This is a genomic window from Acetobacter pomorum, assembly GCF_002738225.1.
In the GTDB taxonomy this organism is placed as follows: domain Bacteria; phylum Pseudomonadota; class Alphaproteobacteria; order Acetobacterales; family Acetobacteraceae; genus Acetobacter; species Acetobacter pomorum.
In genome coordinates, this window is sequence record NZ_PEBQ01000177.1 from 1 (window position 1) to 57,671 (window position 57,671).

The 57,671-nt window shown below is 54.3% G+C and carries 57 protein-coding genes (1 of these 57 running past the window's edge); 14 read left to right on the forward strand and 43 right to left on the reverse strand.

Features of this window, described 5'->3' with window-relative positions:
* The 6 genes from CSR02_RS13710 to CSR02_RS13735 all read right to left on the reverse strand — a co-directional run.
* Positions 1-519: MerR family transcriptional regulator (locus CSR02_RS13710; RefSeq protein WP_143225605.1), on the reverse strand; the 519-nt coding region annotated here is incomplete at its 3' end.
* A complete protein-coding gene (locus tag CSR02_RS13715) occupies positions 512-832 on the reverse strand; it encodes an integration host factor subunit alpha (protein ID WP_003623929.1) in 321 nt (106 codons plus the stop codon). The genes CSR02_RS13715 and CSR02_RS13710, both read right to left, overlap by 8 nt.
* Before the next feature lie 72 nt (positions 833-904).
* Complete coding sequence (locus tag CSR02_RS13720) at positions 905-1,885, reverse strand: beta-ketoacyl-ACP synthase III (RefSeq protein ID WP_099542026.1); 981 nt, start codon at positions 1,883-1,885, stop codon at positions 905-907.
* Positions 1,886-1,949: 64 nt separating this feature from the next.
* On the reverse strand, positions 1,950-3,056 hold the full coding sequence (plsX, locus tag CSR02_RS13725; protein ID WP_042787547.1) for a phosphate acyltransferase PlsX: 1,107 nt from the start codon (positions 3,054-3,056) through the stop codon (positions 1,950-1,952).
* 88 nt (positions 3,057-3,144) lie between these two features.
* Positions 3,145-3,348: a 50S ribosomal protein L32 gene (gene rpmF, locus CSR02_RS13730; RefSeq protein ID WP_006116507.1), complete on the reverse strand. Its 204-nt coding sequence runs from the start codon at positions 3,346-3,348 to the stop codon at positions 3,145-3,147.
* 165 nt (positions 3,349-3,513) lie between these two features.
* A complete protein-coding gene (locus tag CSR02_RS13735; protein WP_042787548.1) occupies positions 3,514-4,068 on the reverse strand; it encodes a DUF177 domain-containing protein in 555 nt (184 codons plus the stop codon).
* A gap of 248 nt (positions 4,069-4,316) precedes the next feature.
* Between CSR02_RS13735 and CSR02_RS13740 the strand changes: the two genes are divergently transcribed.
* A complete protein-coding gene (locus CSR02_RS13740; RefSeq protein ID WP_099542027.1) occupies positions 4,317-4,880 on the forward strand; it encodes an outer membrane protein assembly factor BamE in 564 nt (187 codons plus the stop codon).
* A gap of 13 nt (positions 4,881-4,893) precedes the next feature.
* On the opposite strand, the gene CSR02_RS13745 is transcribed toward CSR02_RS13740, so the two are convergent.
* The 5 genes from CSR02_RS13745 to def are packed head-to-tail and all read right to left on the reverse strand — an operon-like array spanning position 4,894 to position 8,729.
* Positions 4,894-6,276, reverse strand: a complete 1,383-nt coding sequence (locus CSR02_RS13745; RefSeq protein WP_099542028.1) for an ATP-binding protein — start codon at positions 6,274-6,276, stop codon at positions 4,894-4,896.
* A 9-nt stretch (positions 6,277-6,285) separates the two neighbouring features.
* A complete protein-coding gene (locus CSR02_RS13750; RefSeq protein ID WP_052013539.1) occupies positions 6,286-7,008 on the reverse strand; it encodes a response regulator in 723 nt (240 codons plus the stop codon).
* Positions 6,998-7,519 (reverse strand): MarR family winged helix-turn-helix transcriptional regulator, encoded by a 522-nt coding sequence (locus CSR02_RS13755; RefSeq protein WP_099542072.1) that lies wholly within the window; start codon positions 7,517-7,519, stop codon positions 6,998-7,000. The genes CSR02_RS13750 and CSR02_RS13755 overlap by 11 nt, the downstream gene beginning before the upstream one ends.
* A gap of 25 nt (positions 7,520-7,544) precedes the next feature.
* Positions 7,545-8,201, reverse strand: coding sequence for a ubiquinone biosynthesis protein COQ9 (locus CSR02_RS13760; RefSeq protein ID WP_099542029.1), 657 nt, complete (start codon positions 8,199-8,201; stop codon positions 7,545-7,547).
* A 3-nt stretch (positions 8,202-8,204) separates the two neighbouring features.
* A complete protein-coding gene (gene def / locus CSR02_RS13765; protein WP_099542030.1) occupies positions 8,205-8,729 on the reverse strand; it encodes a peptide deformylase in 525 nt (174 codons plus the stop codon).
* 213 nt (positions 8,730-8,942) lie between these two features.
* Here def and rpsU point away from each other — a divergent pair, with 213 nt between their 5' ends.
* Positions 8,943-9,146 carry a 30S ribosomal protein S21 gene (gene rpsU, locus CSR02_RS13770; RefSeq protein WP_019088333.1) on the forward strand — a complete coding sequence of 68 codons (204 nt, stop codon included), beginning with the start codon at positions 8,943-8,945 and terminating at the stop codon, positions 9,144-9,146.
* A gap of 149 nt (positions 9,147-9,295) precedes the next feature.
* On the opposite strand, the gene leuB is transcribed toward rpsU, so the two are convergent.
* From leuB to ubiA, 15 genes are all read right to left on the reverse strand, one after another.
* Entirely contained in the window at positions 9,296-10,420 is a 1,125-nt protein-coding gene (leuB, locus tag CSR02_RS13775; protein WP_099542031.1) for a 3-isopropylmalate dehydrogenase, read from the reverse strand.
* A 15-nt stretch (positions 10,421-10,435) separates the two neighbouring features.
* Complete coding sequence (gene leuD, locus CSR02_RS13780; RefSeq protein ID WP_050820118.1) at positions 10,436-11,059, reverse strand: 3-isopropylmalate dehydratase small subunit; 624 nt, start codon at positions 11,057-11,059, stop codon at positions 10,436-10,438.
* Positions 11,059-12,462, reverse strand: coding sequence for a 3-isopropylmalate dehydratase large subunit (leuC, locus tag CSR02_RS13785; RefSeq protein WP_099542032.1), 1,404 nt, complete (start codon positions 12,460-12,462; stop codon positions 11,059-11,061). The genes leuD and leuC overlap by 1 nt, the downstream gene beginning before the upstream one ends.
* 153 nt (positions 12,463-12,615) lie before the next feature.
* Positions 12,616-12,999: a 50S ribosomal protein L19 gene (gene rplS / locus CSR02_RS13790; RefSeq protein ID WP_003623953.1), complete on the reverse strand. Its 384-nt coding sequence runs from the start codon at positions 12,997-12,999 to the stop codon at positions 12,616-12,618.
* A 14-nt stretch (positions 13,000-13,013) separates the two neighbouring features.
* Positions 13,014-13,766, reverse strand: coding sequence for a tRNA (guanosine(37)-N1)-methyltransferase TrmD (trmD, locus tag CSR02_RS13795; RefSeq protein ID WP_099542033.1), 753 nt, complete (start codon positions 13,764-13,766; stop codon positions 13,014-13,016).
* Positions 13,763-14,305, reverse strand: coding sequence for a ribosome maturation factor RimM (rimM, locus tag CSR02_RS13800; RefSeq protein WP_099542034.1), 543 nt, complete (start codon positions 14,303-14,305; stop codon positions 13,763-13,765). Before rimM ends, trmD begins: the two co-directional genes overlap by 4 nt.
* 14 nt (positions 14,306-14,319) lie before the next feature.
* Positions 14,320-14,673, reverse strand: coding sequence for a 30S ribosomal protein S16 (gene rpsP, locus CSR02_RS13805; RefSeq protein WP_042787560.1), 354 nt, complete (start codon positions 14,671-14,673; stop codon positions 14,320-14,322).
* 62 nt (positions 14,674-14,735) lie between these two features.
* Complete coding sequence (ffh, locus tag CSR02_RS13810; protein WP_099542035.1) at positions 14,736-16,139, reverse strand: signal recognition particle protein; 1,404 nt, start codon at positions 16,137-16,139, stop codon at positions 14,736-14,738.
* 116 nt (positions 16,140-16,255) lie between these two features.
* On the reverse strand, positions 16,256-16,771 hold the full coding sequence (locus tag CSR02_RS13815) for a Spy/CpxP family protein refolding chaperone (protein ID WP_099542036.1): 516 nt from the start codon (positions 16,769-16,771) through the stop codon (positions 16,256-16,258).
* Between the two features lie 103 nt (positions 16,772-16,874).
* A complete protein-coding gene (locus tag CSR02_RS13820; protein WP_099542037.1) occupies positions 16,875-17,642 on the reverse strand; it encodes an ATP12 family chaperone protein in 768 nt (255 codons plus the stop codon).
* Positions 17,639-19,792, reverse strand: a complete 2,154-nt coding sequence (locus tag CSR02_RS13825) for an AsmA family protein (protein WP_099542038.1) — start codon at positions 19,790-19,792, stop codon at positions 17,639-17,641. Before CSR02_RS13825 ends, CSR02_RS13820 begins: the two co-directional genes overlap by 4 nt.
* Positions 19,793-19,830: 38 nt before the next feature.
* A complete protein-coding gene (locus CSR02_RS13830) occupies positions 19,831-20,811 on the reverse strand; it encodes an RluA family pseudouridine synthase (protein ID WP_099542039.1) in 981 nt (326 codons plus the stop codon).
* 16 nt (positions 20,812-20,827) lie between these two features.
* Positions 20,828-22,186: a replication-associated recombination protein A gene (locus CSR02_RS13835; protein WP_099542040.1), complete on the reverse strand. Its 1,359-nt coding sequence runs from the start codon at positions 22,184-22,186 to the stop codon at positions 20,828-20,830.
* Between the two features lie 101 nt (positions 22,187-22,287).
* Positions 22,288-22,983 (reverse strand): LolA family protein, encoded by a 696-nt coding sequence (locus CSR02_RS13840; protein WP_099542041.1) that lies wholly within the window; start codon positions 22,981-22,983, stop codon positions 22,288-22,290.
* Between the two features lie 6 nt (positions 22,984-22,989).
* Positions 22,990-23,907, reverse strand: a complete 918-nt coding sequence (gene ubiA, locus CSR02_RS13845; RefSeq protein ID WP_042787568.1) for a 4-hydroxybenzoate octaprenyltransferase — start codon at positions 23,905-23,907, stop codon at positions 22,990-22,992.
* A gap of 107 nt (positions 23,908-24,014) precedes the next feature.
* On the opposite strand from ubiA, the gene CSR02_RS13850 reads away from it, so the two are divergent.
* Both CSR02_RS13850 and CSR02_RS13855 read left to right on the forward strand, forming a co-directional pair.
* Entirely contained in the window at positions 24,015-24,788 is a 774-nt protein-coding gene (locus CSR02_RS13850) for a 16S rRNA (uracil(1498)-N(3))-methyltransferase (protein WP_099542073.1), read from the forward strand.
* Positions 24,789-24,856: 68 nt separating this feature from the next.
* Complete coding sequence (locus CSR02_RS13855) at positions 24,857-26,266, forward strand: glutamate--cysteine ligase (RefSeq protein ID WP_099542042.1); 1,410 nt, start codon at positions 24,857-24,859, stop codon at positions 26,264-26,266.
* Positions 26,267-26,302: 36 nt separating this feature from the next.
* On the opposite strand, the gene CSR02_RS13860 is transcribed toward CSR02_RS13855, so the two are convergent.
* From CSR02_RS13860 to CSR02_RS13885, 5 genes are all read right to left on the reverse strand, one after another.
* Positions 26,303-27,697, reverse strand: coding sequence for an MFS transporter (locus tag CSR02_RS13860; RefSeq protein WP_099542043.1), 1,395 nt, complete (start codon positions 27,695-27,697; stop codon positions 26,303-26,305).
* Between the two features lie 300 nt (positions 27,698-27,997).
* Positions 27,998-29,416, reverse strand: a complete 1,419-nt coding sequence (der, locus tag CSR02_RS13870) for a ribosome biogenesis GTPase Der (protein WP_183172614.1) — start codon at positions 29,414-29,416, stop codon at positions 27,998-28,000.
* Positions 29,417-29,429: 13 nt separating this feature from the next.
* Positions 29,430-30,827, reverse strand: a complete 1,398-nt coding sequence (locus tag CSR02_RS13875; RefSeq protein ID WP_099542046.1) for a PQQ-binding-like beta-propeller repeat protein — start codon at positions 30,825-30,827, stop codon at positions 29,430-29,432.
* A gap of 4 nt (positions 30,828-30,831) precedes the next feature.
* The gene (locus tag CSR02_RS13880) at positions 30,832-31,527 is read right to left on the reverse strand and encodes a tetratricopeptide repeat protein (RefSeq protein ID WP_099542047.1); all 696 of its coding nucleotides are present in this window, start codon (positions 31,525-31,527) and stop codon (positions 30,832-30,834) included.
* Between the two features lie 160 nt (positions 31,528-31,687).
* Complete coding sequence (locus CSR02_RS13885) at positions 31,688-32,083, reverse strand: hypothetical protein (protein ID WP_042787573.1); 396 nt, start codon at positions 32,081-32,083, stop codon at positions 31,688-31,690.
* 148 nt (positions 32,084-32,231) lie between these two features.
* On the opposite strand from CSR02_RS13885, the gene CSR02_RS13890 reads away from it, so the two are divergent.
* The 5 genes from CSR02_RS13890 to hisI all read left to right on the forward strand — a co-directional run bounded on the left by CSR02_RS13890 (position 32,232) and on the right by hisI (position 37,331).
* Positions 32,232-33,137 (forward strand): glycosyltransferase family 9 protein, encoded by a 906-nt coding sequence (locus tag CSR02_RS13890; RefSeq protein WP_167384157.1) that lies wholly within the window; start codon positions 32,232-32,234, stop codon positions 33,135-33,137.
* A complete protein-coding gene (locus CSR02_RS13895; protein ID WP_099542049.1) occupies positions 33,134-34,195 on the forward strand; it encodes a glycosyltransferase in 1,062 nt (353 codons plus the stop codon). Before CSR02_RS13890 ends, CSR02_RS13895 begins: the two co-directional genes overlap by 4 nt.
* Positions 34,196-35,956: an asparagine synthase (glutamine-hydrolyzing) gene (gene asnB / locus CSR02_RS13900; RefSeq protein WP_099542050.1), complete on the forward strand. Its 1,761-nt coding sequence runs from the start codon at positions 34,196-34,198 to the stop codon at positions 35,954-35,956. It abuts the gene before it with no gap.
* A gap of 83 nt (positions 35,957-36,039) precedes the next feature.
* Complete coding sequence (ygfZ, locus tag CSR02_RS13905; RefSeq protein WP_099542051.1) at positions 36,040-36,915, forward strand: CAF17-like 4Fe-4S cluster assembly/insertion protein YgfZ; 876 nt, start codon at positions 36,040-36,042, stop codon at positions 36,913-36,915.
* Complete coding sequence (gene hisI / locus CSR02_RS13910; RefSeq protein ID WP_099542052.1) at positions 36,912-37,331, forward strand: phosphoribosyl-AMP cyclohydrolase; 420 nt, start codon at positions 36,912-36,914, stop codon at positions 37,329-37,331. The genes ygfZ and hisI overlap by 4 nt, the downstream gene beginning before the upstream one ends.
* A 6-nt stretch (positions 37,332-37,337) precedes the next feature.
* Here hisI and lpxB read toward each other — a convergent pair whose 3' ends face one another.
* Positions 37,338-38,525: a lipid-A-disaccharide synthase gene (lpxB, locus tag CSR02_RS13915; protein ID WP_099542053.1), complete on the reverse strand. Its 1,188-nt coding sequence runs from the start codon at positions 38,523-38,525 to the stop codon at positions 37,338-37,340.
* 184 nt (positions 38,526-38,709) lie between these two features.
* On the opposite strand from lpxB, the gene CSR02_RS13920 reads away from it, so the two are divergent.
* On the forward strand, positions 38,710-40,167 hold the full coding sequence (locus CSR02_RS13920) for a SulP family inorganic anion transporter (protein ID WP_099542054.1): 1,458 nt from the start codon (positions 38,710-38,712) through the stop codon (positions 40,165-40,167).
* Positions 40,168-40,234: 67 nt separating this feature from the next.
* On the opposite strand, the gene CSR02_RS13925 is transcribed toward CSR02_RS13920, so the two are convergent.
* A complete protein-coding gene (locus tag CSR02_RS13925; protein ID WP_099542055.1) occupies positions 40,235-40,855 on the reverse strand; it encodes a protein-methionine-sulfoxide reductase heme-binding subunit MsrQ in 621 nt (206 codons plus the stop codon).
* A 223-nt stretch (positions 40,856-41,078) separates the two neighbouring features.
* On the opposite strand from CSR02_RS13925, the gene CSR02_RS13935 reads away from it, so the two are divergent.
* Positions 41,079-41,954 carry an NAD(P)-dependent oxidoreductase gene (locus CSR02_RS13935; RefSeq protein ID WP_042787581.1) on the forward strand — a complete coding sequence of 292 codons (876 nt, stop codon included), beginning with the start codon at positions 41,079-41,081 and terminating at the stop codon, positions 41,952-41,954.
* On the opposite strand, the gene CSR02_RS13940 is transcribed toward CSR02_RS13935, so the two are convergent.
* Complete coding sequence (locus CSR02_RS13940; protein WP_244177022.1) at positions 41,903-42,724, reverse strand: squalene/phytoene synthase family protein; 822 nt, start codon at positions 42,722-42,724, stop codon at positions 41,903-41,905. The genes CSR02_RS13935 and CSR02_RS13940 overlap by 52 nt on opposite strands.
* Before the next feature lie 235 nt (positions 42,725-42,959).
* Between CSR02_RS13940 and CSR02_RS13945 the strand changes: the two genes are divergently transcribed.
* From CSR02_RS13945 to CSR02_RS13955, 3 genes are all read left to right on the forward strand, one after another.
* Positions 42,960-43,568, forward strand: a complete 609-nt coding sequence (locus CSR02_RS13945) for a superoxide dismutase (RefSeq protein WP_042787583.1) — start codon at positions 42,960-42,962, stop codon at positions 43,566-43,568.
* A 254-nt stretch (positions 43,569-43,822) separates the two neighbouring features.
* Positions 43,823-46,438 carry an ATP-dependent chaperone ClpB gene (gene clpB, locus CSR02_RS13950; RefSeq protein ID WP_099542057.1) on the forward strand — a complete coding sequence of 872 codons (2,616 nt, stop codon included), beginning with the start codon at positions 43,823-43,825 and terminating at the stop codon, positions 46,436-46,438.
* Between the two features lie 86 nt (positions 46,439-46,524).
* Positions 46,525-47,157, forward strand: coding sequence for an NUDIX hydrolase (locus tag CSR02_RS13955; protein ID WP_099542058.1), 633 nt, complete (start codon positions 46,525-46,527; stop codon positions 47,155-47,157).
* 55 nt (positions 47,158-47,212) lie between these two features.
* On the opposite strand, the gene hflX is transcribed toward CSR02_RS13955, so the two are convergent.
* From hflX to CSR02_RS14000, 9 genes are all read right to left on the reverse strand, one after another.
* On the reverse strand, positions 47,213-48,559 hold the full coding sequence (hflX, locus tag CSR02_RS13960) for a GTPase HflX (protein ID WP_042787585.1): 1,347 nt from the start codon (positions 48,557-48,559) through the stop codon (positions 47,213-47,215).
* A complete protein-coding gene (gene hfq / locus CSR02_RS13965) occupies positions 48,513-48,797 on the reverse strand; it encodes an RNA chaperone Hfq (RefSeq protein ID WP_003624011.1) in 285 nt (94 codons plus the stop codon). Before hfq ends, hflX begins: the two co-directional genes overlap by 47 nt.
* A 76-nt stretch (positions 48,798-48,873) precedes the next feature.
* Positions 48,874-50,265, reverse strand: coding sequence for a nitrogen assimilation response regulator NtrX (gene ntrX, locus CSR02_RS13970; RefSeq protein WP_042787586.1), 1,392 nt, complete (start codon positions 50,263-50,265; stop codon positions 48,874-48,876).
* Entirely contained in the window at positions 50,255-52,519 is a 2,265-nt protein-coding gene (locus tag CSR02_RS13975; protein WP_099542059.1) for a sensor histidine kinase NtrY-like, read from the reverse strand. Before CSR02_RS13975 ends, ntrX begins: the two co-directional genes overlap by 11 nt.
* Before the next feature lie 9 nt (positions 52,520-52,528).
* A complete protein-coding gene (ntrC, locus tag CSR02_RS13980; RefSeq protein WP_099542060.1) occupies positions 52,529-53,971 on the reverse strand; it encodes a nitrogen regulation protein NR(I) in 1,443 nt (480 codons plus the stop codon).
* A 55-nt stretch (positions 53,972-54,026) separates the two neighbouring features.
* The gene (locus CSR02_RS13985; protein ID WP_042787589.1) at positions 54,027-55,136 is read right to left on the reverse strand and encodes a two-component system sensor histidine kinase NtrB; all 1,110 of its coding nucleotides are present in this window, start codon (positions 55,134-55,136) and stop codon (positions 54,027-54,029) included.
* Complete coding sequence (dusB, locus tag CSR02_RS13990) at positions 55,133-56,203, reverse strand: tRNA dihydrouridine synthase DusB (RefSeq protein ID WP_042787590.1); 1,071 nt, start codon at positions 56,201-56,203, stop codon at positions 55,133-55,135. Before dusB ends, CSR02_RS13985 begins: the two co-directional genes overlap by 4 nt.
* Positions 56,204-56,289: 86 nt before the next feature.
* Positions 56,290-57,444, reverse strand: coding sequence for a 2-C-methyl-D-erythritol 2,4-cyclodiphosphate synthase (ispF, locus tag CSR02_RS13995; RefSeq protein ID WP_099542061.1), 1,155 nt, complete (start codon positions 57,442-57,444; stop codon positions 56,290-56,292).
* A gap of 61 nt (positions 57,445-57,505) precedes the next feature.
* Positions 57,506-57,671, reverse strand: partial view of a glycosyltransferase family 2 protein gene (locus tag CSR02_RS14000; protein WP_099542062.1) — the 3' end only. 809 nt of this gene lie beyond the right edge of the window; 166 of the gene's 975 nt are visible here — the last part of the coding sequence; the start codon falls outside the window, past its right edge; the stop codon is at positions 57,506-57,508.

The following is a 57,671-nucleotide window of genomic DNA, read 5'->3' on the forward strand; positions in this document are numbered from 1 at the left end:
TGGCTCTGGCTCTGGCTCTGGCTCTGGCTCTGGCTCTGGCTCTGGCTCTGGCTCTGGCTCTGGCTCTGGCTGGAGTGTAGATTCGTGACTATCCTGAGCAATATCTTCTGCAGAAGAATTTTCCACAACTTCAGATTTTTCTACTGCGTCCTGTTGTGGTTCTTCAGGTGCAGCGGCTTCAGAAACCGGTACACCACCATTTTGCAAAATCCGCTGCACACCTTTCACAGTGTAACCTTGGTTATAAAGTAAATCTGCAATGTAGCGTAAAATATCTATGTCTGATGGCCGATAATAGCGGCGCCCACCACCACGCTTTAAGGGACGAACCTGATGAAACTGGGTTTCCCATAACCTCAGCGTATGCTGTGGCACATGTAGTTCATCCGCCACTTCACTGATGGTTCGGAACGCAAAAGGCCCCTTATTGGAATGTGCTGACTCCGCGCTAACGCCTTCCGTTTCCGGAAAAGATTTTGCTTCCCCTGTTTCGGAAAAACTCTGCGCTTCATCAGTCATGATCATGCTCCGCTTCTGCATCTAGCGTTTCGTGGTTTACCTCAGCACGCAGAAGCTGACTCGGACGAAAGACCAAAACAGAGCGTGGCAAAATCGGAACTTCCTCACCCGTTTTTGGATTACGGCCGCTCCGCTGGCCTTTTTTCCTCACCGAAAAAGTGCCAAATCCACTGATTTTAACACTTTCGCCGCGTTCAAGAGCGTCCATCACCGTCTCCAGAACATCTTCCAGAAGGACGGAGGATTCTTTACGAGACAGGCCAACCTGCTGATAGATCTGCTCTATCAAGGATGCACGTGTGACAGTTTCCATAAAAATTAAAGTAACACGCCTGCACGCCGCGTCAATTCATTCACGCGGTTGTGCTTGCAATATGTTCTAAAATTATATGCGTACCAGCGCGGATCCCCATGTCAGGCCACCACCCAAAGCTTCCATCAAAACCAGATCACCTTTTTGGATCCGCCCATCCCGCACAGCTTCATCCAGTGCCAATGGCACAGATGCCGCAGAGGTATTGGCATGCCTGTCCACCGTTATCACTACTCGCTCGGAAGGGAGATTGAGCTTTTTGGCAACACCCTCAATAATCCGGATATTGGCCTGATGCGGCACCAGCCAATCCACATCTGCGTAAGACAGCCCTTCATCTTCCAAGGCTTCATCTACGGCGGAAGAAAGCTTGCCAACAGCATGACGGAACACATCCCGCCCGCTCATTTTCAGATGTCCACTTTTGTCGGGCTGGCCCACCGCCCCATCAACATACAACAGATCCCCTGCCGTGCCATCAGAATGCAAATGCGTGGAAAGAATGCCACGGTCATCCGGATTATCAGAACCAGAGAGCACAACAGCACCCGCGCCATCACCAAACAACACACAGGTTGCGCGGTCTTCCCAATCCATAATGCGGGAATAGACTTCCGAACCAATTACCAGCGCATTCCGAATTTGACCGGATCGGATGAATGCATCTGCTGTTGAAAGTGCAAAAATAAAGCCCGAACATGCAGCGGCAATATCAAAGCCAAAACCCTGCTTCATGCCCAATGCAGCCTGAATACGCACAGCCGTTGCCGGAAAAGCCTGGTCGGGCGTGGCTGTTGCAACAAAAACCGCATCAATATCTTCAGCAGTCAGCTTGGCATACTCTAAGGCGCGCCGCGCAGCTTCTGCCCCCATGCTAGCCGCTGTATCATTCGGCCCAACAAGATGGCGACGGGTAATACCTGTGCGGGTTCTAATCCACTCATCTGATGTTTCAAGACGTTCTGCCAGCTCTGCATTGCTAACAACCCGATCTGGCAGGAAACCGCCAAACCCTACCAGAAGCGAACGTTTCGCCATAAACCGTTCTTTCATTATCAGCCAACAGCATGCGGTAGCGACCCAACATGCCGCTACTGATCAGACAGTCTTGCACCAATCAGGAAACGGGAACCGCTGGCTCACGCTCCTCCGCATTTTGCTGGGGAGAGAGAAGTGCACTCATATGGGAAAGACGATCACGGATACTGTCGTTAAATCCGTGTGTCACCATATCCATTGCCACATCAACCGCTGCGGCAAAGCCTTCTGCATCCGTGCCGCCATGAGACTTTACCACCACACCATTCAGGCCCACAAAAACGGCCCCATTATAACGGCGCGGATCAAGCCATTCCTTCATGCGCTCCAAACCCGGACGCACAAGCAGATATCCTATTTTGGAAACAATACCGCGCTTAAAGACACGCCGCAGAAGAGTGGTGGCCATTTTAAGCACCCCTTCCCCGGTTTTAAGCGCAACATTTCCTGTAAAACCATCGGTCACAACCACATCGGTTGTACCAGCGGTAATATCATGCCCTTCCACAAACCCGTGGAACTGCGCAGCCAATGGGCTTTCACGCAGGGCTTCTGCTGCCACACGCAGCTTTTCATCACCCTTCAGCTCTTCCGAACCGATATTGAGCAACCCGATGGTAGGGGCAGGCAAGCCCAGCACAGCCTTGGCAAAAGCTTCACCCATTACGGCAAATTCCACCAGGTTACGCCAGTCACACGCAACATTCGCCCCCAGATCCAGCATGACCACATCACCCTTGATGGTAGGGCTGATGGCCGCCATGGCAGGACGGGAAATACCGGGAAGGGTTTTGACAACAATTTTGGCCAAAGCCAGCATGGCACCACTGTTACCAGCAGAAACCACACCACGGGCGCGGCCACTTGCCACGGCATCCATGGCAAGGCGCATGGACGATTGCCGCATCCGCAAGGCGGATGTTGGCTTCATATCCATGGGGATAGACTGATCCGTATGCGAGATAGTGCATATGGCAGCAGCCTTGGGGTACTTTGCCAGCAAAGGCCGCAACTGGGCTTCATCTCCCAGCAGCAGCACCTTGATGCCTCGGTGCCGTTCAGCGGCGGCGGCTAGCCCGGCCACAACAACTTCCGGAGCCCCATCACCTCCCATCCCATCCACAGCAAGGCTGAACACCTCGTCCTGTTCAGAAAGGGAATTATCTGGAATCTCGGTCTTGTTCATGCCTGCTTCTCTGCCATACCGCAGATGCCTTGCTCCCTCAGAGCGCGCATTACGCTGCAATGCGCGCTTTACCGCAAACCCACGCTAATTAAGCGCGGACAGCAACCTTAAGCGCCTTGCCAGAGGCAACCACTTCACGGCCATCGTAATGGCCACAATGGCTGCACACATGGTGCGGGCGCTTCAGTTCGCCACAGTTAGAGCATTCAGCAAAAGCTTCCACGTTCAGAGCTTCATGGCTGCGACGCATGCCACGACGTGAAGGCGAGGTTTTCTTCTTGGGTACAGCCATGAGCCCGAGCCCCCTCTTGAAAAACGGTTTAAAAACGCCCGGCAGCGTGTTTTTTCACTCCACCGGACAACAACACAGGTTTATCACCAGACTGAGCCGGGGCCTCTAGCAGACAGCAAGCTTTTTCGCAAGCAATCCAGAAAGAAAACCCGTCCCGCGCCTGTATCAGGCCTTCCCCGGTTTCAGCCGAGACAGGGCCGCAAAGGGGTTCTGCTTTTCATCCTGCTCCCCTTCTTCCAGAAGTTTTTCTGCCTCTTCCTCACTCAAGACAAGGCCTTCTGGCAGATCAATTTCAGGCGCATGCGGGTATGGGTTCAGGTCAAGCGCAAACTGCTCTACAGCAGCTTCGCCCAGATCTATGTCCTGCCCTTCATACGGAATTTCATCAATCGCGTCCAAATCAGGCTCTTCGGGCTCTACAAACCGTTCAGAAGGCACAAACCGAACACTGAATGCTCCTGCCAGAACATCCTCAAAATTTTCAAGGCTGACAACGCAGGTCTGCGTATAATGAACAGCCAGCGCACCTTGCGCCTCCACCACACTGTGCTTGTCTGCCTTTAGCAGATACCGGCAACGGAAAAGTGTAATTTTTGGTAATCCCAAACGGCGGGCAATGGCTGCACATTCCTGCTCTGTTGCTTCTACTGTCACTGCAGTTTCCTGCCCCCCGATTCGGCGTAACGCCATTGGGCGAGAAAATTCTGGTTTTTCAGACATGGCAGCCTCCTGAGCTGGCAGAGGAAGAGTGCTTGCGGGGGCTAGAGCACTTTGAAGGACACAGGGCCGCCCACAATGCTTTTTCTAATTGGGGCTTTTTGAAGGAAAGCTAAAGGGGGTAAAGTGTAAAAACGAATGAAAAAGCCATTCTGTAATTGACGCTTCGTACCAGTTTGAGGCATCGGACTGTTACATGGCGCGCAATGCGCGGATGCCTTAAATGTTACACTTAGGGAAGCCCCAACCGAATGAAGCCGCCACGCCAGAACAAAATATCACGCCTGCGTAACACCTGTGGCGCGCTGGCGGCGGTAATAGCGCTTTCTGGCTGTGCCGTTTTTGGGCCAACCCCAACGCCCCGTGGTTCTTTGGTGGAAGCTGATGATTATAACCAGCTGATTCCTGGCGCTAGCACGCGTGCTGATGCACTGGATTTACTGGGTTCCCCCACCACCAAGGGGGCGTTTGATGACAATACATGGATCTATATTTCCATGAGCACATATCTGGTTCCCATGGATTTTCCGGGAATCGGCAAGCAGCAGGTTGTGGTGTTAAAGTTTGATGATGCCGGCACACTGCAAACTCTGCGCACATTGAACAAAAAAGATTCCCGTTCTGTAGCCATGATCAACAGCATCACCCCCACACCGGGTACCAAAATCAATATTCTGCAGCAGATTCTGGGCAACGTGGGTCGCTACAACCCCATGCAGAACATGATGGGTGGCGGCGCCGCCGGTGGTGGCAGCGGCATGGGTATGATGAACAATCAGGGCCCGGGCCACTTTGGCTCTGGCAACTCCCTGTAAGCTGCAAAATTATTTAGCGTGGCAAGAACAGCCTGACGCGCAGACCACCCATTGGAGAATCCTGCAATTCCATTTCTCCACCATGCGCACGCACAATATCGCGTGAGATGGTCAACCCTAGCCCGGTTCCCCCTCCTCGTCCGCTCTCAAATGCCCGTAGAACACTGTCTCGGCGGTCAGGGGGGATACCTGGGCCATCATCATCCACCATCATCACCACACCGTCAGACACGGCCTGTGCACTCAAGCTGATATGCGCCCCATAGCGCCGGGCATTATCCACCAAATTAGTTAACGCACGCCGCATGGCATCTGGGCGCATATGCACCCTCAGCCCAGGCGCAACACGAACCGAAAAAACATGTGCTCCAGCCCTTCGTGCGGCAGCGGCTACATCCTCCAGAAATGGCTCCACGTCTGTTTCCACAACATTTTCGGCTCCTTCCCCGCGTGCAAAAGCCAGATAACTGGCAATCATGTGCTCCATTTCAGCCACGTCACCAATCATGTCTTCAACATCGGGTTGAATATCTTCTGCCTGTACCACGCCGGTCCGCGGCATCATGGCCAAGGAAAGCCGCAAACGGGTGAGAGGCGTGCGCAGATCGTGCGAAACACCTGCCAGAACGCCCGTACGTTGCGATACAAAGCGGTAAATCCGATCTTGCATACGGTTGAAGGCCACAGCAGCCTTACGCACTTCCTGCGCGCCTGCTGGGCGAATGGGACCTATATCGCGCCCAAGCCCAAATTGCTCGGCAGCATGCGCCAGACGCCGAATGGCCCGCACCTGATTGCGCATGAACAGGCTGGCAATAACAAACAAAAGTAGAGAACTTCCAACCGCCCAAGCCACAAACAGCCAGATCTGGCCCATATCCAGCCGCTTACGTGGTGCCTCCACATCCAGCACACCATCTGGCAACTGAATGGAAATCTTGACTGTGTGTGGGTCTTTTCGCCAATTTACAAAAAATGGATAACTGATGGAGGCACGCAAAGCACGTGCCAAATCTTCATCCATAGGCCCCAATACATGGGTGGAACCAAACCGTTTGAGGCGTGCGTTGGAATGCCATGTTTCCACCAACAACAGATGTTGTTGCGCCTGCTCTACAAACCATTGCCTGTCTGCCGGTTTTTTCAACCGCTCCAGCGCATTCAGTGAAAGCACAATTTCCGATGTCACGGCATCTGAAAGACGACGCGAGGCAACTTGCAGAAAATTGCCATAAAACACTTCCAGCGCGATCCCCTGCGTAACCAGCAAAGGAATCAACACAATCAGCAAGGATCGTGCCAGTAGGGAACGCGGAAGAACGCGCCGCATGGACTTTTCCATCCTGCGCGATTTCCAGAATGAGGATGGAAAAAGTTTCAGGCTGCCGCGCCGCATAATTTAATCTTACAGCCCCGGTTTAAGCACGTAGCCACGCCCACGAATGGTATGCAGATAACGGGGCTCCTTTGGGTCTGGCTCAATGCGCCGCCGCAAACGCGTTACCTGCACATCCACGGCGCGTTCACCAATTTCCGCCATATCTAGTGCTTTGGCAATCTCCTCGCGCGAGAACACATCGTTTGGTCTGCGTGCCAATACGGAAAGCAGCGCGGCCTCCCCTCCCGTTAGATGGATTGTGCCATTGGGGCCGCTTAAAATATGCCGCTCCGGGTCAAACTCCTTATCTCCCAACCGCACAATACGTAGATTATCCGTTGCAGGTGCGGGTTGGTGTCGGCGCAAATGTGCCTTCAAACGCAAAAGCAGCTCACGCGGCTCAAAAGGCTTGCCCAGGTAATCATCCGCTCCGGCTTCCAATCCCGTAATACGGTCTGCTGGCTCACCGCGGGCTGTCAGAAGCAAAATGGGCAGTTCCTGCCCCTCATTCCGCAGCGCACGTGTGAGTTCCAGACCGTTTTCACCCGGCATGGTAACATCCAGCACCATGGCATCCGGCTGAATCCCTTCTAGCGTTTGCCGTGCCTCTGCGGCACTTGCCGCCACACTGACCCGAAACCCGTGCTCGAACAGATAACGCTGCAAAAGGCGCCGCAACCGTGGATCATCATCAACAACAATCACATGGGGGGCAATATCCTCTTCCACACTCTCGTGCTTATGCTCCATGCTGCCCTCCTTTTTTGCCTGCTGCGTCCTCATTCAACACAGACCGACTTTGTTCGGATAACATCCCACGCATCACGCGCCGAAACCCTTCTACTGCTGCGCCCCCGGCCTCGCGATACGCGGCAACAAGCCGTTGGCGCACAACGGCAAATAAACGGGCTTCTGCCTCTTTCCCGGCCGGGCTTAAAAAAAGCAGACGCTGCCGCCGATCCTGACGGCCTGGCTGACTTGCCAGATACTGCCTTGCTTCCAGCTCATGCATGGTGCGGCCAAGGCTTTGTTTTGTCACCCCCAACACAGCCTGAAGACGGCTGACGGGAATACCGGGGCTAAATGCCAGCACCTGCAATACCCTGTAATGCGCATGGCCCAATCCATTTTCTTCCAGAACAGGTTCAACAGCCTGCGCCATATCCCGCGATGCCAGAAACATGAGAGTTTGCGCCAAACGCAATTGCTCTTCACGCAGGAAGAGCAGATCTGCCCCTGCTGTTTCATGAGGTAAGGACATGCGCATTCAGGCTCCCTGCAAAGGTTCAGGCCCGCGCCATAAAGGGAAAACCACCCATACGGGCCTTGATACGCCCAAAGCGCAGAACATCGGCCAGGCGCCTGTCTATAAACGCGGCCAAAGCAGCTTCATTATCCCCACGCGCCAGCCAATAGAGCAATACAGACGTATATACGCCTCCCAAACTCAGGCGTTTGGTGACATACGTGAGACCTGAAGAGTCATCTTGTGCAGCCTGCCAAATTGCATTGATTGTGCGCATCATGGCACGCCGAAGGGCCTTACCCTCACACGGTGCCAACAAAACAGACAAACCTTTACGTGTAGCCGAACGGACAGACGCATCTATGGGCAGCCGATAAAGCAGCGCCTGTCGAACACGCTGGCTTAACCGAGGCGCTTCCGTATCCCACATGGCATCCAGCATATCTCTGTCACACAGATCAAACCATGCCTCTACAAGCTCTGCACTCCCACCGGGAAAAAGCAGATCGGCATCTGGGCCTGCCACTTGCAGCAGCACATCCATCCCCCATCCCTGTTCTCCGGCAACGTCGGCCATCTTGCGTAGAATGTCATCCCGCGCAGGATCACGCTCCAAAGGCGCAGGCATAATGCCAGCAGCCAAGGTTGCCACTGCCAACGAAATGGCCTGGCTTATTCTACCCGCACGTGTGCTCATGCCTTATGCCCCATACCGTGTAATTTCTTTTGCAAAACCAAATTTGCTCATATCCGTCATCCGCATGGGATAGAGGATTCCATCCAGATGATCCATTTCATGCTGCATGACATGGGCCCGAAAGCCGGTGGCCAAGCCTTCAACTTTCTGCCCGTACTGATCAAACCCGGCATACCATATGCGTTTGTATCGTGGCACTTCCCCACGCAGATCAGGGATAGAAAGGCAGCCTTCCGCCCGTATCAGCTTTTCATCATCAACCGGCGTTAAAACCGGATTGATCAAAGCCTGCACAGGCAAAGGTGGATCATCCTCTCCTTCACTCCGGGCAAGCGGCACGCTGTAAATAAAAAGCCTTTGGGAAACAAAGACCTGCGGTGCAGCCAAGCCAACACCACCGCTTTCTGCCAGTGTTTCACGCATATCTTCTATCAGGCGCTGAACATCTGGCGCTGTGGGGTCTGGTACCTCCTGCGCAGGCTGCCTTAAAACCGGGTGCCCCATGCGGGCTATTGCAAGAACGGCCATTTTTCACCCCATTTTTAGGGAGGTTGCACAATAAAAGCACACAGAAGTGCATTTTAAACACGAAAGAACAAATTGTATCTTGTCTAAAGGCCGTGTTATAGAGGCCGCCAACAAAGGAATCGGCGCCCCGCAAGGCCGCGACGGTTCCGGTTCCGTATAATCTACAAAAAGCCGGGTTACCCGGATTTTTCTGAAACAGGGGTTAGAGACCAAGTGCACGTTCTCGTCCGTGACAACAATGTCGATCAGGCTCTTAAAGCGCTCAAGAAGAAAATGCAGCGTGAAGGCATCTTCCGTGAAATGAAGCTGCGTCGGCACTACGAAAAGCCGTCTGAGCGCAAGGCCCGTGAAGCGGCAGAAGCCGTGCGCCGTGCTCGTAAGATGGAACGCAAGCGTCTGGAACGCGAAGGCTTCTAAGCCTTTCCATCCTTTTACCCAAAAAAGGCCGGCATCCCACGGATGTTCCGGCCTTTTTTGTGTCTGCTGTGCGCCGCAATCTTGCACACAAAAAAAAGCCGCTCCACATCTAAAGTGAAGCGGCTTTTTAACTTGTAACTTACGAAGCGTTACTTCTGAAGCTTATCCAGTTCCCGCACAATGGCTTCACCCATAACGGATGTGCCAACACGAGCCATGCCTTCACTCATGATATCAGCCGTGCGCAAACCGCTTTCCAAAACATTGGAAACAGCCTGCTCAATCATGTCTGCCTCTTCCTGCTTGTTCAAAGAGTAACGCAGCAGCATGGCAAAAGACAGAATCTGTGCAATGGGGTTTGCAATGCCTTTGCCCGCAATATCCGGCGCACTGCCGTGGATGGGTTCATACAACGCAGGGAATTTGCCATTTTCATGTACGGCACCCAACGTTGCAGAAGGCAGCATGCCCAAGCTGCCCGTCAACATGGAAGCAAGGTCAGACAGCAGATCACCAAACAGGTTGCCGGTGACAATCACATCAAACTGGCGTGGGTTTCGCACCAACTGCATGGCGCAATTATCTGCCAGCATGTGAGAGAGTTCCACATCCGGGAATTCTTTGGCGTGCACATCTGTCACCACTTCCTTCCACAGAAGGCCGCTTTCCATGACATTGCATTTTTCAACAGAGCACACACGGTTAGACCGTTTGCGCGCCAGATCAAACGCCACACGCGCTACACGCTCAATTTCTGCTGTGGTGTACACTTCTGTGTTAATGCCACGCTTGCTGCCATCTGGCAGGGTTTCAATGCCACGCGGATTGCCAAAATAGATACCGCCCACCGTTTCACGCACGATCATGATATCCAGACCACGCACCACATCCGGCTTAAGCGTGCTGGCATCTACCAGTGCATCAAACACTTTGGCCGGACGCAGGTTGGCAAACAGCCCCAGTTCCTGCCGCAGCTTGAGAATGGCCACTTCCGGACGTTTTTCAAACCCGACATGCGCCCATTTTGGATCCCCCACGGAGCCAAAAAGCACCGCATCTGCAGCCCAGGCCTTCTCAATCACTTCATCACGGATCGGCACGCCGTATTCTGCCAGAGAAGCACCACCCACCAGATCTTCCGTAATATCTAAGGTCAGGCCACGACGGCTTTGCAGCCAATCAATAACGTGCCGGACTTCCCGCATGATTTCGGGGCCAATACCGTCACCGGGCAGAACAAGAAGTTTTATGGCTGTGTTCTGTGCAGTCATCATGCAGCTCCAGAATAATCAATCAATATGAATGGAAGGCATCCAAGGTTTTTCCCGGTTTTCCCGGTTTTCATACCCTTCGATATTTGTTTCGTGCTGAAGTGTCTGGCCAATATCATCCAGCCCTTCCAGCAGCAGATGCTTGCGGAAGGGATCAATCTCAAAAGGCACTTCCTGCCCATCTGGCCGCACAATAACCTGCCGGGGTAGATCAACCGTAAGGCGGGCATTGCTGCCCATGCTGGCATCTGCCATCAGCTGGTCGCAAATTTCACGCGGCAGGCGGATCGGCAAAATGCCGTTCTTGAAGCAGTTATTGAAGAAGATATCGGCAAAGGAAGGCGCAATCACGCACCGGATACCAAAATCCAGCAGTGCCCAAGGCGCATGCTCGCGCGAGGAGCCGCAACCCAGATTATCATAGGTAATCAGGATTTCGGCTTTCCGCCACGGTTCCTTGTTCAGCACAAAATCCGGGTTTTCTTTACCATCTGGCAGATAACGCATGGCATCAAAGGCATTTTTACCCAAGCCCGTACGCTGCGTGGTTTTCAAAAACCGCGCCGGAATGATTTTGTCCGTATCAATATTGGCTTCTGGCAGAGCCGCTGCAATAGCCGACAGGGTTGTAAACTTTTCCATTATGCCAGCTCCCTCACATCAGTCAGGCACCCGGTTACGGCCGCAGCCGCAGCCATGGCAGGAGACAGCAGATGTGTACGACCACCCGGCCCCTGACGTCCTTCAAAATTACGGTTGGATGTGGAAGCACAACGCTGGCCCGGTGTTAGCCGATCCGGGTTCATGCCAAGGCACATGGAGCACCCGGCCTCACGCCACTCAAAGCCTGCATCCAGAAAAATCTGGTCCAGCCCTTCTTCTTCCGCCTGCCGCTTGACGTTGCCCGAACCCGGCACAATCATGGCGCGCACGCCTTCAGCCACCTTGCGGCCTGCAGCTATCTGTGCAGCGGCACGCAAATCTTCAATGCGGCTATTGGTGCATGAGCCAATAAAAACAACATCAACCGGTGTGCCAGCAATTTTCTGCCCGGCTTCCAGCCCCATATAGTCCAGCATACGCTGCATCTGGGTGCGTTTGGCTTCATCTGCCTCATCAGCAGGGTTCGGCACGGTGGCCGTAATGGGCAGCACAGTTTCGGGGCTTGTACCCCATGTCAGGCTGGGGCTGATATCTTCTGCCCGCAGCGTCACTTCCTTATCGAAATGCGCACCTTCATCAGAAGCCAGCGTTTTCCAATAGGCAACAGCCTTATCAAACTCTTCACCCTTGGGGGCAAACGGACGGCCACGCACATATTCAAACGTGGTTTCATCTGGCGCAACCATACCTGCGCGTGCACCGGCTTCAATGGCCATGTTGCACAACGTCATACGCCCAGCCATGTCCAGCCCACGAATGGCGGAACCTGCAAATTCGATTACATGCCCTGTGCCACCAGCCGTGCCGATATGCCCGATAATCGCCAGCATGATATCCTTGGCAGAAACGCCAGCACCAAGCGTGCCATCTACCGTAACGCGCATGTTTTTGGCCGGCCGCTGCAGAATGGTCTGCGTGGCCATAACATGCTCGACTTCCGACGTACCAATCCCGAAAGCCAGCGCACCCAGCGCACCGTGCGTAGAGGTATGGGAGTCCCCACACACAATGGTCATGCCCGGCAGGGATATCCCTTGCTCTGGCCCTACAACATGCACAATACCCTGATTGGCGGAAAGCAGCGGGAAATACGGAACCCCGAATTCCTTAACGTTGCGTTCCAGTGTTTCAATCTGGTTGCGGCTATCGGCTTCTTCAATCGGCTGCGTGCGGTCAGACGTGGGCACGTTGTGGTCAACCACAGCCACAGTCTTTTCCGGGTGGCGCAACTTACGCCCAGCCAGACGCAAGCCTTCAAACGCCTGCGGACTGGTGACTTCGTGCACAAGGTGCCGGTCAATATAAAGAATAGAGGTGCCGTCCGGCAGAGTTTCAACGACGTGATCATCCCAGATCTTGTCGAACAACGTACGCGGGCCCATGCCCTCCTCCTTTATATTTCTTACGCTACATGCATGCGCTCACCTATTGAGCCAATGCTATTGCGGTATGCCTATATATCAAAAAGACCCGACTGACATAGGCCAGCCGGGTTTTAAAAACCATATCAGACCGATGTGAACGGTTATATGGTTTTAGCTGGCTGCCGGAGCAACCACTTCGCGCGGGCGTTCTGCAATACGGGCAGACTTACCGCTACGGCCACGCAGGTAGTACAGCTTTGCACGACGCACTTTACCACGACGCACAACCTTGATTTCTGCAACCGTAGGTGCGTACAGCGGGAACACACGTTCCACACCTTCACCATTGGAAATCTTGCGCACAGTGAAGTTGCTGTTCAGGCCCTTGTTGGAACGGGCAATCACAACGCCTTCAAAAGCCTGCAGACGGGTACGTTCACCTTCCTGCACCTTAACGGAAACGCGCACCGTATCACCGGCTTCGAATTCCGGAACAGCGCGCTCTGCTGTCAGACGCTTAATTTCTGCAGCTTCATACTGCTGAATGATGTTCATGTCGGTATCCTTCCTCAAACCCCAAAATGGTCTGTCTGTGCGGCCCCGCCCACAGCTTCAGCCATGTTTCTTTCCTTGCGAGCCAGCCAGGCAGACCACAGATCCGGCCTTCTTTCCCGCGTTATTTTTTCTGCCTGCTTCTGCCTCCAGGCCGCGATGGCGGCATGATTGCCCGAAAGCAGGATTTCCGGCACAGCGCGCCCTTCCCACTCGGCAGGACGGGTATAGTGCGGATATTCAAGCAGCCCTTCGGAAAAACTTTCCTCTACGCCACTTTCCTCACACCCCATCACGCCGGGCAGCAGGCGCACACACGCATCCAGCAACACCAGTGCGGCAGTTTCCCCACCCGAGAGAATGTAATCTCCGATGGATACCTGCTCAACGTCATGCGCTTGCAGCACACGTTCGTCCACACCTTCAAACCGGCCACACAGTAACAACACCCCAGCACCAGCCGCATAACGCCGCACATTCTGCTGCGTTAACGGCCGCCCACGCGGTGTAAGATACACACGCGGCACATCTGCTGGTGCCTGAGAGGCAGCAAAAGCGGCATCCACCACATCTGGGCGGATAACCATGCCTGCACCACCACCAAATGGTGTATCATCTACTGCACGATGCCGGCCCAGACCATGCTGCCGCAGATCTTCCGTCCGACATGCCCACAAGCCTTTTTCCAGCGCTCGCCCTGCAAGGGAAAGCCCCAGAGGGCCCGGAAACATTTCAGGAAACAGCGTGATAACAGTGGCCTGCCAGTTCATGGCTGTGTCTCTGCTTTCTGCCGTTTACCAACACCACGCCCTTCTTCCCCCGAAACTTCTTCGGGGCGAACCACCGTAATTGTCCGTTGTTCCAGATCAACCTTGGGCACACAGGCACGGGTAAATGGAACAAGGGAACCATCACTCAGTTCCAGACTGGCGCCAGCACCATAATCATGCACCATCACAACACGACCGAGAGAAAGACTGTTTTCGAACGCTTCCATGCCAATCAGATCAGCATGGTAGAATTCTTCTTCCTCAGGTTCCGGCAAAGCTGCACGCAGCACATACAGGCGGGTGTTCACCAACGCCTGCGCGGCATCACGATCAGCCAGTGGCGTGCCATCGGCATCCCGCAATTCGGCTACGCTATCCGCCCCACGCCAACTTAAAAACCATTTACGGCCCTGATCGTCCTGCAATACCCCACACTGTTCCAGCGTTTGTGGGTTTTCCGCATAAGAGCGCACGCGCACAAGGCCACGCACACCATGCGGTTTACCAACAACGCCCATCAGAATGAGGTCTGAGCACATGATGGTTTCAGGCTTTAGGCAGCAGCGGCTTCGGCAGCTTTAGCGGCTTCAGCAGCGCGTTCCTGCGCCTTCTTCTTCGGAGCAGACTTTTTAGGCTGTTCACGATAAGCGGGCTTAGGTGCCAGACCTGCGTTACCAAGGAAGCGAGCCACGCGATCTGTCGGCTGAGCGCCTTCAGACAGCCAATGCTTGATGCGTTCTTCTGTCAGACGCACGCGTTCAGCGTGATCAGACGGCAGCATTGGGTTATAAGCGCCAACCTTTTCAATGAAACGGCCATCACGCGGGCTGCGGCTATCTGCCACAACAATGTGGTAGTAAGGACGCTTCTTGGCACCTGCGCGGGCAAGACGAATTTTAAGACTCATTCGGAGTTACTCCAGACCCAAAAATAAAAAACCCGAAAAACTGCTTCTAGAAATAGACCGCCTTAGCGGAAAGGATTGCCACCAGGTCCACCCGGCGGCCCTCCCCCTCCCATTCCTTTCGGCATGAGCGCGGACATTCCCTGGCGCATGAGACCTTTCAAGCCCAGTTTGTTGAAGCGCTTCATCATAGAGGACATCATATCAAACTGCTTGAGCAGCTTGTTAACATCCTGAACTGTAGATCCAGACCCGGCAGCAATACGCTTTTTGCGAGATGCCTTGATAATGGCAGGGTTTTTACGCTCTGCCTTGGTCATGGAAGAAATAATGGCAAGGTGCTTTTTCAGGATCGAGGTATCAAGATCCTTGTCTCCCAAAGCTTCCTTAACCTTACCCATACCCGGGAGCATGCCCAGAATACCGGAAATGGACCCCAGCTTGTTGATCTGGCGGATCTGGGATGCGTAGTCATCCAGATCGAACTTACCCGCCATCATCTTCTGGGCGAGGCGTTCACCTTCTTCCTGATCAAGCGTATCGGCGGCTTTTTCAACAAGCCCGGCAATATCGCCCAACCCAAGAATACGGCCAGCTACACGTTCTGGATAGAACTCATCCAGTGCGTCCAGCTTTTCACCCGTGCCAATCAGCTTGATGGGGGCACCGGTAATGGCACGCATGGAAAGCGCTGCACCACCGCGGGAATCACCGTCCATCCGGGTCATGACAACACCGGTTACACCCACAGCCTCATTAAAGGCCTTGGCGGTATTTACGGCATCCTGCCCAGTCATGGCATCTACAACCAGCAGGGTTTCTGCCGGATGTGTGACATCACGAATCTGCCGCACCTCGTCCATCAACGCTTCGTCTATGGAAAGACGACCGGCGGTATCAAGGATAACGACATCATAACCTTCAAGCCGCCCTGTGTTGAGGGCACGCTTGGCAATTTCTACAGGTGTCTGCCCAGCAATAATCGGCAATGAGGTAACACCAACCTGCTCTGCCAACTGCGCAAGCTGCAACTGGGCAGCCGGACGCTGCGTATCCAGAGAAGCGAGCAGAACCTTTTTACGTTCACGCGTTTTAAGGCGCAGGGCCAACTTACCAGAGGTGGTGGTTTTACCAGACCCCTGCAAACCCACCATCAGAACGGGAACAGGCGGGGTGGAATTCAGATTAAGGGGAACAGCACCAGCACCGCCAAGAGCATCAATAAGTGCATCATTGACAATTTTAGCGACAGCCTGACCGGGGGAAATGCTTTCCAGCACCTCATGCCCAACAGCGCGTTCCTTAACCTTGTTTACGAAGTCTTTAACAACAGGCAGCGCAACGTCTGCATCCAGCATAGCCAGACGGACTTCCCGCATTGCCTCCAGAACATCGGCTTCAGACAGCGCTCCCTGTTTAGCGAGGCCATCAAAAACGCCGGAAAGCTTGCCTGAAAGAGCTTCGAACAAAAGTATTACACCCCATAACAAGACGCGCCACTGCGCGAAAACTCGCGGAGTGGCGGGCCTGATTTGTTGCAGGGGTTACGGGATACCCCTGCGAAAGTCAAGAACCTTCTGGCGGTTTACTTGCCAGATTTACCAGCATCAGCTGCTGGGGCTGGATGTTCAACAGCGTGCAACTGGTCCAGTAGATCATGAATCTTAACCTGACGGGCATGAATCTGAGCCAGCTGATCTGTTGTCAACACATCATGGATGCGGGAAGCTGTTTCCAGATGCTGAGATTCACGCTGGGCACGCAGTGTTGCCATTTCCTGCTGCAGAGTTGCAACCTTATCTTTATCCACCGGGCCGGGGGATGTCAGAGCATCTTCAATCTGGCGGTGGATCTTGTCGAAATCACCACGGAGGTCCTGATCCTGATCCTGACGGTGCGCTTCCTGCAGAATGGTCTGGATCTGCTTGCGCTGCTTTTTGGTCAGATCAATCCCATCCAGTGCATTCAGTCCTGCACCCGGAATGCCGGGGCCAAAGCCGTTTCCATAAAATCCGTTACCGGGTTCTGCATGGGCACTTACGCCTGCAACAGAAACACCTGCAGCCACAATTGCTGCCAGAAGGGTCTTTTTGATTTTCATAATCTCTATGCTCCACAAAACTTGAACTGCTTCATACTTGGGGAAGATTGCAAACTTGCCAAGGGTTACGCTGAATATAAATCCTTTGACATTCAGGTTTTATTCAGACCGTTAGCTTGCGAGACAATTCCAAAAAACGGGCCGCATCAGATGCTTCGCGCTGTATACTGGCAATGCGGTCTGTTATTTCTGTATCTTCACCCCACACAGCCATCTGCATACGTTCATCCAGCGTTGCGCAAGCCACCAGATCATTCACACTGCCAGCTTGACTGACCAATGCCAAACCCAGCACAAGGCTCCCTAACGCAGGTACGGCAACCGCAAGCACAGCCAGTTCCGGGGCTGTCAGCTTTTCCATGGCATCATAGAGCTTCTGCAAAGAGTCTTCCGGCTGCGCTATTGGCATCACGCCAGATGACGTGTGCAGGCTCACTCCATACTGTTTATGCAGCCATGCCAGCCACGGATCCCATTCCTTGCGTTGCGCCTGCGCCAGCTTTCCTTCACCCGGCTCCCGATAACACAGCAGGTCGCTCCGGGCATAAGCCAGAAGGCTGCGCAAAACCCCCTCCCTTTCGGCGGGAATGCGCTCGATCATGGAACCCGCAATACCGGTAAGAGGCAGATCTGCAGGGGTAAAATACCCATCTGCATTTTGTCCGGCGGCCTGCCATTCTGCCGCCAGTGCATCTGCCAATGCGCGAGATTTCACACATAGCGGTGTTTTGCCTGGCAGGCGGATATTCCGGCCATCAAGCTGCACCGCAAAACCGTGCTCTTGTGGCACAACATTTGCCTGCTTCCAGAAGCGCTTGCGGCCCGCAGGCGCATTGCCAGACACATTATGTTCGGGAGATGCCATTTTCATTGGAACAGCCCCAGACCACGCAACATGTTCATGACCTTTCCTTCCTTACCCGCCTTTTTCTGTGGCGCATCTGGCCCTACCCCACCTTCACGCGCAGCAGAAAGCATGGCGGGGCAACTGTCTCCCTCTCCATCATTTCCACCAATGCTGATGCCGTAACGGCCTTCATAAGCCGGATCCATGCGCGGTTGAGGGTTTGCAAATGTGCCTGTAACCGCAACATCGGAAGAAGCAGATGCCCCACCCAACAACACACGAGGAGACAGATGCATATCCAGCGCCTGACTACCCAGCCCCACTGTGCCGTGCCCATGCAGAACCAGAAACGGTGTTTCCAACCCCAGCATGTCAATATTGGCGTTCCCCTGCGCAAACTGCATATGGGTGCCAAAACATCTTACAGGCATCTTGCCTTTAACGGGCACCTGCGGCCCCAGCAACGTGCGTATAACAGCACCACTTACGCTACCATCCACAACTGAAACACCAAGATGCCCAGCCAGACTGTTCCGTCTATCTTCCGGCGTTTCCCCCTGCGTGGAAACCGCGCCGACAAGCTGCACTGTGCCGGAAAGGGATGAAGAAAGACCAAGCCAGCGTTCAACAACCGGCAATGGCAGAAAGACCGGGTGCGCAGCCAACTCAATCTGGGGGGCAGCACCTGATACATCATAGACCAGACGGCCCGCCTGCTGGAACCCATTCCCCTCCGCCTGCACCGGGTCAAGCGTCAGCCGGCTGTTTTGCAATGTGGCATGGGTGCTGACATGCGCCCATGTTACACCCTGCCAGTTTACACTTTGTGCCTGCACATCTACCGCGCCACTTGCCCCACGCAGCACATCCGGCACAGCATGGTGCCGCACCAGCGCAGCCGTATTGGTAACAACCACATGTCCATCGACCTTAAGACCGTTGGCGGCTGGCAGATCTCCGCCAGGCACCACATGCGCAAGCTGCCCATGCACATCCAGCGCAGAAGCTCCGGCACTCAAAGTGCCTGTGCCATGAATACTGGATTCACCCTGTGTAAGTGTTAAATCCACCGGCACAATTTCCTGCGCAACATGTTCGGGCAAAGCCAGTTGCTGCATCGTGCCCACCGTGCCACGCAGGCTCAACATCTGTGCGCCAACCTGCCCATCAATCTGGGCTGTTACCGGGTCTGTTGGGCGGGCGGTGTCTATGACTATGCGCGTTAATGCCGTTTGTGGCACCCATGCGCCTACGTCCACATTTTCGGCGCGCACATGCAGGCTTTGCGGCGCGGGCTGCGCGCCCTGCCCACCAACAGCCATATCAACAGAGACATTGCGCCCATCTGGCAAATTGGCATGCGGGAAAAAGACATTCAGATCACGCAACTGCGCAACAGAACCACCAATCTGCAACGCATAGGCTTTTTGGCCCTGCGGATCTGTAATGGACCCATCTATATGGGCCAATCCGGCAGGATGCCCGTTAACTGTAAGAGAAAGCCTTAACTGCATTGGCAATTGGGCAGACATAGGCAACAAAGGCCCGGTTTGCCCTGTAAGCGCCAGTTGGCCTGCCCCCTTGCGCAGCTTCACATCAAAATCAGGCGCCGTGCCAGATAGCCCCTTAATCTTGCCTTCTGTCACTTCAAACGCACCAGAACGATGATGCACCGCATCACGCCAGCCAACCTGTGCCTGTGTCAGCAGAAGATCTGATACTGTCAGATTCCAATGCATCTTGCCTGAACTGGCGGAACCCCCAGCGCCGTTGCTCAGGTGTTCCTGCGGCGTAAAGTGCCAATCTGCCCGCCCATCTGCCAAACGCCGCAGTTGCACCTGCGGGCTGATAAGACTGACATCTTCAAACGCAATACGGTGTGAAAACAGGGGCAACAAAGCCAGCCGAGCCCGCACCTGCCTGATATCCAGCATGTTCACGCCATCTTCCGCCACGCTAGAAAGCTTTACATCCTTTGCTTCCACCCACGGAAAAGGCAGAATCCATACATGCAGCTGGCCAATTGTCAGATGGCGGCCTGTGCTGCTTTCCACGGCATCGGCCAACCGTGTTTTAAGCCAGTCTGCATCCTGCGTGGCAGATACAATCGTGGCACCGCCCAGCGCCAGAACAGCGGCCCCCGCCAGCAGGCCGATTTTCCATTTCAGACGCATGCGCGCTTCTCCTGTTTCAACTTTAACCGACCCTATCCTTAGCCACCACGGCGTGACGGTGGCGGTGTGGTGCCCGGCACAAAACCAAGGGTTCGGAAGGTTTCACGCATATGCGGTGGCAATTCGGCACTTACGGTCAAGCGCCCCCCTGCCGGGTGCGGCATATCCAGCATACGGGCGTGCAGATGCAACCTGTCTGTAAAACCAGAAGGATGGGCTGCCGCTCCACCATATTTGGGATCACCCAAAATGGGCGTGCCTAAAGATTCGCAATGCACACGGAGCTGATGCGTGCGGCCAGTAAGCGGTGAAAGCTCCAGCCACGAGAACTTACGCGCTGCCGAATCCAGCACTTCATAAACAGATCGCGCGGATTGCGCATCGGCATCCTTACGGTCAGCCGCCACGGTGATGGAACCAGGGCCAGCCCCCAAACGCGCCAATGGCTGATCTATCTCGCCCGAAAGTGGGTCAGGCCGCCCAACTACAACAGCCCAGTAGATTTTTTTCACATCCCGACCACGGAAAGACGCCGCAAGCTTGGCCGCCACACCGGGGGTGCGCGCCAGCAGCAGAAGGCCGGAAGTATCTTTATCAATCCGGTGCACCAGCCGTGGGCGCGGATCATCTTCTTCCCGCAGACCATCCAGCATCATGTCAATATGTTTGGTAATACCGGGGCCACCCTGCACGGCAAGCCCTGCGGGCTTGTTGAGGACAATAACGTGCTTGTCCTGATACACCACCATCTTGCGAATTTCGCGCGCCAGTTTTTCATCCAGCGGGCGCGGCACATCTCGCGCAGGTTTGGCGGCCATGGGTATAGGCGGCACGCGCACCGTTTGCCCCGGTTCTAACCGGGTGGAGGCTTCCACCCTTTTGCCCTCAACACGAATCTGGCCCGTGCGGCACAGTTTTTGAAGCGCCCCCTGCGTAAGATGCGGGTAATGGCGGCGGAAATAGCGATCCAGACGAATACCGGCTTCGTCTTCGCTTACGGTACGATTGACAACACTCATGCGCCGATATTCACGACTAACGCCGATCCCGCAAGCGGGACCACGTTTCTAGCCTGTGACGAACCTCCCGTTCATAGCCTCTGCCCGTCGGATTATAGAAGTTCTGGCGCTTCATGCCGTCGGGGAAATAGTTTTGGCCAGAAAAGCCTTCTTCCGCATCGTGGTCATACTGATAGCCCTTACCGTAGCCGATATCCTGCATCAGTTTTGTAGGAGCGTTTAAAATATGTGCGGGTGGCATCAGGCTGCCTGTGGCCTTGGCAGCACGGCGGGCCGCGCCATAGGCTTTATAAACTGCGTTGGATTTGGGAGCTGTGGCCAGATGCACCACAAGCTGCGCCAATGCCAGCTCGCCTTCCGGCGAGCCCAGACGCTCATACGTTTCCCACGCAGCCACGGCCAACGGAAGGGCGTGCGGGTCTGCCATACCCACATCTTCTGCGGCAAAGCGTGTCATGCGGCGGGCCAGATAACGCGGATCCTCCCCGCCTTCCAGCATACGTGCAAACCAGTACAGTGCGGCATCCGGGTCTGACCCACGCATGGATTTATGCAGCGCGGAAATCAGGTTGTAATGCTCTTCCCTATCCCGATCATACAAAATGGCGCGTTTTGCCAACAGGCGGGACAAAGCCTGCGCATCCAGCGGTTTTTCTGTTTTCAGGCTTAAAAGCTGCTCCACCATATTCAGCAGATAACGGCCATCACCATCCGCCATGGCACGGAGGGTCACACGCCCATCTTCCGTAAGCGGCAAGGGCCTGCCTGTTTCTTCCTCTGCTCGCACCAGCAGCGCTTCACAGGCTGGATCGTCCAGCCGGTTCAGCACCATAACCTGACAGCGTGAAAGCAAAGCTGAGTTGAGTGCAAAGGAGGGATTCTCCGTTGTCGCTCCGACCAATACAACCGTGCCATCCTCTACAACCGGCAGAAAGCCATCCTGCTGCGCCCGGTTGAAGCGATGAATTTCATCTACAAACAGCAGCGTGCCGCCACCCACTTCTGCCTGCCTGCGTGCGTTCTCGAAGGCTTTTTTCAGATCTGCCACGCCAGAAAACACAGCCGAAAGCTGCACAAATTTCAGCCCCGCCGCTTGCGCCAGCAGGCGCGCAATAGTGGTTTTGCCCACACCTGGGCCACCCCATAGAATCAAACTGGCAAGAGAGCCACGTTCCAGCATACGCGTGAGCGCACCTTCTGGCCCCAGCAGATGCGCCTGCCCCACCACATCTTCCAACTTTTGCGGGCGCAACCGGTCTGCCAAAGGCTGTGTGGGCGCCGGCTTTTTGCGTGCGTCCGCATTTCTTGCCTGCTGCGTGGGAGAAAGCCCAAAAAGATCATCACCCATTATCGGGGGTTCACGCTCTGCGGCCATGCCTGCGTGCCTCACTTCACTCTGCTTCAATCTGTGGATATATCGGCCCGCATGGCAGCTTTTTCCAGAAGAGGTGCGGAAAAAGCTGCTTTTAACACAGTTTAGTTGTCCTCGGCAGGCAGGGTAAAGGTGCTGGTAGGAATGTCTGCACCTGCATGCACATCAAACAAGGTCACGCGGGTTTCACGCCCCTGCGCGTCCAGCACACTCCATGACCGCAAGGCAACCGGTGTTTCATAAAAAACCAGTGTCAGGCTGCCATCACCCGGGGAGGATGTGCGCACAAGCGTAACCTGCACCAACCCGTTATCATGTTCAAAGCCCGTCACTGTCACATCATCTGAAAGGCTGACATGGGGGCGTAGCAGAAGGCCCAATGGTGTGCGCTCGATAGGAATAACCGTGGTTTGGTCCAACTGGTTATCCCGGAACACAACCTTGCCCCCGTTGGCCACCAACAGTAGCGGGGATGGCGGATCATACGCCAAACGCATCTGGCCGGGGCGTTTCATCCATACAGTGCCAGTTGTGCGCTTTCCCTCTGCATCAAGTTGCTGGATACGGGCCTGAAAAGTTTTGGACTGGTTGAGTGCCTGCTCAATCCGTTTCAGCCATGCTTGATCCGCGGCAGAAAGCGCCACAGGCGCTGGTGCTGAAGATGAGGCTACTGGAATGGCTGTTTCACTGGCACTGTCCTGCGCATACGCATGGCTGCAAGCCAGAACCAACCCTGCCACGGCTGGCAGAACTGCCCGGAAAATGGATTTCATGAACGTGGTTTCTTTCATCTGAAACATGCAGGCTTATACAGCTATCAACCCGGCAACCAGCGCAAGTGCCACAGCCAAACCAATTTCTCGGTTAGCCCTAAACTGGGTCAGACATAAAGCTGGGCTTGCGGGGTTTACCTTACATGCCTGTTGCCACAACAATATGGCAGGCAACACCAACACCACCCAGAACAACGGGCCAGCCCCTGCCAAAAGGGCTGCCACACCCAACAAAACAAGCATCAGCCCATAACAGGTGCCAATAAACCCACGCGCCCGACCGACCATAAGGCGAGATGTGGATTTCACACCAATGCGGGCATCGTCTTCCATATCCTGAAAGCCGTAGATGGTATCAAACCCCAGTTGCCACACAATGGTTGCCGCATACAAAGCTGCCTGCGCCCAAGATAAATGCCCGGCCGCTGCCGCATATCCCATGGGTGCACCAAAGCCGAAGGTAAACCCCATGACAAGCTGAGGCCACCATGTAAACCGCTTGGCCAATGGGTAAAGCGCCACCAACAGCAGGGATGACACGCCCAAAATCCATGAAAGGCTGTTCAACTGCACCAGAACAGCCAAGCCTGCCAGCAAAAGCAGCACCAAAAATAGTGTGGCCTGCTTCATGCTCAACGCGCCAGATGCCAATGGCCGCCCGGCCGTACGGGCTACCTGCCGGTCTATGTCGCGGTCCCACATATCGTTCACAACGCAGCCTGCGGCCCGCATCACAAGACTGCCAATGCCAAACAGCACAATCAGCCTGACACGCTCGGAAACTGCAACGCCCTGCGGCAGCAAAATCCCCCACATGCCCGGCAGCCATAAAAGCCACGTGCCTATGGGCCTATCCAACCGCGCAAGCAAAGCGTAAGCCTGCAATGCAGGGGGCAGATGGGCAATCCACCCTGTAATGCGGATATCGGTATGGCTGGAAGAAACTGACACGGCTGTTCACGTATCCTGTTCATAAAGACATATGGTGTTAAGGGCTGATGTTCTATGCCACAAAGCGGGAATCACTTACACCTTTCAGCGCAAACAGACCGGGTACCATGGTTGTAACAGATGCCACGGCGCACCTTCCGCGCCTTTACAATGCCCCAGAAATGCTGGGAGAGGCCCAAACAGGCCAAACCCTGCCCATTGCACCAGATCAGGCCCGCTATCTGGGCACTGTACTGCGCAAAAAGCCCGGGGAACACGCCCGGATATTCAACGCCCAAAGCGGGGAATGGCTGGCCCGTATTATAGAAATCAAAAAAGATAAGGGCATTTTTGAGCTGGAACGCCAATTGCGCGCCCCTTTACAACAGCCCGCGCTGGTGCTGGCTTTTGCCTTGCTGAAGCGTGATGCCACAGATCTGGTCTTACGCATGGGAACGGAACTGGGGATTACACATTTTGCGCCCCTTATAACGGAACGCACGAACACACACCGCATTAACCCCGACCGCCTGCGCGCCATTGCCACTGAAGCAACAGAGCAATGTGAGCGCTTTGATGTGCCTGAAATAGCGCCACCCCAATCATTCACAGATTTTGTGGCAGGCTGGCCCAAGGGCCAACGCCTGTTTGCAGCTGTGGAACGTGGGGAAGAACGAGCCGTTAAAACCCGTAACCTGCTACCTGATGCCCATGCAGGTGATGGCTTTCTGGTTGGCCCGGAAGGCGGCCTGAGTGATAGGGAATGTCAGATGCTGTTAAAATATTCCTGCATCACGCCAATCTCCCTGGGTCCGCTGGTTTTGCGCGCCGATACAGCAGTTGCTGCCGGGCTGGCCCTTATAGGCTGCGGCTTGCGTTCGGCAGCGGTTTTGTCACAATAGCATTTCGTATCTCTACTTTGCTGGCGCAAAATGAGATTTCTCTGTTTTTCAAGGATCCGTGAGACCCCATGTCCAACCCCGGCGCATCAGATCAAACCCCTGCCCGCACCGTTGCTCAATTGGCCGAAGTGCTTGCGCAGGGATGTAAGCCACGTGACGCATGGCGGATTGGCACGGAACACGAAAAATTCGGCTTTCTGCGCCCCGAAGCTGTAAAAGCAGGCCAGCAGGCTTATTCTGCGCCCCCGTATGCGCCCAATGGCATTGAAGCCTTGCTCAAGGGCCTCCAGAAATTTGAGCCGGATGACTGGACATCTGTTCTCGACAACAACAACATTATCGGCCTGAAAGGGCGCGGAGAGGCCGCAGGTGCCGCTATCTCTCTTGAGCCTGCGGGACAGTTTGAACTTTCTGGCGCCCCATTGCGCACCCTGCATGAAACGGCAGAAGAACTTACCGCCCATTTTGATGCCGTACGCCCCATTGCGCGTGAACTGGGGCTGGGCTTTGCACCTTTAGGCTTTCACCCAACAGCCACACGGGCAGAACTGCCGTGGATGCCTAAATCCCGCTACGCCATTATGCGTGAATACATGCCCAAAGTTGGCTCCATGGGGCTGGACATGATGCAGCGTACCTGCACCGTGCAGGTTAATCTGGATTTTGGATCTGAGCAGGACATGGTGCGCAAAATGCGTGTTTCCATGGCGCTGCAACCTGTTGCCACGGCCCTGTTTGCCAATTCACCTTTTGTAGAAGGCAAACCCAACAACATTCTTTCCAACCGCGCACAGGTCTGGACAGATACGGATAACGCGCGCTCTGGCATGCCTGCATGTGTGTTTGAAGATGACTTCAGCTTTGAACGCTACGTGGAATGGGTGCTGGATGTGCCCATGTATTTCATTATGCGTGATGGTAAAATGCGCAATGTAGCCGGCTGCTCCTTCCGTGCATGGATGAATGGAGAACGGCAGGAGGGGCTGGAAGACGTTACCCCCACAATTGGCGATTTTGAAGACCACATTACCACCGCCTTTCCCGATGTGCGGCTGAAACAGTTTTTGGAAATGCGTGGTGCGGATGCTGGTTCACCGGAAATGATGCTGGCTCTTTCCACCTTGTGGACAGGCCTGCTGTATGATGATGCGGCGCTAGAAGCTGCCTGGGAGCTTGTAAAGTCCCGCCCGTGGGAAGATTACGTAAAACTGCGTGGCATTGTGCCGCTTATGGGGCTAGATACACCTTGGGGCGAAGGCACAGTACGGGATCTGGCCGCACAGATGATTGCCATTGCCATGGACGGCCTACAGGGCCGAGACATGACAGATGAAAGCGGGCAGACAGAATGGGTTTATCTTGCCCCCCTCACCTCTTTGGTGGCAGGTGCACCCACACAGGCTGAACGTTGGCTGGAACGTTATTATGGCGCATGGATGGGTGATGTAAGCCGCATCTTTCTGGAAGCCGAAGTCTGAAAAACCGCACATAATGCGATCAATAAAAAAGCAGCCTCAGGCTGCTTTTTTTGTGTTCAAAAACAGGCGGCTTGCACTCAAACTGGCCGCAAACAGCGCTACACACCCAGCCATAAGCAGGCACTTCTGCGTAGCGCCATTATGTGCAAACCACGTAAAAAAGGCCGCAACCCCCATAGCCCCCAAAGTCTGCCCTGCCTGGCGGGCAACCTGCACCATGCCGCTGGCACCCCCGGCGCGGTTGTGCGGGGCAGCCACCATCATGGCTCGGTTATTGGGCGGCTGAAAAAACCCAAAGCCCCAGCCTGCCACGCCAGTACGCCATGCAATATCCCACACAGACGGATGCGCAGGCAGCAACCACAACAAAAAGAAACCCAATGCCGTTGTGCTAAGACCGATGGAAGACAACACACCCGCCGAAACCTTATCTGCCACACGCCGGATAAGTGGAGCTGCACACATAATGCCCAATGGCCACGGCGTAATAAGCAAACCCGTGGCTGCCGAGCTCAGGCCCAAGGTATTATGCAATGTAAATGGCATGGAAACGATGTAGAAATTAGAGGCCACAAAGCCGCAGAACCCGGTCATAAAAGCCACTGCGAATTCGGGATTTTTAAGCAGATCAACAGGTAGAATGGGTTGCGGAGCCTCTGCCTCTCGCCGCACTAACACAACACCTGCCGCAAGCCCAGCCAGAAGCAACGCACAGGATAATGTGGTATTCTGAGAATGTGCCAGCCCATCTCCTCCCATAACGGAGGCACCAAAAGCCAACATGCACAATATGCTGCCTGTAATATCTAGCTTGCCAGACGTGCGTGGCACTTTAGGCAGAGCGTAAAATGCCATGCCCAATGCCAAGGCCCCAAATGGCAAGTTAATCCAGAACAGCCACGGCCAAGACCCTACGGTAAGAATAGCCGCCGCAGCCGTAGGCCCCAATGCCACACCAAGTGCCACCACAACACCATTAAGGGCAATACCGCGCCCAATTTCTGCATGCGGGTAAATAAAGCGCACCAGCGCGATATTCACACTCATGATGCAGGCACCACCTATGCCCTGCAACACGCGTGCACCTGCCAGAATAGGCAAGCTGGTGGCTGTGGCACAAAACAGGGATGACACCATAAAAATGATAATGCCAACCTGACAAAGCCGGGCAAACCCTACTCTGCTTCCCAATGCAGCCAAGGGCAAAAGAGAAACCAGACTGGCCATCTGATACGCATTTACAACCCAGATGGAGGAAGATGAGGATGCATTTAAATCCCGTGCAATATCTGGCAGGGCAACATTGGCAATGGCGTAATCCAGCAATGCCAGAAAAACAGAAAGCGCCACAGCCAACATGGCCATGTTACGGGCAGCCCCATGAAGCCCATCTGCAACAGGTGCTGACTGAGAAGTGGGGAGCTGTGTCATGGAGCCAAGCTTCCTTCTGCCTGCAAGGCGTTATTTCCCTGCTTTATTCAGGAAATCCAGAGCGCACGCAGGCATGCATGTCGCACACATTATGCAATGCCAATGTGTGGCTCCTGCCGCGCACATCACTTCAGACGTTACGGGCACCACCTGATGCGCTGCCCCATGCAAACAAGATTCCATGCGGCAATCATGGAATCCCTGCCTTTACCTTCTCTTGCCAAAACACCAAAGGCAGCGGTTTACCGCAAAATCAGCCAATGATGCTCTGGCGAGCAAGATAAAACCGCACCCGGCAGATCAGGAATCTGCGTAAGGGTTTTTGGTGCCACGTGTTTGCAGGCGAATAGGCACACCGGGGAGATCAAACGTTTCGCGCAAGCCATTTACAAGGTAGCGCTTGTAATCATCTGGCAGTTGCTCAGCCCGCGTGCCGAATATAACAAACGTTGGGGGACGAGATTTAACCTGCGTAATATAGCGCAGCTTCAGCCGGCGGCCCTGCACCAATGGTGGCTGATGGCGTTCGAGCATTTCCTCAAACCAACGGTTGAGGGCACCTGTAGGTACACGGGCGTTCCAGACTGTCCATGCATCACGCACTGCGGGCAACAGCTTATGAATGGAAGCGCCGGTAAGGGCCGAAAAAGTCACAACTGGCACGCCACGCATCTGCGCCAGAGAAATGCTCAACCTATCCAGAATGGCATTCCGCGTGGCTGTGCGATCCTGCACGGCGTCCCATTTGTTCAAGGCCAACACGCAGGCGCGGCCTTCACGCTCAATCAGGCGCGCAATCTGCAAATCCTGCTCATGCACACCTAATGTGGCATCCAGCACCAGCACGGCAACCTCTGCCATTTTCAGCGCCTCAATAGCCGCTGAAACAGACATTTTTTCCAGAGATTCATCAATACGCGCTTTTTTGCGCAAACCAGCCGTATCTACAATTTCAAACGTATCATCGCCATCTTTCAGCGTAACGGCAATGGAATCACGCGTCAGCCCTGCTTCCGGGCCGGTAATCATACGTTCTTCACCCAAAAGGGCATTCATGAGGGTAGATTTACCCGCATTGGGGCGGCCTACAATGGCCACACGCAATGGGCCTGTTGGGCGGGGTGGTTCTTCCCCTTCCTCTACAGCAAAATCATCTTCGGCTTCAGTCTGGGATTCTGCCTCATGCTCCGGCTCTGCGGGCAGCCTATCGGCAATTTCCCACATCAGATCCGTCACACCTTCACCATGTTCAGCAGAAAGCGCCAAAGGCTCCCCCAAGCCCAGCGCGTAGGCTTCCATTGCGGAAGCCGCGCCAAGCCGACCTTCAGATTTATTAGCAATCAGCAAAACAGGGCGGTTCTGACGCCGGATCCACTGTGCAAAATGTTCGTCTGCTGGCGTAATACCGGCGCGCGCATCTACGCAAAACAGCACCAGATCTGCTTCACGCACCGCACTTTCTGAAGAAAAACGCATCCGGCCAAACAGGCTTTCCGGCGCGGCCTCTTCCAGCCCGGCGGTATCAATCAGCCTTACGTAACGCCCGCGAACAAGGGCAACACCTTCCTTGCGGTCTCGCGTTACACCGGGCGTATCCGCCACAAGGGCCTGCCTGCGCCCAACAAGGCGGTTAAACAGCGTGGATTTACCAACGTTTGGCCGACCTGCAATAACAACAACAGGCATATCCGCTGTAGGAAGTGGCGGAGGTGGGCGCATGGATTTGCGGCGATCAGCCATAAGAGCAAAGGTTCCCGTCGTTTGTCACGATCAGCATCTGGTTATCTACGATAATTGGCGGCACGAAAGAAACGGCATCCATGCTGTCTACTGATATAATTGCACCTGTTGCCGGGTTCATCCGCACCATGCCATTTTCCGGCAGAGAGCTGAGACAAACCAGTTCGCCGCCCACCAGCATGGGGCCAAACCAAGTTACGATATCCTTATGCACATCTACACGCCGGAAGCGCCGTAGCTGCGTAATCCAGCGCACATGGCCGGAAAGACGGTCAATACACGCAATCTGCTGATCCAGCGAGACCACAAAAAGCCAATCGCCCACACATAGCAGGCTATTCTGGCTGGCAACCGAGCGTTCCCACACACGGCGGCCTGTGCGGATATCAATGGCAGCCAATACCTGTGCCATGCTTACCGCATAAACAATGCTATCAACAATAACAGGCAACCCGCGCACACAGGAGAGATCCAGCGTACTGGCCTGACTGTTGACATTGCCCATCATGTCACTCCAGACGACCTCCCCACTTTCCGCACGGAAAGCAACAAGATCACCCCCACCAAATCCGGCCACCACAATGCCGTTATCTACGGCTGGGGCGGGCTGGCCAAATACAGTGGTTTCCACAGATGTTGCCGTATATGTCCAAAGCTGACGGCCGGTGGCAGAATCCAGCGCAAAAAACCGCTCATCAATGGTACCAAAAAACACCCGGCCGCCTGAAACAGTTGGCGCCGAGCGGCCCGGAGCACCATTGGTGGTTTTCCATTTTACCTTACCAGTTGCCGCATCCACCGCAATGGTTTGGGATATCCCGTCAACAATGTAGACAACACCCCCATTTACAGCCAAACCACCGCCCATATTGGCAGAGTAAGACTTTTTGGGCCGTGGATTATATGTCCAGATATGGTGCATGCCAGGCCAGGAAAAAGCGCGCACAACGCCTTGGGCATCCATAACAAACAGGCGGCCATCCTGCACAACAGGCGGCGCAGGAATAAGCCCGCGCCCCAGATTACCCAGTGCAGCCCACGCCATAAAATCGGGCTGGGAAATACCGGCCCCGATATCCTTGCTCCACCTTTTATGCAGCCCACCCCATGCATAATTGCTGCCGGTATGGGCAGAAACACGCCCACAGATAGGCCATTCAGACACACTGATGGCCGCAGGAATTGTAATGGGCGTATGATCATCCGGATCGACCATCAACCCTGAACCCGAAGACAGAATATCCGTACGATGCCCGGCCAGAATGGGCTTTCTATCACTTTCAAACATGCTACAGGCGGCCAGTGTAGGTGCCAGAGCGGCACCGCCCAACAGGGCGCGGCGTGATAGACCAAAACGTCTGGTTGCGCTGGATTTCTTGTTGCTGCTCATTCTCTTAGCCTGCTGTCGGGTCTAGGGCCTGCATCATATCCTGCGCCCGGTTGCGTACGCCCTGAGGAACATCCTGCGCCGCCTGTAGCGCTGCAAATTTCTGTCGGGCTTCGGCCACATGCCCTTCACGCACATCCAGAACAGCCAAAGCCTCCATAGCCAGACCATTCCATGGCTTGCCCTTACCGGTCAGCAGCGCCAGACGCGAGCGGAGAGTAGCTGGCTCTCCCGTATCAAGCTGTTTTTGGCACCACAGCAGAGTAGCCAGATCACGTAATGCAGAATCTGCATTGGGATCCTTTTGCACGGCATCCCATGCAGCCAGCGCCGCTTTTACGTCACCACGCGCTGCTTGCACACCGCCTTCCTGCAAGTGGGCCAGAACAGCCACGCCTTTAGCATCTGATGAGGCCAACTTCTGCAAAGAAGCCAAACCCGCCTGTGCGGTTGGGGTAAGATCCACCGTGCCGGATGCGGGTGTTGCAGGCAAATGGTCTGTCTGGCGCAAGGCTGTAAGGTAAGCCCCCGTGGCTTCCAGCGCCTGAGATTTCTGATTGGAAACATGCCACGACCACGCACCTATGCCTGCAAGCACAAGCACAACCAGCCCCAAGCCAGCTCCGGCGTAACGCCTTGCGGCCGACCGCAGGCGCTCTGCCTGCATTTCCTCATCAACTTCCCTGAAAAGATCCTCTGCCACGGTCTGGCCTGTTCCTGTCTGCTGGCGTTCTGCCTGACGGCTTTGTGTTACCGTCTATCTGCCTCACCCTAGGGTATCATACAAGCCATGCTGGCAATCTGCCGGATGGCCGCTCTTTCAAACACTGCTGTAACAGAAAACACCTACCCTGCCGAAAAATTTAGTGCTCTGCTTTCTGCAATTTGCTTCCGCCAGCCTTGAGAGCCGTGGTCAATTTGGTGAAATTGCCAGCAATACGCTTTTGCACGGCGCTGCTGCCTTCATGAATATGCGCAATTTTTTCACGCGCTTCATTGCTAATGGCCGTTTCTTCCTTAACGGCTGCCTTGGCCACACAGCTGTTATAGGTGCGTGCCGCTTTTTCGTAAGCACTTACCTTGTCAACACTGGCGTTATATTTATCAACAGAAGACACTTCCACAGAAGGTGCTACAGGTTCCGCACCACATGCGGTGGCTGTCCATACCTTATCTGCGGCCTGTGCCGGCATGGAAACAACACCACACATCTGGGCGGCAACAAGCCCGGCGAGAAGATAAAAACCTTTCCTGATCATTTCTGTATCCCCGATTCAGAGCAGAGATATTTTCCTGCCCGGTTCCTGATTCTAGCATCAGCAAACGCTTCTTGCACAGGTGGCGCAAATGTCCACACCTGCGCGCGCTGGCTTGGAAAAAAAACCGGAAGACAGTATAGGCGCGATAATGCGCATTCTTTTCATCACGGCCACACGTCTGGGCGATGCCGTGCTTTCTACCGGCCTGCTGGCATATCTGCACCACCGTTGGCCAGATGCGCGGTTTACCATAGCCTGTGGGCCTGTTGCGGCCGGACTGTTTAATGCATTCCCCGGACTCGAGCGCACCATTGTGATGGAAAAGCGGCCCTATGATCTGCACTGGTTTGATCTGTGGAAGGCTTGCGTTCCCTTTAAATGGGATATCACGGTGGATTTACGCGGCTCTGCCGTGACTTTTCTTTTACGTTCCGGGCGCCGGTTCATTATGCGCGGAGGGCGCCGCACAGGCCCGCGCATTACACATTTGGGCAACGTTCTGGGTCTTTCACCCCCTCCGCTCCCGACTGTTTGGGTCAGTCCGGCTGATCGCGCAAAAGCACAACAGATCATTCCAGAGACATCACCCATTCTTGCTCTGGGTCCCACGGCAAACTGGACGGGCAAGATATGGCCAACAGAGCGTTACCTGCCCTTATGGCAACGCCTTTGCGCGGCGCATCCGCAGATACGACCTGCCATCTTTTACGGTCCTGGAGAGCAGGAAGCCGCGCTTGCCCGCCCTGTTCTGGAAGCCCTGCCCCACGCCATTGATGCCGGAGGCCATTTTTCCCTTACGGAAGTTGCCGCCATGCTGGCCCGTTGCCGCCTCTATATTGGCAATGATTCGGGGCTGATGCATCTGGCAGCAGCCGCTGGCACGCCCACTTTGGGGCTTTTTGGGCCCTCTCGCGCATCGGAATATGCGCCTTCTGGCAAAAATGCGCGCTGGATTGCAGCACCAGGCCCAGAGGGTGAGGCCCCCATAGCTGGGCTGGAGGTTGCAGATGTCGCCACAGCAGCACTCTCCCTTCTTAAGGAAACCGGCCTATGATGGATGGCAACGCCAGCAGGCAGAACACGCAGCCCCTGAAAGTTGCACATATTATGGCCGGTGCTCCCACAGGTGGAGCAGAACTGTTTTTTGAGCGTCTCTGTATTGCCCAGGCTGCTGCTGGCCTTTCTGTTTTGCCGGTTATCCGCACCAATCTGGAACGCGCACAACGCTTGCGGGCAGGTCACCTTGCACCTGTTGAACTCCCTTTTGGCAACGTGCTGGATATACGCACCCGCATGGGGCTGCGTACGGCTCTTAAAGAGTTCTCTCCACGTGTGGCTGTGGCATGGATGAACCGTGCGGCTCGCTTTGCCCCCCAAGGCAACTGGGTGCTAGCTGGGCGACTGGGCGGGTTTTATGATCTTTCCTATTATCGCCGATGTTCTCATCTTATTGGCAATACGCACGGGCTGGTACGCTGGATGCGGGAACAAGGCTGGCCAGCCGATGCCGTGCATTACCTCCCCAACTTCGCCACAGATCTCGCCACCACGCAGCCCGTATGGCCAGAGTTTTTGCCACACGGCACCCCTTTTCTGCTGGCTTTGGGGCGGCTGCACAAAAACAAAGCTTTTGATGTTCTTATTCGTGCCATGAAGCATGTGCCGCACATTCCCCTTGTTATCGCGGGTGAAGGGCCAGAACGTGCGGCACTGGAAACACTTGCGCGGCAGGAAGGCGTGGCCGAACGTGTGTTTATGCCCGGATGGGCCAATCAACCCGGCGGTCTGTTACGGGCCTGCGCCGCCATGATCTGCCCTTCCCGCCATGAACCTTTAGGCAATGTTGTGATTGAGGGATTTTCTGCCAACAAACCCGTTATTGCGGCCGCCTCTGAAGGGCCTAGCGAATTGATCCGAAACGGTGAAAACGGCCTGCTAGCCCCGGTGGAAAATGCCAGTGCTCTGGCTGCGCAGATCTGCACTGCACTGGAAACACCTGATCTGGCGGCCCGTATGGCGCAGGCTGGCCGCAGAGATTATGAAACAACCTATGCTGTCACCCCGGTTCTGGAGGCGTGGCACAAGTTTCTATCCACGGTGGAGGCCGGGTAAATGTGTGGCATTGGGGGGCTTATCTACACACCCGGCACGCAACCATGCTCCGAATCGGTGCTACAACGCATGGTGCAGGCTTTGGGCCACCGGGGCCCCAATGGCGTGCATATTGCCCGCTTGGGCCGGGCAGATATGGTGCACACACGCTTGGCCATTATTGATCTGGAAGGGGGAGACCAGCCCTTAACCAGCGGCGATGGCACACTTGTTGCCAATGGTGAAATCTATAACGATCCGCAAATTCGTCAGCAGATCGGGCCTGACCATTTTCAAACCGGAAGTGATTGCGAATCTCCCCTGCTTTTGTGGGAACGCAACGGTAGCACCTATACGCGCGGGCTACGTGGCATGTACGCCATTGGACTATACGATAAAGCCCAGCAGGAACTTCTGCTCTCGCGCGATCCGTTTGGCATCAAACCCCTTTATTTTACTGAATTTTCGGGCGGCATTGCCTTTGCATCCGAGCCCGCGCCTTTAATAGCCTCCGGCCTAGCCCCCCGCGCCATTGCACCAGCCGTGCGGGATGAACTGCTGCAACTTCAGTTCACCACAGGGTGGGAAACAATTTTTCCCGGTATCCAGCGCGTTATGCCGGGGGAAACCCTGCGTATTAACCAAGGCCGTATTCTGGACAGGCAGCGGCAATCCCCCATTCCGGCATCAGCCCCCCTGTTTACCTCCGAAGCTGAAGCCCTGAACCAACTTGATATAGCCTTGATGGACAGCGTGCATGCGCATGAACGTTCTGATGTACCCTTTGGGCTTTTTCTTTCTGGCGGAATAGACAGCGCATGCCTGTTAACAGCCATGAACCGCCTGCCCAGCACAACGCCATTGCGCACATGGACAGCCGTTTTTGATGCACCCGGCGCCGCCGATGAGGCCGAGGCCGCCGAGGCATTGGCGCAACATGCCCACGCACAGCATGAAACCCTGCGCATTACGGCAGATATGGTATGGCAACACCTTCCCGCCATTGTAGCCTGTATGGATGACCCTGTTGCGGATTACGCCATTATTCCCACATGGTTTTTAGCCCAGAAAGCGGTACAGGACGTAACCGTCATTCTCTCCGGTGAAGGAGGGGATGAACTGTTCTGTGGTTACGGACGTTACCGCACAGCCAGCCGTCCGTGGTGGAAAGGCAGACGGCGCATGTGGCGACGTGGTATTTTTGATAACATGAATATCCTGCGCCATCATCCGGCCCATTGGCGTGATGGCATAGCCGCGGCAGAAATGGCCGGAGCAGATGCACAAACGCCACTTTCCCGCCTGCAAGCAGTCGATATTGCAGAATGGTTACCGAATGATCTGCTTATCAAGCTGGATCGGTGCCTGATGGCACATGGGCTGGAAGGCCGCACACCGTTGCTAGACCCCATTGTTGCCCAAACAGCATGGCGTCTACCAGATTCCATGCGTTTGCATGATGGTAAAGGCAAATGGCTTTTGCGCAAATGGTTACAGCAGCACAATTCTGCGGCACGGCCTTTTGCGCCCAAACAGGGTTTTACCGTACCAATCGGCACATGGATCCGGCAAAAGGGAGCGTATCTTGGGGATTTGGTGGCACGGCAGGAATGTATTGCAGAAATTGCGCGGCCAGACCGTGTGAAAGCACTCTTTCGGGCAGCAGATAACCGCAGGACAGGGGCTGCAGCGTGGACACTTCTTTTTTATGCTTTGTGGCATCGCACACATATTCGCAATCTTCCGCCAGAAGGCGATGTGTTTTCTGCCCTAAGCCAGTAAGATTGCAAACCGTTTCTATCTCTTGCTCTTAAAGCCCATTATCTTCCTGCGGGAAGCCTTTTTTCTTTTATGGGAGAATGTACATGCCTTCCCCAACACACATCACCCGACTTGAAAACCGCACTGTTCTCAAGCTTTCTGGCACAGATCGCGTGCGCTTTCTGCAAGGTCTGGTTACGGCAGATATTGCTGCGCTGGAACCGGGAGACGCCACGTGGAGTGCCTGTCTGACCCCCCAAGGCCGCTGGCAGGCAGACTTTTTTGTAGTTTCAGACCCCGATGATACCTGCCTGCTCCTTGATTGTGCTGCAGAACAAGCTGAAAATCTAAAAACCATTCTCCAACGCTTTCGCCTACGTTCTGATGTGCAGCTAGAACTCACCGCCCTGCCCGTTCATGTGGCATGGGGAAATCCACCGTCTGACGCCGTGTTGGAAAACGCCATCAGTTTCCGCGATCCTCGGCTGGAAGAGGCTGGCTGGCGACTGATTGATGCTGCCCCAGACACCCCCATAACCGCTACAGAACAGGATTATAACTTGCATCGCCTTGTGCTGGGTTTGCCAGATGGCGTGCAGGATTGTGAAGTCGGCCGTACCTTGGCGGCAGAAGCTAATCTGGACCTTCTGGGCGGTGTATCCTGGAAAAAGGGCTGCTATATGGGGCAGGAAGTTACGGCTCGCATGCATTACCGCACATTGGTAAAACGGAGGATGATGCCCGTTGCAGCAACATCCCCTCTGCCCGCACCCGGAACGCCCGTAATGTGTGATGACGTGGAAGTTGGCACACTGCGTTCCTCCCAGGATCATGTTGGGTTGGCATTATTGAAAACAGATGTTGCCAACAGTCAGCTTACCTGTGCGGCGCATCCTTTGGTGGTACGCCTGCCAACGTGGCTGGAAACTGCGCTAAAGCCTCAAACACCTTCAGATTCTCATCCAACGGAAAAATCATGACTTATATTGCCCCGCCAGCAGCAGAATTGGATACCATGCTGGATGTTGTAAAATTTGATGCCTCTGGCCTTATTGCCGCCATTGCCCAGCAGCACGACACTGGCGAAGTGCTGATGATTGCATGGATGACGCGTGAAGCCCTGCGTGAAACGCTGGAAACCGGGTGCGTATGTTATTATTCTCGCAGCCGCCAGAAGCTTTGGCGCAAAGGCGAAACATCCGGCCAGATCCAGCACCTTGTTGAAGCCCGTCTGGATTGTGATGCAGATGCTGTATTATTGCTTGTGAACCAGATTGGTGTGGCATGCCATACGGGCCGCCGCAGCTGTTTTTACCGGGCCTTTACACCAGATGGTCTGAAAGTGCTGACAAAGCCGGAAATTGACCCAAACCAGCTTTACCACAAACATAACTGAACATGTTTAACTCTGTATCTTAACCGTATTTTTACGGTTAAGAACTTCCAGAACAGCTTCTGCTGCGGCATCGGCTGGCAGTTGGCCCTGCGGCCCTTCCAGCCCGTGCAAAACCGTAGCAAAAGCCTGCTTCTGGGCTTGGGCCACTGCCACATTTTCAAAGAGAGTTTGCACTTCACGCGCTAGCACATCTGCTCGGCACTGTTCTTGCAGCAGTTCTGGCACCACGGCACGGCCTGCCAGCAAATTTACCATAGCCACAAATGGTACCTTGATAAGCCGACGGGCAAAAAAAGCTGTAATAGGGTTAACCCGGTATGTCACGGCCATAGGCACGCCAGCTAAAGCCAGTTCCAGGGTAGATGTGCCAGATTTGGTTAAAGCCGCACCCGCGGCAGCAAACGCATCATGCTTGTTATGAATATCCGTAACAATAATCGGCTTTATGGGCCAATCTTGTGTGGCGCGCTCTACCACACACGCCACAACCGAAGAAACAGGCACCACAGGCACCACATCCGGCATGGATGTTTTAAGCAGGCGCAACATCTGCCCAAATACCGGCAATAGTCGTGGCGCCTCTGAACGACGACTGCCAGGCATCAGCACCAATATTCTGGCACTTTCTGGCAAACCATACCGCGCCCGAAACCGGGCAGCATTTCCATCTTTTGCACCAGATTGTAAAACTGGATGGCCTACAAAGCGGGTTTTTAAACCATGTTTGCCAAAAAACTGTTCTTCAAAAGGCAGAAGGCACAACAGTTCTTCCCACAAACCGGGAAATTCCTTCACCCGTTTCTGGCGCCATGCCCAAACCTGCGGTGCAACGTAGTGCACACGCGCAATACCCAAGCCGCTTATTTTTTTAAGCAGCCGCAAGGCAAAACCCGGGCTATCTATGGTAATCACCAAATCCGGCTTTTGGGCTGCAATATCCTGTGCTGCTTCATCCAGCCGAGCAGAAAGCTGGCGCACACGCGGCAAAACTTCCACCAGCCCCATTACGGCCAGATCCCGCATGGGAAAGAGACTTTCAAATCCCTCTTCCTGCATGCGCGCCCCTCCAACGCCTGCAAAGCGCATAGTGGGCACACGGGCCCTCAAGGCATGCATAAGGCGGGCACCCAATACATCACCACTGGCCTCACCAGCCAGAATCCAGACAAGAGGAGAGGAAGAAGGAGAAACCATGCCTCACGCATAAAACGCCGCAACATGGAGCACAATCATCTTATCCGCCCAGTGCGATAGAATATGGCCTATAAGGCATGTATATCTTGCGCACAGCACCCTAAAAGTCTTTCCTTTACCGCAACTATTTTGGCGCCCGATAAACGCGCCATTTCATACTCAACCAAGGGACACCCACTTTCTCGTGACAGTTAAAACCTACATCCATGAATGGACAGATCAGCCTGTCCGCAATGTTCTGGCCGGCATGGTAGGCACTTTTGCACTTATTCCAGAAGTGATTGCCTTCTCTTACGTAGCGGGGGTTGCACCTTCTGTGGGGTTGTTTGCCTCATTTGTCATCAGCATTGCCATTGCCATTACGGGTGGCAGGCCGGGTATGATTTCCGGAGCTGCTGGCTCTGTTGCGCTTGTTGCGGCAGAACTGGTGCATAGTCATGGGCTACAATATCTGCTTTTAGCTACGCTGCTGGCAGGGGCATTCCAGATTATCTTCGGGTTGTTACGCCTGCAAAGCATGATGCGCTTTGTCTCGCGCGAGGTGGAAACCGGATTTGTAAATGCACTAGGCATCCTTATTTTTTCCGCACAAGTTCCACAAATGCTGCATGTTACGTGGCACACTTATGCGCTTATTGGGCTTGGGCTGGCTATTGTCTATCTTTTTCCACGCGTTACCACAGCCATTCCCTCCCCTTTAATTTGCATTCTTGTGCTTACTGGCATTACTTTTGCCATACCTATGCCTGTACATGTGGTTTCTGATCTGGGGGATCTGCCCTCCGGCCTGCCCCATCTCACATTTCCAAATGTGCCTTTTTCCGCAGAAACTTTTAAAATTGTTCTTCCCTACGCATTTGCCATGGCCATGGTGGGGCTTCTGGAATCCCTGATGACAGCCACGGTTGTGGATGAACTGACCGATACACACAGCAATAAGCGCATGGAATGTACGGGGCTTGGATTTTCCAACATTATGGTGGGGCTGTTTGGCGGCATGGCCGGGTGTGGCATGATTGGGCAGACAGTTGGCAACCTGCGTTATGGTGGGCGTGGTCGGCTTTCCACCTTTACGGCTGGGGCATTTTTGCTGCTATTGCTGGTGGTGTTGCACCGCTTTGTGGCCCAAGTGCCCGTGGCAGCGCTGGTGGCCATTATGATTATGGTGTCTGTCAGCACATTTTCATGGTCCTCATTGCGTGATCTGTTCAAGCATCCGCGCCTTTCCTCCACAGTTATGCTGGCCACTGTTCTGGTCGTGGTGCTAACCCATGATCTGGCTGCCGGCGTGGCCTGCGGCGTGCTGCTAAATGGGTTGTTCTTCTCTTTTCAAGTTATGAAACTTGTTCAGGTCAGCATCACTTTTACAGAAAAGACAAACACACGCACCTATTACGTGCATGGGCAACTATTCTTTGCTTCGGCAAGCGTTCTGGCCGATGCCATAGATTTTCAGGATACCGCCTCAACCATTGTGCTTGATCTTGAAGATGCGCATATCTGGGATATTAGCGCAGCAGATGCCCTGGAAAAAATTGCATCCCGCCTGAAAGCGCGCGGCAAAACGGTTTCTGTTATCCATGCAGATCAACGGGCAGAAAAACTTCTGGCTTCTCTGGGCCATGACACGTTGCTGGCATAAGCCACCAACGCACCATACTGGACCTTATAAAAAAGGAGACATGCATTTCTCATGTCTCCTTTTTATTTCATGATTTTTTAAGCCCAGGTTTTGGAACAAGACGCAAGCCTAAAACACATGCCGCAATAGCCGCATATACAAAAGGTTCAACGTACCATTGTTTAAATGCAATGGTATAATGAATACACGCCAGAACCATGGCCACATACACCAGACGATGCAGCCGCGCCCATTTTTTACCAAGCCGGATGATGGATTTACGCGTGGATGTTGCAGCCAGCACAATCAGAATAGAAAATGCCAGCAAGCCGAATGTCAGAAATGGCCGTGTTAAAAAATCTTTCCATATCCGCTGAATATCAAACCCACGCGCCCACCAGAAATAAAGTGTGACATGCAAAGCCGCGTAGCTGAACGCTAACAGACCCAGCGGACGGCGATAGACCATTAAATCAATTTTTAAAAATCGTTTAAGCGGCGAAATCATCAATGACACAAGCAGAAAGCGAAACGCATAACGCCCGAATTCATGCAGGCATGTCTTAAAAGGATTTGGACCTAAATCCCCTGAAAATGCACCCGCCAAATAAGAGACCGCTGGCAGCATAAATAACACATACAGCAACACCTGCCGCGTAAGGGGAGAAAGGCGAAACCGCCGGTTTCGGTCTGTGGTGGGGGGTGGCATTGGCTTTTCCGTTCTCCACTGTTGGAAACACTCAGCCTTTTACACTGAATGCAAGATTACCCTTACAAAATCGGCCTCGTTACGCAAGAATACTCTGAAATCGTAACAAATTATGCCCTATTGAGACACGTAAACGCGAACAGCTTTCTTAAAACCCGCCCAAGACATGCCTTACTATTCCTGTTTATAATTCCTTCAATACAAACAGGAAGGTTTATTCAGCATGACAACTCAGCAGACTATCGGTTTTATTGGGTTTGGTGCCATGGCCAGCCGTATGGCCGCACATCTGGAAAAAGCCGGATATGCAACACTGGCCTATACGCCCTCTGGCAAAGGGGGAGATGGCGTTGCCCATTTTTTGCCTACTCCGGCAGAAGTAGCCAGCAAGGCTGATATTGTTCTGGTATGTGTGCCAGATGATGAGGCCCTTGCCGCCAGCATGTATGGCCCCAAAGGAGTTCTGGCTGGCATAAAAACAAATGGCTTGCTGCTGAACACCAGTTCTGTTTCTCCCGAAGCGGCTGATGCCCTGCAAAAAGCCGGGCAGGAAAAAAAGATCTGTGTGATTGATTGCCCGGTATCTGGCAGCACGCCAGAGGCAGATGCCGCCACTCTGGTTATTCTTGCCGGAGGGGATGATGCTGCCATTGCGCGTGCCCAACCTGTTTTTGATAAAATTGGCCGCATTACCATCCATGCAGGACCATCTGGCAGCGGTGCACGCCTTAAGCTGGTTATAAACGGCATTATGGGCGCTGGGCTGGCTGCGGTGGCAGAAGGCATTGCCTATGGACTAGCCGCGGGGCTGGACCGTTCCATGCTGTTTGATGCGCTGGATGAAATGGCTGTTATTTCTCCGCACCACAAGCGCAAGATCAAAATGGCCAAGGCTGGAGATTTTTCTCCCCAGTTCCCTGCCCGCCTTATGCAAAAAGATATGCGCCTGCTGATGGATGCCGTGGCGCGCCTGGCTGTGCCCGCACCTACGCTGGCAGCCGTAACCCAACAGCTTTCCCTCGCCCGCCGAGCCGCTGAAAATGCTGACTATTCAGTTCTGATTGGGGTGATGGAAAAAATTGTCGCCAACGACGCCTGAACACCAGCCACACACACCGCAAGCCTGTCCCCTATACCACGGGGCAGGCCAGCCTGTTCTGGCCCGCGTGCCACATCACGTTTGGCCAGAACAACGGGTAAAGCTGCCTTACGGCCAAGTGCACCCAAACTTTTAAAATGACATTCCTGCATAAACATCTCGCCGGTTTGCCTTAACTGTTCCGGAGTGCCGGGAAACAGAAATCGCCCATTCCCCAAAAGTAAGGGCCAATGCCGTAACATGGCACCTGCCCCATAAGCGGCCCCCGCATTCTCCACGCGTTGCAACGTATCAGAATCGCACACACCCAGTAGCTCGGCTATGGCCCGCTGGAAGGCTCCGGCCCCCTCGCGCATCATTAAAGTCCAGCGCTCTACACTCTGTTCGGTCTGTTGGGCTTCCAGCTCCATTTCACGCGCGGCAATCATGCTCAAACATGTTTCACGCCTTACTTTGCCAGAGTCCACCAGCGCCATCAGCGGCGGAGCCAGCACATGTTCAGGCTTGCGCTGTCCCTCCAGCACATCACGCCACCATTGCAGGCGGATATAGCCCGCCATTGGTCCCGCCACCGTAGCAGAGCGCGCAGGCGCCAAAGCGCGAATCAATTCATTATGAAAAGCCAGAAGAACATAAGCGGCATCACGCACAGAGGAAGGCAAAAACCACAGGCACAGCGCCCGATCCGGGTCTGCCCGCATGGCGTTTTGCACGGCCATAACAAGGGGCTGTTGTTCCTGCTGCGCCATTTTACCCTGTTTCTCCCTCATCCAGGCATACCTGCTACGCGGGAAACCTGCGTATGGCCCATGCGTTGGAATGGTCCCGCTTTCCTAACGGAAGGCCCTCATAGTACGCCCCACTGGCAAGGCAAGTTTCCGTGAGTATGCCCGCGCAGGGCACATGTCATGCGCCTATCCCTTGACGCATCTGCCCCGCGCCCATAGCTCTGGAACTCAGGTGTGTTCCCTCACACGCCCCGCCTTTAGAATACGGAGTATCAAAATGGCTTTTGAACTGCCTGCCCTCCCCTTTGCTCCCACCGCACTCGCCCCGCGTGGCATGTGCCCGGAAACGCTTGAATACCATCATGGCAAGCATCATCTGGCCTACGTCAACACCCTGAACAAGCTGCTGGAAGACAAGCCCGAATTTCAGGGCAAGTCTTTGGAAGAAATCATTCTGGCTGCCCACGGCAAAGCAGACCTTACGGGCCTGTTCAACAATGCTGGCCAGCATTGGAACCATTCCTTCTTCTGGAACTGCCTCTCCCCCACCGGCGGTGTAATGCCAGAAAAGCTGGCTGCAAAAATTGCCAGCGATTTCGGCAGCATTGACACCTTTAAGGAAGAATTCCGCAAAGCTGCTGTTTCTCAGTTCGGTTCTGGCTGGGCATGGCTGGTTCTGGGTAAGGATGGCAAGCTGGCCATCACCAAAACCCCCAACGGCACCAACCCACTGGCCGAAGGCCAGGGCAAGGCTCTGCTGACCGTGGACGTGTGGGAACATTCCTACTATCTGGACTTCCGCAACCGTCGTCCGGACTACGTCACCAACTTCCTGGACAAGCTGGCGAATTATGAATTCGCTGAAGCCCAGCTGAACGCGGCATAAGTTTTTCCTTATAGGAAAAACATAAAGGCAGTACCTTAGCGGGTGCTGCCTTTTTTATTGGAAACCCTGCTCTTTCAAGATGTTCTGCGGGGGCCATCTACCACCCATGCACGAAAACGCATCACGCCCCCTTGATTGTCTCTCTCAACATTCCAATCTCAATTTATGAAGGATGAGACCACGCTGACATTGCCTGCATGGGATGCCAGCAGGGCCTTCAGTCGCCTGATGTAAAAGGGACAAGAGGGATTATAATGGATATTGCAAAATTTACAGATCGTTCACGCGGCTTTTTGCAGGCTGCGCAAACAATAGCTTTACGCGATTTTAACCAGCAGCTTACGCCAGAGCATCTGCTCAAGGCCATGTTGGATGATAACGAAGGTGCTGCTTCCTCACTTATTCGCAGCGCCGGGGGTAACCCGGAAGCCGTAAAGGCCGCAACCGAGCAGGCTTTGGCAAAACTGCCAAAAGTTCAAGGCAGCGGCGCAGGCCAACCAGCAGCAACACCGGAACTGGTGCGTATTCTGGATAATGCAGAACAAACTGCCCAGAAAGCTGGAGACAGTTTTGTTGCGCAGGACCGGCTGCTTGTGGCCATTGCTGCATCTGACACGCCAGCAGGCCGCGCTTTAAAAGAAAACGGTGCCTCGGTTGATGCACTTGAAAAAGCTATTACGACCATTCGTAAAGGACGCACAGTGACCAGCGAAAACGCTGAAGCCAATTTTGATGCGCTTAAAAAGTATGCCCGTGATGTGACGGAAGTTGCCCTGCAGGGCAAGCTGGACCCCGTTATCGGACGTGATGAAGAAATTCGCCGTGCCATTCAGGTTTTGGCCCGCCGCAGCAAAAACAACCCGGTTCTGATTGGTGAACCCGGCGTGGGTAAAACCGCTATTGTAGAAGGTTTGGCCCAACGTATTGTGAATGGCGATGTGCCCGAAGCGCTGAAAAACAAAAAGCTGCTTTCCCTAGATATGGGGGCACTGGTTGCTGGCGCCAAATATCGCGGTGAATTTGAAGAACGCCTGAAAGCTGTTCTGAAAGAAATTGAATCCGCCGAAGGCCAGATCATCCTGTTTATTGATGAAATGCACACATTGGTTGGCGCAGGCCGTACCGATGGTGCGATGGATGCCTCCAACCTCATCAAGCCGGAACTGGCCCGTGGCACGCTGCACTGCATTGGCGCCACCACGCTGGATGAATACCGCAAGTATATTGAAAAAGACGCAGCCCTTGCCCGCCGCTTCCAGCCGGTCTTTGTAGGCGAGCCTTCTGTTGCAGATACAATCTCTATTCTGCGCGGTATTAAGGAAAAATACGAACTCCATCACGGCGTGCGTATTACCGATGGTGCATTAGTGGCAGCGGCAACGCTTTCCAACCGCTACATCACGGATCGCTTCCTGCCTGATAAAGCGATTGACCTGATTGATGAGGCCGCAAGCCGTCTGCGTATGCAGATTGACAGCAAGCCTGAAGAACTGGACGAGCTGGACCGCCGTATCATTCAGCTGAAGATCGAGCGCGAAGCCCTGAAGAAAGAAGACGATACTGCCAGCAAGGATCGTCTGGAAGCGGTAGAAGCTGAACTGGCTGATCTGGAAGAAAAATCCAACACGCTGAGCGCAGCATGGCATGCGGAAAAGAACCGCGTGAACTCCATTCAGAAACTTCAGGAACAGCTTGATCAGGCCCGTTCTGATGTGGAAGTAGCACAGCGTAAGGGAGATCTGGGCCGTGCATCTGAACTGATGTATGGCGTTATCCCCAACCTGCAGGCCCAGATTGCAGAAGCCCAGAAAACAGAAGAAGAAACCGCTAAAAAGGATGATCTGGTTTCCGAAGCTGTGACAGATCAGAGTGTTGCTTCTGTTGTGTCGCGCTGGACGGGTGTGCCGGTTGACCGGATGCTGGAAGGTGAACGCGCCAAGCTGCTGCGGATGGAAGACGAACTGCGTAAATCCGTGGTTGGTCAGGAACAGGCTCTTAAAGCTGTTTCCAATGCGGTACGCCGTGCCCGTGCAGGCTTGCAGGACCCGAACCGCCCTATTGGTTCCTTCCTGTTCCTCGGCCCGACGGGTGTTGGTAAAACCGAGCTGACTAAGGCTCTGGCTCGCTTCCTGTTTGATGATGACAAAGCCCTGCTGCGTATCGACATGAGTGAGTTCATGGAAAAGCACGCAGTGGCTCGCCTGATTGGTGCCCCTCCGGGTTATGTGGGGTATGAAGAAGGTGGTGTGCTGACAGAAGCCGTGCGCCGTCGCCCCTATCAGGTCATCCTGTTTGATGAGGTGGAAAAAGCGCATGAAGATGTGTTCAACATTCTGCTTCAAGTGCTGGATGATGGCCGCCTGACGGATGGTCAAGGCCGCACGGTGGACTTCCGCAACACCCTTATCATTCTCACCAGTAACCTTGGCTCTGAATATCTGGCCAACCTGCCAGATGGCGAATCGCCCGACATGGTGCAGGCACAAGTAATGAAGGTTGTGCGTGAGCACTTCCGCCCTGAATTCCTGAACCGTCTGGATGAGATCATCCTGTTCTCGCGGTTGCAGAAAGCAGATATGGCCAAGATTGTGGATATCCAGATTGCCCGCCTGCAGAAGCTGCTGGAAGATCGTAAGATCACCCTGCACCTGGATAAACTTGCAGAAGCATGGCTGGCGAACGAAGGGTATGACCCAATTTATGGTGCGCGCCCGCTCAAAAGGGTTATTCAGCGCACATTACAGAACCCGCTGGCCGAACAATTGCTGGAAGGCAATATCCTTGATGGAGAGACAGTGAATATCTCCGCCAATGGTGATGGCCTGCTGATTAACGGTAAAACCGCAGCACAAACGGAAGCCGCCATGTAATTTCTGCTTGGCAGAATGTGTTACACAAAACGGGAAGGCCCTGTGCCTTCCCGTTTTTTTTCAACCCATTGTTAAAGGAATGCAGCATGTCTGAACCTGTGTGGCTGGTATGGGCCAGAGAAATTCAGGCCATTGCCCAAACTGGGCTTACCTATGCGCAGGATCCGTTCGACAAGGAACGTTATGAAATGCTCCGCAATCTGGCCGCGCAAATGATGGCCAAAGGCAGCAATGGAAATGTTCAGAAAATAGAAGATCTGTTTAGCCAGCAATCAGGTTATGCCACCCCAAAGCTGGAAGTGCGCGTTGGTGTGTTTGATAGCCATAACCGTATGTTAATGGTGCGTGAAGTGCTGGACAGCAATCGCTGGACCGTGCCAGGTGGCTGGACAGACGTGAACCTGACGGCATCGGAATGTGCAGCAAAGGAAGTGTGGGAAGAAACCGGCTATACAGTGTACATTACCAAACTGGCCATGGTACTGGATCGCACCCGCCAAGGGCATCAGCCGCCAGAACCTTTTTCCATTACCAAGCTGTTTTTTCTGGGTGAAATAACGGGCGGCACAGCCACCACCAGCATTGAAACAAGCGAAGTTAGCTTTTTTGCACAGAATGATATTCCGCAGGACATTTCAACCGGACGTATTACGCCGCATGAAATCACCCGGCTTTTTGCGCATCATGCAAACCCGGAATTACCCACGGATTTTGACTGAACTGTTGTCTGACATCAGGATACGCACCATAAAACCCTGATGTCAGACACGCCTCTTACGCAATCAAGGGCTGAATATGAGAAAACTGACGCTCAAACCGGGCGCGGTCTTCAGCTGAAAGACGGACAGTCATGTCTGTCTGCTCCTCCTTGTCTTCCCGCTGCACAACTTCACCATGCTGGTAAAGCCATGCCGAGGCTGCACCATCTGCCAAAGGCAAACAATAACGCACCACCTCCATGCCTTGCGTTATACGGGCATCAATACGGGCCAAAAGTGTTTCCAGCCCATCCCCTGTAATGGCGGAAATGGCAATGGTATCTTCTGTTTGCGGAAGGGCTTGCGGGCCACCCAGCAAATCAACCTTGTTCAGCACTTCAATAACACGTTCCGGCCAATCCTGCTCCAGCATGTCATCCTTTGCCATGCCTTCCAGCACGCCCAGCACATCTTTTTTCTGGGCGGCACTATCCGGGTGCGCTACATCACGCACATGCAGGATAATGTCTGCTTCTGCCACTTCTTCCAATGTAGCGCGGAAAGCTGCAATCAGCTCAGTTGGCAGATCACTGATAAATCCTACCGTATCCGACAGGATAACCCGCCGCCCAGAGGGCAGATCAATCGCGCGCATGGTGGGGTCAAGTGTGGCAAAAAGCTGGTCCTGCGCATACACGGTAGCACCTGTTAACGCGTTGAACAGTGTGGATTTGCCCGCGTTGGTGTACCCCACCAAGGCAACCACCGGAAAAGGCACACGCTTACGTGCCTGCCGGTGCAAACCACGTGTACGCCTGACCTGTTCCAGATCCTTTTTAAGCCGCACGATACGATCACCGATCATACGCCGGTCAGCTTCAATCTGGGTTTCACCGGGGCCACCAAGAAAACCAAAGCCTCCACGCTGGCGTTCAAGATGGGTCCACAACCGCACAAGGCGGGAACGCTGATATTCAAGATGCGCAAGTTCAACCTGCAAGGTGCCTTCCTTTGTGGCGGCACGGGCACCAAAAATATCCAGAATAAGGCCGGTACGATCTATAACCTTACAACCGCATTCTGTTTCCAGATTACGCTGCTGGGCGGGGCTGAGCTTTGCATCCACCACCACCACATCAACCTGATCCGCCTTAACAGCAATACGCAGGGAATCCACCTGCCCTTTGCCTAACAGGGTGGCAGACCGCCTGCTGCGCAAAAGCAATATATCCTTGCGCACAATCACCAGCCCAATAGAGGCTGTAAGCCCCACCGCTTCTTCCAGCCGTGCTTCTGCGGCCCGGACATCCTGCCCGTGGGCGGAACGCTCCCACGGCAGAATAACTGCCGCGCGGGTTGCTACTTTCTTTTTCTTTTCAGAGAAACTCGTCGCCAAGAGAAAGGTCCCTGTCTGCCTGCGCATCGGCAGTGTTGGAATCGGAAATATTGACAGGAATGCTGGGCATTACCGTGCTGATGGCATGCTTATAAATAAGCTGGGTTTGTTCATCACGCCGCAAAAGAACAACCTCATCATCAAACCATGTAATAAACCCCTGCAATTTAACGCCGTTAACCAAAAACACAGTAACAGCCGCGCGTGAACGCCGGATCTGGTTCAGAAACGCATCCTGCACGTTATATGCACTCTCTTTTTCCACCGTGTGAGGCCCTATTCCGTTCTCATTATTATATTTAGCCGGACTGCCAGCCTAAAGCCTGCAACCTTGAAACATGTCAGCCCGCGCCCCGTTCCTCTGATGTTACACCAAGCTGTTTAAGTTTGCGATGCAAAGCACTACGCTCCATGCCAACAAACAGCGCCGTGCGGCTAATATTTCCACCAAAACGCAAAAGCTGGGCTTGCAGATACTGGGTTTCAAACAGATCTCTGGCCTCACGCAGGGGAAGCGCCATAACATCTGTTGAGGCATCAAATTTCAGAAGCGCTGGCGCACTTTCCCCCACTGTGGAGGGCAACATATCTGCGCGAATAGGCTCCTGACTGCTGCCGGGCTGCATAATCAGCACGCGTTCCATCAAGTTACGGAGTTCTCGCACATTCCCGGGCCAGTCATAGGCCTGAAGGGCCGCCACAGCATCTGGGGAAAGTTCACGCGTTGGCAAGCCCGCCATTTCCGCAGCCCGGCGCAAAAACATTTCTGCAAGACCGGGAATATCATCCCGCCTTTCACGCAGCGCGGGCATACGCAGGGGCACAACCGCCAGCCGATAATATAGATCTTCCCTAAAACGCCCGGCCATAATTTCGGCCTGCAGATCACGGTTAGTTGTGGCCAGCACGCGCACATCCACTTTTACGCGGGCATCTCCACCCAAACGTTCAAATGTTTGGTCCTGCAAGGCCCTTACAATTTTGCCCTGTGTTTCCAGCGGCATGTCCGCCACTTCATCAAGCAGAAGTGTGCCACCATGTGCACGTTCCAAAACACCAGTACGGCGGCCCACACCTTCAGTGCCACCTTCAAGGCCAAACAGTTCTTCCTCAAACCGGCCGGGGGCGAGTGTGGCGCAGTTAAGTGCAACAAAGGGGCCATCTTCCCGCTTGGAGCGGGCGTGGATCATACGGGCAGCTACTTCCTTGCCTGAACCCGGCCCACCGCTGATAAGTACGCGAGAACCGGTGGGCGCCACTTTTTCTATCTGGTTTCTTACAGCCGCTATCTGGGCACTGTTGCCAAACAGTTCCGTATCCTGCCCGGCCTTTATGCGCAGTTCTTCATTCTCACGCGCCAGACGCGAGGCTTCCAACGCACGCCGCACAATAACCAGCAGGCGGTCTGCCTGAAATGGCTTTTCTATAAAATCGTAAGCACCATGCTGAAGCGCTGCCACGGCGGTTTCGATTGTGCCGTGACCAGAAATCATGACAACCGGAACCGAAGGTTCCTCGGCTTTCATGGCCTGAAGGATGGCCAGACCATCCATATCCGACCCCTGTAGCCAGACATCCAGAATAACCAGTGATGGCCTGCGTGCCCTAAAAGCAGCCAATGCTGTTTCCGCACTAGCTGCTACGCGCGTTTCATAACCTTCATCACTCAGAATGCCTTCAATCAGCATTCTGATATCGGGTTCATCATCAACAATCAGGATTTCATGCGCCATGGTTGTCTTTCACCGACAAAATCAGAGTAGCCACAGTTCCTCTTTCTCCCGCTTTGTCTTCCAGACGCACTGTTCCACCATGATCTTCCATGATCTTTTTCACAATAGCCAAACCTAAACCAGTTCCCTTGGCTTTGTGCGTCACATAAGGTTCCGTCAGACGATTTCTGTCATCCGATGGAAGTCCAACTCCGTTATCTGCCACTTCTATGGCGATATCTTCTGCCCCTTCTTTAATCCGCACCGATACTTCGCCTTTTATGGCAGGCTTTTGATCCGTAGCTTCGCCTTGTCTGGCGGTCATGGCAATGGCATCTGCCGCATTCTGCAAAAGATTGATAAGTGCCTGACTTATCAATCTTCTATCACACCGCGCCTTGGGGCCTTTGTCTGGTATATCCAGATGATAGGCAATTTCGGGGTGTGCATTTCTTTGCAGAACCAGCACCTCACGCACAATACGCGAAATATCCTCATCCTTCATGACAGGCTGCGGCATACGTGCAAAGGCCGAAAACTCATCCACCATACGCCCAATATCACCCACCTGCCGCACAATTGTATCTGCACATTGCGAAAATGTATCAGGGTCAGAGGTAATTTCTTTAAGAAAACGCCGTTTTAACCGTTCAGCCGCAAGCTGAATGGGAGTAAGTGGATTCTTGATTTCATGCGCAATGCGCCGCGCCACATCTGCCCATGCCGCTTTGCGCTGGGCTTGTTGCAGAGCTGTAATGTCATCAAATGTCATCACATACCCTTCGGTTATGGTGCCACGCAGTTCCGCCCCCAAGCGCACCAGTAATGTGCGCTGGCTGGCTGGCTGGCCTATCTGAATTTCCCGCGTGAGCACAGCATCCGGCGTGGCGCGCGCTTCTTGCAACAATTCAGCAAATTCCGGCACACGCTGGGCCAAAGGTTCCCCTATGGCATCCATCAGATCTGTTTGCAGCAACACGCAGGCCGCACGGTTTGGCAGTTCGATATTCTGTTTAACATCCAGCCCGATCACCCCGGCGGAAACACCAGAGAGCACGGCCTCGGTAAACCGCCGCCGTTCATTAATCTGCCCGTATGCAGCCATCAGTTCCGAACGCTGACTGGCCAGTTCTTCTGTCATGCGGTTAAAGGCGCGTGAAAGGCTGGCAACTTCATCATCCCTGTCATTTTCAGGCACATGAACACCCAAATCCCCTTCACTCACCCGGCGCGCCGCCACACTCAGCAAGCCTAGCGGACGGGCAATCTGGTTTGCCAGCGCCAGCCCGATCAACGCAGCGGCGGCAAGCACCAGCAACGCCACCAACGCAAAGATCATGACAAATGTCAGCTGGATCTTGGCGCGGTTGTTGCTGAGCCGCTTATAATCCGCCACCACCTTTTCCGTCCGGTGCATATGTTCCAGAATGGTCGGATCAACCAGCCGGGTAATCACCAGCATAAGCGCTGGCGTTTGGGAAAGTTCCACCACTGCGCGCACTGTGCGTTCATCTGGAGAATCCAGAATGGCCACATCGTTTGAGCGCGCCATAACCGTGGCTGCGGGAGGAGGTAGTTCCTGCAAATACCCGGTGCGGCTCATCAACCCGCCAGCCGCCACAACTTTGTTGGTAATGGGGTCATACACCAAGGCTTCTGTCAGCCCACGCATGGTGGCCTGACTGTCCAGCATTTGCGCCAGAGCATCATGATCCTGAAACAGATCCATCCCGCTGGCGGCCAACTCATTCTGGGCGCTCATGATGTAATTGGCCATTGAGAACGCATCTGTGCGGATATTGGCGTTGTGCTCCACCAAATACCCGCGAGAAGCCTGCAAAGCCTCGTTCAGGGCCGTGTTGACGCGATCTGAAAACCAGATCTGAATTCCGTAATGAAAAAACAGCGTGGCAAACGCGCCCACAACCAGTGTGGGAGCAACAGCCACAATACCAAACAGCGTAACCAGCCGCACATGCAGCCGCGCCCCTGCCAACCCTTTCCGATGCTCACGCACCATGGGGCCGATACGGATGGCCAGCGCTACCACCAGCAGGGCCAATACCATACCGTTTAGAAACAGCAATAGAGGCTCGATCAAGGAGTAATGCCCAAAGGACATTCCGCCTGAAAGCACCACAAATGTGGCAAACCCCAAACACAAAGCCAATGCCGCAAGCGTAATGGCAACGGTTTTACGTTCAAGAGAACGCAAAAGCCAATGCAGGCGCGTGCGGGAAAGAAGGTGCCTGAGGGAGAACAGAAGCTGCTTCATGCCTGAGCGTCAGACTACGCCACGAACAACGGGAATCTCAAGATCTCGAATTTTTTTACGTAGTGTATTTCGGTTCAGGCCCAACATGGCGGCCGCCTTTATCTGGTTGCCGCGTGTTTCAGCCAATGTCATTTGGATCAGGGGACGTTCAACTTCTGCAATAATACGAGCGTGCAGGTCATGCAGCGGCACACCATCGCGGCCGGCTTCCAAATAACGAGCAATATGGCGAGAAACGGATTCAGACAAAGGCTCTGAGGCCATAACGCTATTGGGAATCGGATCATGCGCCAAAGGCTCGGCCAGTTCCGCATCAATCACGTCACCCGTAATGGTTTCCTGAGAATACAGGGCCACAATACGACGGATGAGATTTTCCAGTTCACGCACATTGCCCGGCCAGCGCCAGGTCTGAAGCCTTGTGATGGCGCTTTCATCTAGGATTCTGTAAGTGCCGCCTTCATCCCGACACTGAGAGAGAAAATGCCGTGCCAATAGCGGAATATCTTCCAGCCTTTCCCGCAGGGGCGGCAGGCGCAGCGGCACCACGTTCAGGCGGTAATACAGATCCTCACGGAACGTACCGGCCTGAATGGCCTGCCGCAAGTCTCTGTGCGTGGCTGCAATAATGCGCACATCTGCCCGCAAGGGCGTTGTGCCACCAACCGTTGTAAACTCACCCTCCTGCAATACACGCAACAGGCGGGTTTGGGCCTCCTGCGGCATATCACCTATTTCATCCAGAAACAGCGTGCCGCCTGTGGCTTGCTCAAACCTGCCTGGCATACGGCCTTGCGTGCCCCCGCGTTCATAGCCAAACAGTTCGCTTTCAATCTGCTTACGCGGAATGGCCGCCATATTGACGGCCACAAAGGGCCCGCTCCTGCGCCGACCATATTCGTGCAATGCATGGGCCACCAGTTCCTTACCTGTGCCACTTTCCCCTGAAATCATGACTGTGAGATCAGACGTGGTCAGGCGGGCAATGCTGCGGTAGATCCCCTGCATCACAACAGATTGCCCAATTAAAGGCAAACGTTCTTCTGGCGGTTGATCTGCTGCTGGTTTTTCGGCTTCCTGCACTGGTGTTGTGAGCGCTCTTGCCACAACCGCCAGCAGTTCCTTCAAATCAAACGGTTTGGCCAGATATTCAAACGCACCCCGCTGCGTGGCTTTTACGGCTGTTGTCAGGGTTGATTGTGCGCTCATGACAATCACGCGCAGATCGGGCCGAAATTGGCGAATACGCGTTACCAGATCCAGCCCGCTGCCATCTGGCATGATCACATCCGTAATCACCAGATCGCCCTCACCTTCCTGCACCCATTGCCAGAGCGTGTTGACAGAAGGCGTGGTTTGCACCTGATAGCCCGCCCGCCCCAATGCCTGCCCCAACACGGTGCGAATAGAACGATCATCATCAGCAACAAGAATAGTGGGCAGCGGTGTCATGACGTTTCAAACCAGATCAAAAACTAAAAACAGAAATATTGAACAAAAAAACCAATTATCCCGCGTTGCCCGCATTATCGACAATGGGCAGGAACAAACTGATTTCCGTACAGCCGGGCCGGCTTTCCACCTCAATCACCCCTCCGTGGTCGTCCATCACCTTACCCACCAAGGCTAGCCCCAGCCCGCTACCATTCACTTTGGTGGAAACAAAGGGTTCAAACAGATGTGGGCGCACTGTTTCTGAAATACCCGGCCCCGTATCACGCACAGTAACCACCAGCGGCAGGTGCCGCCATTGCGCTGTGCCCGGCACGGCCACCCGAATACCGGGGCGATAGCTTGTAAGAAGGGTAATTTCTCCTTCCTCACCAGCATTGCGGATAGCCTCTGCTGCGTTTTTTACCAAGTTGAGCAACACTTGCACCAACCTGTCCCGATCTCCCCACACATGCGGCAAGGAAGGATCATAACGCTCCACAATCTTAATGCCTTTGGCAAAGCCATTGCTGGCAAGCAAGCGCACATGCTCCAGTATTCTATGAATATTGAGCGCGCGGAAATCCAACTGGGCTTCACCAAACATGCCCATGCGGTCAACCAGCGCATCAATCCGGTCAACCTCATCACAAATCAGGGTAGCCAGATCACGGTCTGCATCCGTTACAGCCTGTTCCAGTAACTGTGCCGCACCCTTGATACCGGATAAGGGATTACGCACCTCATGCGCCAGCATGGCAGCCAGCCCTGAAACACTGCGCGCCGCAGAACGGTAGGCGAGTTGCTGGTCCAGCATGCGTGCGGCGGAGGGTTCATGAAATGTCAGCAAAATAATGTCCGGGTAATCTGGCACATCAGCTGCCTGAACACTGACCCCTTCATGATGAAAACGCGGAGAACTGAAGTGCAGCTCATGCTCCGTAACGCTCCCACCACGGTGACGCACGTGCTGAAGCAACAGGTAAACCGGGTGATCCTGTGGAACAACTTCTGCCAGCCCACCCTGCCGCAACTGATGGCGGGACATGCCAAAAAACTCTTCCGCCGCCATATTAGCCGCAAGAATTGTATTTTGTGGCCCTATCTCCAGAACAGGAACGGGCAGACTGTCCAGAACAAGCGCCGCATCGGGCTGGGCCACCCCATGCGTTGCTTTTGCCTTCACGCCGCCTGAACCTGATCTTGCTGCTGCGCCATGGCATGGCGGGAAACGCGCGGTTCCCGCACAGCACCAGCTGCAATCTGCTGATCATAAAAATCAGTAATCATGGCAATGGCTTCTTCTGGTGTTTCCACACGGTTAAACGCCGCCCGGAAAGATGCCGAACCATGCAGCCCCGCCGAATACCAGGAGACATGCTTACGCGCCAGACGCAGGCCCGGACGCTGCCCAAAGTGCTCCAGCATCATATTATAATGTTCCAGCACAATGGCTTTTTCTTCCGGCAATGCGGGGTCTGGAATCTCCTGCCCTGTTCGTAAAGCGTGTGCCACCTGCGCCAAAAACCACGGGCGGCCATAACAGCCACGCCCGATCATCACCCCATCTGCACCAGATTGGGCCAAGGCCTCACGCGCATCTCCAACGGTAAGAATATCCCCATTCACGATAACGGGCAGATCCACCGCATCCTTTACATTTTTCACAAAAGCCCAATTGGCTGTGCCGTTGTAAAATTGCTGGCGCGTGCGGCCATGCACCGTAATCATGCGGATACCGACATCCTGCGCAATACGGGCCAGCACAGGAGCGTTCAGATGTTCATGATCCCACCCCATGCGCATTTTAAGGGTAACAGGCACCGGCACGGCCTTTACCACAGCCGCCAGCAAGCGCTCTGCGGCCCCTTCATCCCGCATAAGGGCAGAACCGGCCATTTGGCCAACAGCCACTTTTTTAACCGGGCAGCCAAAGTTGATATCAATCAGGTCTGCCCCACGGCCTACGGCGATACGCGCAGCCTCTGCCATGGCATCCGGGTCACACCCCGCAAGCTGCACGGCATTCGGGCCGCCAGCATCCGCCACCTCCGCCATACGCAAGGTGGTGTCATTTTCACGCACCATTGCCCATGAGGCAATCATTTCAGAAACAACAAGACCCGCTCCCAATTTGCGCGCCAGACGCCGGAACGGCAGATCTGTCACGCCAGACATGGGAGCAAGAATGACGGGCGTATCCAAAACGATACTGCCCAAAGTAATGGGACGCAGGGTGGGTTGCGTATGCACTGTTATTTCCGTTTGCCTATGATTTAGGCAGAAATACAGCCACCCTGCGCCTGACGCAACATAAGAAACCGTAATGGCACCCGCTTTTAGGGTACCAGAACCGAAACCGTAGCCGTGCAGGCAATACCTTCTTCACGCCCGGTAAAGCCCAGACGCTCTGAAGTGGTGGCCTTAACGGAAATCCGGTCCACATCCACTTCCAGCAATTCTGCCAGACGTTTGCGCATGGCTTCTGCATGTGGGCCAATTTTGGGGCGCTCGCAAATCAGGGTAAGATCAGCGTTCACCAGCATGCCGCCGCGTTCACGGATACGCTGGCCTGCATGCACTAAAAAGCGGGCGCTATCTGCGTTTTTCCATTCATTCTGGCTAGGTGGAAAATGGCGGCCAATATCACCTTCAGCCAGTGCACCGTAAATGGCATCACACAGTGCATGAATACCCACATCAGCATCGGAATGCCCGGCCAGCCCTTTGGTATGTGGCACCGTAATGCCGCACAGGATGAGCGGACGCCCTTCCTCAAACGCATGCACATCGTAACCCAGCCCTACGCGTGGCAGTAGCGTGGGGCCGATCAGTCGTTCCAGACGCACCAGATCACCCTCATATGTCAGCTTGATATTGTCTTCATCACCAGCCACAAGGGCTACGCTAAAACCGGCATCTTCCAGCAGCTTGGCATCATCCGTTGCACTGATAGATGCGGCACCACGATGGAGATCTAAAAACAGGCCAAAGCGAAAACCCTGTGGCGTTTGGGCACGATAAAGATGATCCCGCGGCACGGTGCCATCAATCACACCATCTTTTTCCCGCTTGAGGGTATCTGCTACTGGCACGGCCGGAATGGCGCCCGGATGCTGTTCCAGCCCGGAAACCACATTGCTGATAACCTGCGCCGTTACATATGGGCGGGCACCATCATGCACCAGCACAATATCCGGCTTTTCGGATTCTGGCAGCTTGTCCAGCGCTTCCAGCCCAGCCCGCACACTGGCCTGCCGGGTTTCTCCCCCAGCTACCGGCGGTAAAATCTTCAAGCCTTCCAGCGCCTCGTTCAAGGACGCAGGATCTCCAACTGGCTGAATACAGGTGACATGAGGCAACAAAGCTTGCGCTGCATGACGGATAACGGGCTGCCCAGCCAGCAGCACGTACTGCTTGGGGATGGCGCAACCCGTGGTGGCGGCATAACGACTGCCCGTACCGGCAGCCAAAAGAATGGCGGCTACTCGCATGCACGAAGCAATGCGGCGGGCAGGCTTGTCCGTCAAGCCTCAAAATAGGCAGGGCACGGCATTATGGTACAGCTAGATGATCTTTTTCCTGCGCGGGGCGATAGGCTTCCACCAGATAAAGTGGGCGTTTTTTGGTTTCATTAAAAATACGGCCCACATATTCCCCTATCAGCCCTACCGTCATAAGCTGGATGCCACCCAGAAACAGGATAACAGCCATAAGGCTG

What these genes read in the sequence shown, in the direction of transcription:
- CSR02_RS13740 (WP_099542027.1), top strand. Translation starts at nt 4,317, where the DNA reads ATGAAGCCGCCACGCCAGAACAAAATATCACGCCTGCGTAACACCTGT.
- ntrX (WP_042787586.1), bottom strand. Translation starts at nt 50,265, where the DNA reads ATGGCGCATGAAATCCTGATTGTTGATGATGAACCCGATATCAGAATG.
- rimM (WP_099542034.1), bottom strand. Translation starts at nt 14,305, where the DNA reads ATGTGCTCAGACCTCATTCTGATGGGCGTTGTTGGTAAACCGCATGGT.
- def (WP_099542030.1), bottom strand. Translation starts at nt 8,729, where the DNA reads ATGGCCGTTCTTGCAATAGCCCGCATGGGGCACCCGGTTTTAAGGCAG.
- leuD (WP_050820118.1), bottom strand. Translation starts at nt 11,059, where the DNA reads ATGGAAAAGTTTACAACCCTGTCGGCTATTGCAGCGGCTCTGCCAGAA.
- lpxB (WP_099542053.1), bottom strand. Translation starts at nt 38,525, where the DNA reads ATGGTTTCTCCTTCTTCCTCTCCTCTTGTCTGGATTCTGGCTGGTGAG.
- CSR02_RS13895 (WP_099542049.1), top strand. Translation starts at nt 33,134, where the DNA reads ATGATGGATGGCAACGCCAGCAGGCAGAACACGCAGCCCCTGAAAGTT.
- CSR02_RS13940 (WP_244177022.1), bottom strand. Translation starts at nt 42,724, where the DNA reads ATGAGGGAGAAACAGGGTAAAATGGCGCAGCAGGAACAACAGCCCCTT.
- CSR02_RS13840 (WP_099542041.1), bottom strand. Translation starts at nt 22,983, where the DNA reads ATGTTTCAGATGAAAGAAACCACGTTCATGAAATCCATTTTCCGGGCA.
- CSR02_RS13855 (WP_099542042.1), top strand. Translation starts at nt 24,857, where the DNA reads ATGTCCAACCCCGGCGCATCAGATCAAACCCCTGCCCGCACCGTTGCT.
- CSR02_RS13825 (WP_099542038.1), bottom strand. Translation starts at nt 19,792, where the DNA reads ATGCGTCTGAAATGGAAAATCGGCCTGCTGGCGGGGGCCGCTGTTCTG.
- CSR02_RS13885 (WP_042787573.1), bottom strand. Translation starts at nt 32,083, where the DNA reads ATGATCAGGAAAGGTTTTTATCTTCTCGCCGGGCTTGTTGCCGCCCAG.
- der (WP_183172614.1), bottom strand. Translation starts at nt 29,416, where the DNA reads ATGCGCCCACCTCCGCCACTTCCTACAGCGGATATGCCTGTTGTTGTT.
- trmD (WP_099542033.1), bottom strand. Translation starts at nt 13,766, where the DNA reads ATGAACTGGCAGGCCACTGTTATCACGCTGTTTCCTGAAATGTTTCCG.
- CSR02_RS13890 (WP_167384157.1), top strand. Translation starts at nt 32,232, where the DNA reads ATGCGCATTCTTTTCATCACGGCCACACGTCTGGGCGATGCCGTGCTT.
- hisI (WP_099542052.1), top strand. Translation starts at nt 36,912, where the DNA reads ATGACTTATATTGCCCCGCCAGCAGCAGAATTGGATACCATGCTGGAT.
- CSR02_RS13720 (WP_099542026.1), bottom strand. Translation starts at nt 1,885, where the DNA reads ATGAAAGAACGGTTTATGGCGAAACGTTCGCTTCTGGTAGGGTTTGGC.
- CSR02_RS13975 (WP_099542059.1), bottom strand. Translation starts at nt 52,519, where the DNA reads ATGAAGCAGCTTCTGTTCTCCCTCAGGCACCTTCTTTCCCGCACGCGC.
- CSR02_RS13860 (WP_099542043.1), bottom strand. Translation starts at nt 27,697, where the DNA reads ATGACACAGCTCCCCACTTCTCAGTCAGCACCTGTTGCAGATGGGCTT.
- clpB (WP_099542057.1), top strand. Translation starts at nt 43,823, where the DNA reads ATGGATATTGCAAAATTTACAGATCGTTCACGCGGCTTTTTGCAGGCT.
- plsX (WP_042787547.1), bottom strand. Translation starts at nt 3,056, where the DNA reads ATGAACAAGACCGAGATTCCAGATAATTCCCTTTCTGAACAGGACGAG.
- ntrC (WP_099542060.1), bottom strand. Translation starts at nt 53,971, where the DNA reads ATGACACCGCTGCCCACTATTCTTGTTGCTGATGATGATCGTTCTATT.
- CSR02_RS13935 (WP_042787581.1), top strand. Translation starts at nt 41,079, where the DNA reads ATGACAACTCAGCAGACTATCGGTTTTATTGGGTTTGGTGCCATGGCC.
- CSR02_RS13850 (WP_099542073.1), top strand. Translation starts at nt 24,015, where the DNA reads ATGGTTGTAACAGATGCCACGGCGCACCTTCCGCGCCTTTACAATGCC.
- CSR02_RS13745 (WP_099542028.1), bottom strand. Translation starts at nt 6,276, where the DNA reads ATGCGGCGCGGCAGCCTGAAACTTTTTCCATCCTCATTCTGGAAATCG.
- CSR02_RS13875 (WP_099542046.1), bottom strand. Translation starts at nt 30,827, where the DNA reads ATGAGCAGCAACAAGAAATCCAGCGCAACCAGACGTTTTGGTCTATCA.
- CSR02_RS13815 (WP_099542036.1), bottom strand. Translation starts at nt 16,771, where the DNA reads ATGAAAATCAAAAAGACCCTTCTGGCAGCAATTGTGGCTGCAGGTGTT.
- ygfZ (WP_099542051.1), top strand. Translation starts at nt 36,040, where the DNA reads ATGCCTTCCCCAACACACATCACCCGACTTGAAAACCGCACTGTTCTC.
- hflX (WP_042787585.1), bottom strand. Translation starts at nt 48,559, where the DNA reads ATGCGCAGGCAGACAGGGACCTTTCTCTTGGCGACGAGTTTCTCTGAA.
- asnB (WP_099542050.1), top strand. Translation starts at nt 34,196, where the DNA reads ATGTGTGGCATTGGGGGGCTTATCTACACACCCGGCACGCAACCATGC.
- CSR02_RS13760 (WP_099542029.1), bottom strand. Translation starts at nt 8,201, where the DNA reads ATGAGCACACGTGCGGGTAGAATAAGCCAGGCCATTTCGTTGGCAGTG.
- CSR02_RS13830 (WP_099542039.1), bottom strand. Translation starts at nt 20,811, where the DNA reads ATGAGTGTTGTCAATCGTACCGTAAGCGAAGACGAAGCCGGTATTCGT.
- ispF (WP_099542061.1), bottom strand. Translation starts at nt 57,444, where the DNA reads ATGCGAGTAGCCGCCATTCTTTTGGCTGCCGGTACGGGCAGTCGTTAT.
- CSR02_RS13835 (WP_099542040.1), bottom strand. Translation starts at nt 22,186, where the DNA reads ATGGCCGCAGAGCGTGAACCCCCGATAATGGGTGATGATCTTTTTGGG.
- rpmF (WP_006116507.1), bottom strand. Translation starts at nt 3,348, where the DNA reads ATGGCTGTACCCAAGAAGAAAACCTCGCCTTCACGTCGTGGCATGCGT.
- CSR02_RS13955 (WP_099542058.1), top strand. Translation starts at nt 46,525, where the DNA reads ATGTCTGAACCTGTGTGGCTGGTATGGGCCAGAGAAATTCAGGCCATT.
- CSR02_RS13925 (WP_099542055.1), bottom strand. Translation starts at nt 40,855, where the DNA reads ATGCCACCCCCCACCACAGACCGAAACCGGCGGTTTCGCCTTTCTCCC.
- CSR02_RS13945 (WP_042787583.1), top strand. Translation starts at nt 42,960, where the DNA reads ATGGCTTTTGAACTGCCTGCCCTCCCCTTTGCTCCCACCGCACTCGCC.
- rpsP (WP_042787560.1), bottom strand. Translation starts at nt 14,673, where the DNA reads ATGAGTCTTAAAATTCGTCTTGCCCGCGCAGGTGCCAAGAAGCGTCCT.
- leuC (WP_099542032.1), bottom strand. Translation starts at nt 12,462, where the DNA reads ATGGGCCCGCGTACGTTGTTCGACAAGATCTGGGATGATCACGTCGTT.
- CSR02_RS13755 (WP_099542072.1), bottom strand. Translation starts at nt 7,519, where the DNA reads ATGTCCTTACCTCATGAAACAGCAGGGGCAGATCTGCTCTTCCTGCGT.
- CSR02_RS13715 (WP_003623929.1), bottom strand. Translation starts at nt 832, where the DNA reads ATGGAAACTGTCACACGTGCATCCTTGATAGAGCAGATCTATCAGCAG.
- CSR02_RS13750 (WP_052013539.1), bottom strand. Translation starts at nt 7,008, where the DNA reads ATGGAGCATAAGCACGAGAGTGTGGAAGAGGATATTGCCCCCCATGTG.
- CSR02_RS13820 (WP_099542037.1), bottom strand. Translation starts at nt 17,642, where the DNA reads ATGAAAATGGCATCTCCCGAACATAATGTGTCTGGCAATGCGCCTGCG.
- CSR02_RS13735 (WP_042787548.1), bottom strand. Translation starts at nt 4,068, where the DNA reads ATGTCTGAAAAACCAGAATTTTCTCGCCCAATGGCGTTACGCCGAATC.
- leuB (WP_099542031.1), bottom strand. Translation starts at nt 10,420, where the DNA reads ATGATGACTGCACAGAACACAGCCATAAAACTTCTTGTTCTGCCCGGT.
- rplS (WP_003623953.1), bottom strand. Translation starts at nt 12,999, where the DNA reads ATGAACATCATTCAGCAGTATGAAGCTGCAGAAATTAAGCGTCTGACA.